Below are 57671 nucleotides of genomic sequence, written 5' to 3' on the forward strand. Positions count from 1 at the left end.
TGAGCCACACGGATCCAGCATGAGCTTTGGTCGTTGTTTTTGTCCGAGCGATCCCACGGAAACTGCACCTTGACCCGACCCCATTCGTCGCAATAAATCTCCTCACCGGGAGGGCCGACTACCGTGGCGATCTGCGGGCCGTCGATGCAGGGTTTGTCACGCAGCGGCGCTTTCCAGTCCGAGGTCCAGCGGATGGCGCTGGCCTTCATTTCATACGACGTACCGAGGCCACTGCCGAACGATTCTTCCTGCAGGCTGGTGTGCTGTTTGCCCTCGTGCTTGATGGCGATAGTGCGCCAACGGTCATTGAAATCCTCACGCGGATGGTCGTTGAGGTCGAAGGCTAACCCAGGTTGCAGACGTTCATCGTCGCCTTCCACATGGGCCAGCTTGGCGTCGTTGCGCAGGGCGGCCAGGCGGGTCTTGGTGAAGGGCTTGCCGGCGATATCGCGCTTGTAGCGACCGGGATAATCGTAGCGTTCGTAGTCTTTGTGCTGGTTGTTCAGATCCTGGTCGCCGGTGGCGGTGTGCTGCTGGTTGTAGCGCGGGTGAGTGAAGGTGTAGTCGCGCTGCACTTGGCGTGCGGTGCGCACTTGTTCGGTGTAGTGGAAGCGGTTCAGTGCCGGTTCGATGGCGTCTCCGCCGCCCATGGGCTGGTAGATAACCGGGCAGTCGGTGTGGGTGCCGATGGTGCCCAGGCCGCCGACGCGGTCGGTGAGGACCAGGGTGTGGCCGTCGGCGCGGTGTTCGAAGGTGTAGAGCAGGCCCTCTTCGGCCGCGAGGCGGGCGATGAAGTCGAGGTCGGTTTCACCGGCCTGCACGCAGTATTCGCGGGGTTGATGTTCAAAGCAGATTTCGCTGCGGATGTCGGTCAGCTTTTGCTCGGTCAGTACGCTGGTGATGATGTCGGGCACGGTCTGGCCCTGGAAGATGCGCCAGTTGGAGCGCAGGTCGAAACGCTTCAGGGTCGGTTCGACCACGGCGGTGTAGCGGGTGCGGCGAAAGCCGGTGTCGCCCTGTTGGAACAGGCTGACCAGCCCGTGGACGTAACGTACCGGAGCCTCACCACGCCAGAGGGTAAAAAGCCCTGCCAGATCGAGCACCCGATTGAAGTCGATAGCGGCGTTATGGCTCGCCAGTTCCAGTTCGAGTTTGAACGGTTGGGAAAGGCCTTCTTCAAGGGTGAAAGAGACCACCTCGAAGGCATCGCCCTTCAAGGCTTCAAAGGTGAAACGCAGGTCACTTTGACGGGGCATCGTGGCTAGTCCTTACTCTCACTGATAACAGCCGCCACCTTCCGGTACAACTCCGGCTCCCAGCCCTGCGCCGCGGTATCGCGCATCAGCCGTGCAACGTTGGCGTACAGATCGTCCGCCAGCCACGACAGGCCACGCGAGGCCAGCAGGTCGGCGGCAATCACCGTGGCGTAGCTGCGCTGGCGCGGGGCGTCTTGGGTGGCGTGCAGGTCCTGCAGGCGCAGCAGCACCACTTCCACGCCTTCGGTGTTGAGCTGGGTGGTGAGTTCGTCGCGCAGACCGGCGTATTCCTGCACCGGGCTGCTTGTGGCGTGTGACTGATCGGCGCCGGTGATCCAGGCCTGGGTTTGTGCATCCACGAACGGCGTGCCGTCGCTGAAGCACAGCTCCAGAAGGGCCGGCAGGCGGCAGACGAAACGCTCGCAGGTCTGGCGAATGGCGCCGGCCACTTCTTCCATCGCCAGGCGCGAGGCGACCTGGGCCGCCAGGTAACTGCCGCGCAGCCAGTACGGCGAGGCGCAGACACTTTTTTCGAGGCGCAGCAGCAGGTTCGGCTCAATGGCGTTGTGGTTCAGCGCATCCTGGTAGCCGTCGACGATGTCCTTGGGCACGGCGGTCAATTCGGTGCGACGGTCGCGGGTGATGGGAGGCGCGGTGCGCAGGTGCGACCACAGGCCGAAGCGTCGCAATTGGTAGCCGGTGGGGTCGTAGGGATCTTGCTGGTTGATCTGCTCGGCCATATTCAACACGGCGCGGCGTTGCTCACGCTCATTGCCCGGAACTTGCGGCTTGGGGCTGTTGAAAAACGCTGACTCCAGCGCGCTGCCGGAGCTGGCCGCACGGGCGGGCCCGGTGGCGACGACAGGCTCGCTGTATTTGTTCAGTTGGCGTTGCAACGCGTCCAACGGGGCCGGGTCGAGCTTGGCGCTTTCGACGCAGCGTTGCAGATTGGCCAGGGCCAGTTCCGCTGCGGCTTGATAGGCCGGTTCAAAACTGCTGCGCTCCAGGGTCGGCAACACCTGCCCCAGGTCGCCCAGCAGACGCTGCACTTGCTTGCGTTTGTTCAGGTAGCCGGTCGGGCCGGGCTTGGGGTAGGCACTGTCCCAATACAGTTCAACCATACCGGCTATCAGGCCCAGGGCATCGGCCCAGCGCGCCCATTGACGGGTGCGCAGCCACACCACCTGCAGGTGGCCGAGGATGCGCCAGTGTTTGCACTGGGTCCCGAGGTATTGGCGAGAGGCTTCGTCGATATATGGCCAGTCGATGTCGCCTTCACGCAGGCCGCCGAGCTTGACCATTTCCTGATCGATGGCCTGGTAGGTTTCGTCCTCGACATCGAAATGACCGGCGGGTTGCTCGGGCTCGATGGGGGTCAGCAGCAGCTTGACGGTGTCCGCCGGCACGTCGATCACCAGCGACATACTTGGCGCTCCTGTTCGATCAGTTCGCCCAGCCCTTCAGCATCGAAGACCAAGCCGTGCAACCTTGGATAGTCACTCTCCAGCCGCAGGCGCTGGCCGCCGCCCATGTTGCGCAACAAGGCAATGGCCTGCAGCCCGCGCCCGGCATCCACCACCAGACCCGCGTCGTCCAAGACCTGCCACTGGTAGGCCGCGGAGACCGGGTGCTCATCCTTGAACAGCTGGATGCGTATCTTGTTGGGCTTGGCCGGCTCATCCAGCACCAGTTGCAGGCGCGAGATTTTCGATTCGCAACTGATGGCCAGGTAAGGCCGGGGCGGCAACGCGCCCAGGGCTGGGGCGGAGATCACCAGACGGTGTTGCTGGTCGTTGTCCGGCTCTGGGAATGATGACAACAAAAAACGCTGGTCCTCGGGTGGACGCTTGGCCTCATTGCGTTGCACCAGATCAACAATCGGCAATACCCGGCCAAGTGCACGCGGCGGCACCGGTGTGTGATGAATGGGCGTACCGGCGGCTAAATCAAAACATTCCAAACGCTTCAAGGGCGAGACGATGGCAGGGCAATCCTGGGTCGCTGCCTGCGCGTCCACTACCGCCACAACCGTCAAGCAGAGCCCCCATTTCCATCCTCGCCATCCGTTGCGCATCAACGCCTCCTGATATGCCTCGCCGAAATCCGAACCGGACCTTTTCTCAACTTTCGAACTAATTTTTTTAGGCCGATAGTTAAATTAATTAACTTGCAAAGCGTCACCTGCACTCAATAGATAGGCAAGTAAAAGACGGACAACACACTGCTGAATCCCGAATAAAAAGAGATGTCTTTCAGAAACACCCACGACAGACGTAGGAAAATTAGCAACATTAATCGCAACGCCTTTTCCTACATCCAAAGCCCACGAATCGCGTCCATCTCGTCCTACATGACAAACTTTGAAACAGCTGTTTCTAATACGCCGACCTTACGAAAAGGATTTTTCCCATGTCGAAAACTCACGGCTCTGTCGCGCCCAAAGAGCGCATCAACATCAAGTACGTCCCCGCCACGGGCGACCAACAAGCCGAAGTAGAGCTTCCCTTGAAATTGTTGGTTACGGGTGACTTCAAAGGCCACGGCGAACTCGCCGCACTGGAAGACCGCCAAGCTATCCGCATCGACAAAGACACGTTCAATGAAGTACTGACCAAAGCTGAAGTTGCCTTGGAGATGGCGGTACCGTCCGTTCTGAACAACGAAATCGATACAGATTTAAATGTGCAACTTCAATTCAAAAGCATCAATGACTTCGGCCCCGACGCCGTTGCCCGGCAAGTACCGGAACTGAATAAGTTACTGGAGTTACGTGAGGCCTTAGTTGCACTCAAAGGCCCAATGGGCAATGTCCCGGCCTTTCGTAAACACCTGCAAAACCTGCTGACGGATGAAACCGCCCGCCAACGCCTGGCCAGCGAACTCAACTTGGTGCTCGACGCGCCAAGCAACTGATTTGAACGCCCTTCTCAACGGAGTATTCCCCATGCCTATGGAAAGCGCCGCCGCCCAAGTATTGGTGGCTGACGACCCCACGTCGTTGCTTGACCAACTGCTGGCCAACACCACCATTCGCCCGTCCCAGGAAGGCTATGCCGTTGCCCGCCAAGGCGTGGCCGCGTTCATCAGCGAGATCCTGCAAAGCGGCGATCACCAACAGCCGGTGAACAAGCATCGGGTCGACCAGATGATTGCTGAAATCGACCGCGCATTGAGCAAGCAGATGGATGTGATCCTGCACCAGCCACAGTTCCAGCAACTGGAGTCGTCGTGGCGTGGGTTGAAGCTGCTGGTGGATCGCACGGATTTTCGCGAGAACATCAAGCTGGAAATGCTGCATGTCACCAAAGAAGAACTGCTGGACGACTTCGACAATGCCGGCGACATCACCCGCAGCGGCTTGTACAAGCACGTCTACACCGCCGGTTACGGCCAGTTTGGTGGCGAGCCGGTCGGCGCCATCGTCGGCAACTACACCTTTGGCCCCAGCTCGCCGGACATTAAGTTGCTCAGCTATGTAGCGTCCATCGGCGCGATGTCCCATGCGCCGTTCGTCTCGGCAGCAGGCCCAGAGCTGTTCAACCTCGAAGGTTTCCAGGGTTTGCCCGACCTCAAGGAAATCAGCGACATTTTTGACGGCCCTCGCCACACCAAATGGCGCGGCCTGCGTGAATCCGAAGACGCCCGCCATCTGGCCCTGACCCTGCCGCGCTTCTTGCTGCGCACGCCGTACAGCACCGAGGACAACTCGACCCGCAGCTTCGGCTATGACGAAACCGTCGACGGTAACCATGACAACTACCTGTGGGGCAACACCGCGTTCCTGATGGCTTCGCGCATCACCGACAGCTTTGCCCGCTACCGCTGGTGCCCGAACATCATCGGCCCGCAATCCGGCGGTGCGGTGGACGACTTGCCGGTGCACCTGTACGAATCCCTCGGCCAATTGCAGGCCAAGATCCCCACCGAAGTGCTGATTTCCGACCGCAAGGAATTCGAGCTGGCCGAAGCCGGCTTCATCCCGTTGACCATGCGCAAGGACAGCGACAACGCGGCATTCTTCTCGGCCAACTCGGTGCAGAAACCAAAAAACTTCCCCAAGACCCGCGAAGGCCAGGAAGCCCAGACCAACTACAAGCTCGGCACCCAGTTGCCGTACCTGTTTATCGTCAATCGCCTGGCCCATTACATCAAGGTGCTGCAACGCGAGCAGATCGGCAGTTGGAAGGAACGCCAGGATCTGGAGCGCGAGTTGAACATGTGGCTCAAGCAATACATCGCCGACCAGGAAAACCCGTCGACCGACGTGCGCAGCCGTCGCCCCTTGCGCGCCGCGAAAATTGAAGTGCAGGACGTTGAAGGTAATCCAGGCTGGTACCAGGTGTCGTTGGCAGTACGCCCGCACTTCAAGTACATGGGCGCCAACTTCGAAATCTCCCTGGTCGGTCGGCTGGACACCCAATAGGTGGGCCGCAGTCTGTTCGAACGCCTGGAGCCCGATGCACCGCGCTACCACCCAGGCAACGCGGATGAACAGGCGCGCCAGCGCGTCGAGGCGATCAAACGTCACTTGGAACAGGTGCTCAACTCACGCCAGGGCTGCTCACAAAGCAGCCCTGAACTGGGCCTGCGCGACTTTAACGGAGTCACCCAGGCCAGCAGTGACATGGTGGTCGCCATCAGCGCCGATATCCGGCGCTCGGTGGAAGCGTTTGAACCGCGCATCACGGTGACGGGCGTGCGCTATCAGCCCGACCCGGACTTGCCGTTGGAGCTGAACTTTCGCCTGGATTGCCAGGTGCGAGTCAATCACAAGGAAGAACAGGTGCAGATCGAGGTGGCCATGCACGGCCGCGACGGCTACACCCGGGTGAAATGAGGATGCGATGGACTTGAAACAACGCTTTGCCGAGGAGCTGCGCTACCTGCGCGAACTCGGCCGCGAGTTTGCCGAGGACAACCCGCAACTGGCGCAGTTTCTCGGCGATCAGGCTGGCGACCCGGACGTGGAACGGCTGCTGGAGGGCTTTGCCTTCCTCACCGCCAAGCTGGGCATGAAGATCGAAGACGACTTGCCGGAGCTGACCCATCCGCTGTTGCAGATGCTCTGGCCCAACTACCTGCGCCCTCTGCCCAGTGCGACCATCATTCGCTTTACACCACTGCCCGATGCGATCAGCCAGCGCCAGGTGATTCCCAAGGGCACACCACTGTTTGCCAAACCGGTGAATGGTGTGTCCTGCCAGTTTCGCACCTGCACCGACGTCAACCTGTACCCGTTGGCCTTGCAGGAAGTCAGCGACGCCCACAGCCGTGAGGCCTCTGTGATACGCATCGACCTCAAGGTGCTGACAGAGCAACCGCTGACCAGCATGGCCTGCGATCAGCTGGATTTTCATCTGGGTGGCGATAACGCCACTGCGCTGACCTTGTATCTGTGGCTCGCCCACTATCTGGACAGCGTTACGCTGCACATCAATGGTCACAGCTATCGTCTGTCGGCCAAGGACATTGGCTTTCCCGGCTTTACCGCCGAAGAAGCACTGCTGCCCTACCCGCGCAATGTGTTCGATGGTTACCGGATCCTGCAGGAATACTTTGTGTTCCCGCAACGGTTCCACTTTTTCAGCCTGACTCGGTTGGCTCACGTTTGGCCGGATGTCAGCGCCACAACCCTGCGCTTCGAATTTCAGTTCACCCGGCCCATGCCGCCCGACATTCGCCTGCGCACCAGCGATCTGCACCTCTACTGCACGCCGGCGGTCAACCTGTTCCGCCACGATGCCAACCCTATTGCACTGGATGGGCGCAGCCTGGAGCGGCGTATCAGCCCCAGCGGCAACCAGCCCGAGGCTTACGAGATTTTCAGTGTCGACCGGGTGGCCGGTTGGGATGCCGCCGACAAGGAGCGCAAGGGTGATCCGTTGCGCAGGTTTACCCCGTTCGAGTCGTTCCAGCATGAGATCGAACATGCGCGGGGCCGCACAGCCTTGTACTTCCGCACGCATATCGAGGAGTCCCACGGGCGTGAGGGCTTGCGTCATCGCATCGCTTTCGTACGCGGTGATGAAAGCCTGTACATCGGCGAGCATGAAGCGGCTTCCATCGAATTGACCTGCAGCAACCGCGATCTGCCGCAGATGCTGGGTGTGGGCGATGTGTCGCTGTCCACCGAGGTCACGCCGTCGTTTGCCACCTACACCAACCTGATTGCACCGACGCGCAGCTACCGGCCGGTGCTGGACAGCAGCCTGCACTGGACACTGATTTCCAACCTGTCGCTGAACTACCTGTCGCTGTTGTCGGCCGAGCCGCTCAAGGCGGTGATCCGTACCTATGACTTCGCCGCCTTGCACGATCTGCAACAGGCCCGCGCCACCCGCAAGCGCCTCAATGGCATCCACGAGACGGTGACCACACCCATCGACTGGCTGATGAAGGGCCAGCCGGTGCGCGGCCTGCAGACCCAACTGAAACTGGACCAGAACGCCTTTCTCTGCGAGGGCGAGTTGTACCTGTTCGCCAGCGTGCTTTCCCACTTTTTTGCGCTGTACGCGAGCATCAATTCCTTCCATCGCCTGGAAGTGATCAATACCACTAACAACGAGCGTTATGAATGGCCACTGTTGACCGGCAGACAACCCGTGATCTAGCCGATGTGCTGCTGGCCGACGCGCGGAACTATTCGTTTCACCGTCTGCTGGAGCATCTGCACGCTTTGCATGGTGATGACCTGGAAGCACAGCCCTTGAGTGCGGCGGCGCGCCGCCGTGTGCGTCTGCAAAGCCATGCGGGGTTGGGCTTTCCGGCCTCCGACGTGGTCGAGGCGGCACGCCTTGAGGAGGATCGTGAAGAGGTGCGCTATCGCTTGCAGACCAGCTTTTTTGGCCTGCACGGCACCGACTCGCCGCTGCCCGGTTATTACCTGGATCGCCTTGCCTACGAACAGGCCCAGGAACGAGGGATACGTCCGGCGTTCATGGACTTTTTTAATCATCGTTTGCTGACTCTGTTGCATCACAGTTGGCGTAAGTACCGCTACTACATTCGCTTCCAGGCCGAAGCCAGCGACCGTTTTTCGCGCTATGTGTTTTCCCTGATCGGGTTGAACGACAACGACCTGCGGGGTGCAACACCGCTGCCATGGGGCCGCCTGCTGAGCTTTGCCGGGTTGATCGCCAGCCGCAGCCGCTCGCCCTCGGTGGTGTCCGGCATCGTCGAGCATTGCTTTGATCTGCACGGCGTGCACATCCGTGAATTCGAAGTGCGTTCGGTGAGTCTGCCACAGCGTCAGCGCATGGCGCTGGGCAAGGCCAACGGCACGCTGGGCAGCGACTTTGTGGTGGGTGACCGCAGCAAGACCCGCGCCAGCAAGTTCACTCTGGTGATTCCCAACCTGACCCAGGCGCGCTTTCGGCAGTTTTTGCCCAGCGGCGAGCAGTTCGGACGACTGCGCCAGTTGATGGATTTTTTGCTGCGCGACGTCACCGCCTATGACCTGGAACTGGGTCTGCGCGAAGAGGACGTGCCGCCCTTCAACCTGCAACGCGACAGCGGCACCCACTTGGGTTGGACCAGTTTTATCGAAGACCAGGAACAACGTCACCCCGCCGTAGTGCGGATTCGGGGGCGCGCATGAAGCTGACCCTGGTTATCAATAATCCTGCACAGTTGCTGCACGGGTATTTGCCCCTTCACCGGTTTGGCCCACAGGGCGGCAGCATCGGCAGTGCCGCGGCGGACTGGCGCCTGGAGGATCGCCACAACAGCGTGCAGCCCAACCACTGCGACATCCGTGTTGTCGAAGGGCGCTTTTGCGTGATCGACCGCAGCGGCAGCACCTACGCCAATGGCCATGATTTGCCGTTGGGGCGCAACGTTGCGGTGAGCCTCAACGATGGCGACCTGTTGCAGATTGGGGCATATCGGGTCGCGGTGCAGCTCGGTGAGCACACCCCAGGTCAGCGGTCACTCGATGAGCTATTCGCCGGTCACCCGGAAGGCATGCAAGCCTGGCATTTGGAGGAGTTACCGAGCCTGCCCCTGCCCGATCCGCGACCTGCCACGTGCCCGGAGTTCGAGCGCCTTTGCCAACCAGTGGACTTAGCGGAACAAGGAGATCCGCTGCGAGCAATGATTGCGGTAGAGCCACCAAAGCCGCTGGCTGACATTTGCACGGCTGCACCCAAAAAGCCCATCAGCCTGTTCAGCAATCTGCGCCTGGGCACGTTGCTGCTGGCCTGCCTCACCCTCGGCGGCTGCACCATGCTCGGCAAAATCGGCCAGGTGATCTGGACCCCGTCGACTCCGGTCGGCGACCCCGACGATCAACCCAGCCGCTACTCCCTAAGCCTGCACGCCAGCGACCACGTCAACCCGCGCCTGATCAGCACCGGCACCGCAGCGGATGAAGACGCGGGCCGCGCGCCCTACACCCTCAACGTTCAGGCGAGCAGCCCGCAGGCACTGACCGACAAAGTGCAAACCCTGCTCAACCACCTTTACGAAAACGTACCGGCGCAGTCACCGCTGAGCTTGGAGCCCGCGCCCGTAGAGCCGATGTCGCCCCTCGAAGACACTTTGCTGGGCGACTACGACGCCCGGGGTGTCAGCCTGACTACGCCATGGGGCAACCCGGCGCTGCAGCACGTTGCCACGCCGATCGCCTTCAAGGTTTTGCAGCTGACCGACGACTCGCTTCTGGTCAACGCCAGCCCGCAGGCCATGGCCGAAAACCTGAAAAAGACCCTGGGCAGCACCTACATCCGCGCCGACGACTACCTGCTCCAACCCGGCCAATTCAAGTTCGTCGACCTACGCCCCCTGGATGAGGACACCCGGTTTATCGCAGTGATCGCCAACTACCACAGCGCCGATGTCGGCCAGTGGAAACAGCACCTGCGCGTCGAGCCCAAGGGCCGGCAATACGCCGTGCTGGTGCAGTTGGACGCCGCCCAGGTCAGCCTCAAAGGGGAAACCCGATGACGCCCTTTTCAGCCGCTTTTGCGCAGAGTAATTACCGATGAGTTCACGCAACCCCGTCATCTGGCATGAAGGTTTGTTCGTCAAACCCCAGCACTTCCAGCAACAGGCCCGCGCCGCCGAGGCCGCCGTGCATCAACGCGTGCACAGCCTGAACGACGCCCTTTACGGCTTCAGCGAGCTGGAGCTGAACAGCGAATATTTGAGCTTCGGCAAAGTTGCCCTTACCAAGGCGTGCGGAATCATGCCCGACGGCAGTGTCTTTGATATCCCTCGCGACCTGGCGCCACCCGCGCCGCTGGAAATTGCCGACAGCAGCGCAGTCAACCAGATCGTCTACCTGGCCCTGCCGCTGCGGTCCAACGGCGCCCTCGAAGTGCGTTGGCCCGACCGCTACGGCAACAGCCGCTACATCGCCCGGCGCGAAGAAATCCGCGATACCCACAGCGATGACGGCGATCAGGTCGGCATGGACCTGGCCGTGCCCAACCTTCAATTGATGCTTGAACGTAGCGACCGCAGCGCCTTTACCGGCATCGCCATCGGCAGGATCAAAGACAAGCGCCCGGATGGCAGCCTGGTGATGGACGAGCATTTCTACCCCACCAGCCTGTCCTTGCAGGCCGTGCCGGCGTTGCACCGCTACCTGGGTGAAGTGGCCGGGCTGATGCGCGCGCGGGCCGAGAACCTGGCGCAACGCATCGGCTCGCCGGGGCAATCGGGCGTGGCCGATGTCACCGACTTCAACCTGCTGCAAACCCTCAACCGCTTGTTCCCGCTGTTCCAGCACCTGGCCCGCCAGCGCCAAGTCCACCCGGAACGGCTGTACGTCGCACTGGCCCAGGCCTGCGGCGAACTGGTGACCTTTACCGACGAAGGCCACCTGCCCCAGGAATACCCGGCCTACCAGCACGACAACCTGCGCGAGTCTTTCCAGCTCCTGGAACACACCCTGCGCCGTGCCTTGGGCACCGTGCTGCAACCGCGTGCAGTGTCGCTGCCGATCGACGTGCAGCAATACGGCTTACGCACCGCTACCTTGAACGACAAGCGCCTGCTGGACAACGCTGAATTCATTCTTGCCGTGCGCGCCGGACTGCCAGCGGAGACCCTTCGCCAGCAATTGCCCAAGCAGATCAAGATCAGCTCCACCGAGGGTTTGGAACAACTGGTCAGCCTGCAACTGCCGGGCATCCCGCTACTGCCGCTGCCGGTCGCGCCACGGCACCTGCCGTTCCATGCCGGTTTCAGCTACTTCGAACTCGACCGCCATCACCCCACCTGGCAAAGCCTGAGCAGTGGCAGCGGGTTTGGCTTCCATATCGCCGGTGAATTCCCGGAGCTGGAATTGCAGTTCTGGGCCATCAGGAGTGAGAAAGATGAGTGAGTCCATACCCACCAAAACCACGCCCCCAGCAGATGACGGCAACCTGATGTTCGGCTATCTGCAACAGGCCACCAGCAGTAAGGAGGCCGCTGCCGTAGAGGAACCGGCCAAGCCCAAACCCGAACCGCTGCTCGCAGACCCCGAATTCGACATGCGCGGCCTGGCCTGGAATCCGCTCTGCGACGCCGCCACGCCCCTTATCGGCCTGGTCATCCGTCTGCGCCGCCTGGACCACCACGATGATGTGACCGCGCTGTACCAGAGCGTCAGCAACCAGATCACCACAATCATGGAAGAGGTCAGCCAGCTCGACTACGACGCCGGCATGCTCAAGGCCTACTCCTACAGCCTGTGCCTGCTGATCGACGAAGTGGTCATGCGCACCACCTGGGGCAGGCTCTCCACCTGGAGTGAACGCTCATTGCTCAGCCAGTTCCATGGGGAAACCCGAGGCGGTGAGCGGTTCTTCACCATCATGAACAACATGATCCCCGAAGCGGCCCGGTACCAGCATGTGCTGGAGTTCATGTACCAGTGCCTGATCTCCGGCCTCAAGGGCAAATACGGCGCCCATAGCAAGGGCGATGACGAAATACAAAAAATCATCAACCAACTGCACAGCCTGTTACGCCCGCTGCGCGGCGAGACGCCCAAACGCCTGACTGATCCGCTGAAGAACGTCGCCCCGCGCAACTACCGGATCAAACGCGCCTGGCCGTTGTGGACGCCGTGGGCATTGGCCGCCGCCGTGCTGACCTGCGCCTACACGATCTACTCAATGCGCCTGAACAGCATCACCCAGGAAGTACTCACCTCCCTGGAGCGGATTCTCAACCTGTAACCGATTTTCAGCGTGCTCATCCCGAGCCGCTGCAAAGCCATGGCCTCTTGGGCCATAACCCACGACCTCAGGGTCGTTTAATCATCGCGACAAGGAGTTTGTCATGCCAACACCTGCTTACATCAGCATCCACGGCCAAAGCCAAGGCCATATCACCAAGGGCGCGTTCACCGCTGACTCAGTGGGCAACGTTTATGTGGAAGGCCACGAGGACGAAATCCTTGCCCAGGAAATCGATCATCAAATCACCACGCCTACCGACCCGCAGAGCGGTCAGCCCGCCGGTCAGCGCGTGCATAAACCGCTGGTCTTCACCAGCGCCCTGAGCAAAGCCTCGCCCATGCTCTACCAGGCGTTGGCCACCGGTGAAATGCTGCCGACCGTCGAGGTCAAGTGGTTCCGCACCTCGGGGGACGGCAAACAGGAGCACTTCTTCACCACCAAACTCGAGGACGCCACCGTCGTCGAGATCCACACCGTGCTGCCCCACGCCCAAGACAGTGACAACGAAAACTACACCCAACTGATCAAGACCAGCCTGGCCTATCGCAAGGTCAGCTGGAGCCATGTGGTGGCCGGCACCGAAGCGTCGGATGACTGGCGTAAACCGGCTTAATCGCCAACCGGCACGTTCCGCCGTACAGATCTCTGCACGGCGGAATACTCACTGACTCGATACATATCAGGAGGTTCTATGCCCGCCGTCGTTTTGGTCGGACACGACCATGAGTGCCCTTTGTGTGGCCCCACCACCGTCAACAGCGGCACGCGCAACGTCACCGTCAACGGCCGCGCCATCGCCCGTGTCGGCGACACCCTCGGCTGCGGTGCCGTGATCATCAGCGGCTCGCCCTCAATGATCATCAACGGCAAAGCCGTAGCCCGCGTCGGTGACAGCACCGACCACGAAGGCATCCTGGAAAACGGCGATGCCAGCTGGATGATCAACTGATCCGGACTCACTACAAGGAGGTTTCATGCCCCGTCAAAGCGACCTGCGCTACACCTTCGAACCGCTGCGGGGCGATCCCTTCGAAGTGGTCTCGTTCACCCTCGAAGAAGGCCTCTCCCAGCCGTTCAAACTGGAACTGGAGCTGGTCAGTCACCACCCGGCCATCGACTTCTACCGCATGCTCGACCTGGCCGCCGTGTTCACCATCTGGCGCGACGACACCCCAGTGCGCTACGTCCACGGCCTGGTCAGCCTGTTCCAGCAAGGCGACACCGGCTTTCGCCGCACCCGCTACACCGCCGTGGTCGAACCGACCCTGAAGCGTTTCGATCTACGCTCCAACTGGCGCATCTTCCAGGCCCAGACAGTGCCCGACATCATCACCAGCGTCCTCACCGAACAAAAGCTGACCGACATCCGCAGCGAGATCTGCTTCGAGCACCAACCCCGCGAATACTGCGTGCAAGCCGGTGAAACCGACCTCGATTTCATCGCCCGCCTGGCCGCCGAAGAAGGCCTGCTCTACACCTTCGAACACCGCGCCGACGGCCACACCCTGGTCCTCACCGACCGCGTCGGCGGGCTGGGCACGATTGGTACACACACTGATTGCCCGGTGATCTACCAGCCCATGGGCGGCGGCGACGCCATCGAACCGGCACTGAACCGCTTCCACTACACCGAACAAGTGCGCACCGCCGTGCAGGTGCAGCGCGACTACACCTTCACCCACCCGCGCTACAACCAACAGCACACCGCGACCGGCGATCAGGACCTGAACAACCAGCACAAAGACTACGAACGCTACGACTATCCCGGCCGCTACAAACGCGACATCGCCGGCAAGCCCTTTACCAAGACGCGTCTGGCCGCGCTGCGCAACGACGCCAAGCTGGCCCATGTGGAAGGCGACGATGAACGCCTGCAACCGGGGTTGGCCTTCGACCTCAACGATCATCCGCGTGAAGACTTCAATGACCGTTGGCGCACCATCGCCATCAAGCACGAAGGCAAACAGCACACCAGCCTGCAGGAAGAATCGTTCGGTAGCGGCCTCGGTACGTCTTATGAAATGAAGGCCAGCGCCATCCGTTGGACCTCGGATTGGAAGGCGCCGCTGCGTGAAAAACCCTGCATTGACGGCCCGCAGATCGCCACGGTGGTCGGGCCTCCCAGTGAGGAGATTTATTGCGACGAATGGGGTCGGGTCAAGGTGCAGTTCCCGTGGGATCGTGCTGATAAAAACAACGATCAGAGTTCGTGCTGGATTCGCGTGTCGCAAGGCTGGGCCGGTGCGACGTGGGGCGCCATGGCCGTGCCGCGCGTGAATCAGGAACTGATCATCAGCTTCCTGGACGGCGATCCTGACCAGCCTATCGCCACGGGCCGCACCTACCGCCAAACCAATCTGCCGCCGTATGAGCTGCCCAAACACAAGACGCGGATGACCATCAAAAGCCGCACTCACAAGGGACCTGGCTTCAACGAGCTGCGCTTTGAGGATGAGTTGGGGCAGCAAGAAGTGTTTATTCATGCCGAGAAAGACAAGAACGTCCACATCAAAAACAACAACGGCATCTTCGTCGGCAATGACCGCAGCGAACGCGTGGAACACAACGAAAAGGTCTCCATCGGCGATCACCGCACCGAAGATGTCGGCCAGAACGAAACCATCCAGATTGGCGCCAACCGTAGCGTGACCATCGGCGGAAACAAAGCCGAGACCATTGCACTCGCCAAAGCGGAAACAATCGGTTTGGCCAAGGCGCTGACCATCGGCGCGGCGTATCAGACCAGTGTTGGCGCGGCGATGAACACCACTGTGGGGCTGAGCCAGAGCGAGCAGATTGGTATCCACAAGTCGGTGGCGGTGGGCAAGAAATTCAGCATCGACGCCGGGGATGAATTCAAGGTCACGGTGGGCAAATCCACCCTGGTGATGAAGTCCGACGGCACCGTGCTGATCAATGGCCGCACCTTCGATTTCAGCGCCAGTGGCGCCGTGCAGATCAACGGTAAAGACGTCGATATCAACTGAGGGCGCGTCATGGAATTTCGCAATCTGACGCCCTTCGATGCGTTGTGTTTCAGCGCGCTGGGTGTGGACGATCAAGAGTACCCGGTGCTGGTCATGAAAGTGGGTTATCGGTTGCTGCCGATTGACGGGTATACGGGGCAATTTCGGGCCGAGGTGCTGGACGATGACCCGCTGGTGCTGTGTACCGCTGATATCTATTACGGCGAAGAAGGGTTAAGCAGCGTCTGCGAAGAAAGCGACCTGGCGCCGTTCAAACCGCGCTGTGATGTGATTGTGGTCGGCAATGCTTATGCGCCACAGGGCCAAGCGGTGCCGCATTGGACGGCAGGGTTGCGCATCAGTGCGCCTGTGGCGGCACCACCCCGTATCGACGTGCCACTGCCGACCCCGTTAAGTCCCGGCGAACGGCTGACCGAATATCAACTGGTTGAGTGGCAGGCAGCGCGGCAAGAGGCTTTTAAGCAGAGGGCCAACGCGCCGGCACGTCACGACTTGTTGGACAAACAGCTGAAATTCACCGGCCCTCGGCAGTTCAGACGCAGTCTGTTTGGTGGCTGGCAATTGTCCGAACCGGAAGCGGCCACCTCGGTGCCTTTGCGCTGGGAATATGCCTTCGGGGGCAGCAGCATGGTGGTTAATCCTGAGCACGCCGTTGATGCAGATACGCCGCCCTATCTGCTCAACGAAGTCTGTTACAGCAACCCGCTGGGCCGGGGCTGGATCGAAAAGCGCCAGGAAGACCTCAGTTTTCAACTAGACAAGCCGCTGCGCGAACTTCCCGCGCCACAAATCGAACCCACTGACAAGCCGGTATGGCGGCTGGAGCGCGTCAAACACCCCGAAGGCGAACTCGACGCCAACGGCATGGCGCAGGTCGCGGCCAGCTATAAAAATCAACCGGTTGGATTTGGCGTGGTGGGGCGTGCATGGGCACCTCGTTTGCCGCTCGCAGGAACCTATGACGAAACCTGGCAGCAAGAACGCTGGCCGGGATTGCCACGGAGTTTCGACTTCGCCTACTGGAACGGCGCACCGACCGATCAGCAGATCGAGTTTCCACCGCCCGCATTTCGCCTTGAGCTGTTCAATCTAACTGATCCCGACCTCACACCCGACGGCACGTTGTGCGTCGAACTGCCCGGCCATCGCGCCTTTGTACTGCTGCGCCTGCAAAACGGCGCAATGCTGCCACTGCCGATGCTCACCGACACCCTGCGCATCGATACCGAAGCGATGACATTGGCCTTGACCCATCGCATCAGCCTGCCCAATCACCTGGGCATTCGTGTCCTTGAAGCACGTTTCGAGACTGATCCGAACGCACCGCTGATCAAGCGTACAGCCAAGGAGGCGCTCTGACATGGCCGATAACGTCATCGCCCGTAAGCAGGGCAAATGGAAGGTCGTCAGCATTGTCCCCGACGTTTGCAAAACCCCAATGGGCAGCGCCATCCCGCCGGTGCCCTACCCCGTCACCGCTGAGCTGAAAACCGCCACGGGGGTAGCCAAGTCGGTACGCGTCAACGGCAAGCCTGTGGTGGTGTACGACAAGAGCCTGATACCGACCACCAAAGGGGATGGGGCTGGTGGTGCCAAAGGCATCAAGAGCAACACTGTGGGCGGCAAGTGCTACCCGATGGAGAAGAGCAGCACCGTTCGAGCTGAAGGCAAGTTGGTGGTGCGCCATGACGACATGTTTTGGATGAATGGGGTCTAGAGCATGGCGGAACCGTTAGAGATCAATGTCAACAAATCCTTCGTGCCTTATGGCGGCAAGGTCTTCGCTAGTTTTGAGAACGGCTGGGGCGTGACCGTTCAGGTCTTTGAAGGAGCGACCCTTCTGACCCAACAGGAAATGACCTACGCCGAGTATGTGGCACTGCAAAAAGAAGCACTGCCAGTTCCGCTGCCCGACTACCCTGATCCACGCTTGAACCGAAGCCCCGGTGGAACGAACGCAAACGGCAATACCATCGGCCGAGTGGTGGGAGAAACAGCACCCTCTGCCGTACCCGCCACACAGGCGAATCCGCCGATAGAGGCCGAAACTGAAGCAGAAGGCATCACGGGTGAGCAGATTCTGGATGGCATCCAGCTCGGTTTGGATGTGGTTGGCCTGATACCTGTGGTCGGGGAAGTGGCCGATATCGCCAGCGCCGTCATTAGCCTTGCTCGTGGGGACTACGTGGGCGCTGGCCTTTCGCTGCTCTCGGCGATTCCGTTTGTTGGCTACCTGGGCACGGCTGGCAAGGCTACCCGATACGGTGCGAAGATGGCCGAAGCATCGGGAAAAGCAGGTAAGGAGGTTGTTGACAAATCGGCGAAAAAAACCGACGAAGCTGCCGAACTATTAGCAAAGAAGACCAATCCCGAATTAGATACTCCATCGAATTCTAATAATGGTTTTAAAGCCACCCCAAGAGAGAAGTCTGCAAGGGAGATGTTTTTAGGACGAACTCCAGGCAAGAGTTCAAAAACAGGGCGCGAGGTCCAAGACCGAATGCGAGCCGATGGGAAATTACGGGAGAACCCAATTACAGGTAAAACAGAGTTCCAAGCCTCCGACAAAAATTGGTATGATCTTAGCAAAGCCGACATGGCCCACAAAACAGATGCTGTCACATGGTGGAACACCAGTGGTAGACATCTAGGAGCAAAGAGTAAAGAAGTCAGAAAATGGATGCTAGATAGCAAAAATTATGAACTAGACCATTTCAGCATCAATAGGTCGGCAGGTGCAAAGCTTGGACAAACTTACAAACCTCCAACAAAGTAGGTACATGATGGAATCGACACTGACGCCAGAGCAGATTGAAAAAATTGGCAATCTTTCAATAGAAGGACGTGAATACTGGAAAAAAAACCAATTAAATGAAGCCGAATCTTGTTTTTTAAGAGCTTGGGAGATTATGCAGTCCCCAAAATCAACACTCGACTACTCTCAAAGTATCGCCAGAGGTCTCGTTGCTTTCTTCAAAGAAACTAAACAATACGAAAAAGCTATAAACTGGTTAGCTGTGATGCACGATTTATATACTCCACAGCCTAGCGACTACGTTGAGTTTATTGCGGCCACAGTCTATTTTGATGCCGGAAAAACCTCTATTGCGTACGAAATCTTCGACAAACAATATAAAAAATATGGGAAAAGACCTTTTACAGACGAAGATAAAAAATATCTAACCTTCTACCTCAAACAAAAAAATGTAAAAAATTAAATGAATTTACCTGACAGAATTTACGAAACTATCACCCTCTTATCAGAGGAAGGAAATGCTCTTTATGACGATTCGGCATTTGAAGGGGCAATTTCGAAGTGGTCACAAGCACTAAATTTACTACCCACACCGCAAGCATCCTGGGAAGCCTTCACATGGCTTTCTGCCTCAATAGGTGATGCTTTTTTTCAACTTGGACAGTACCCTGAAAGCCTTGAAAACCTGAAAGATGCACTCAATGGCCCTGATGGGCTAGACAATTCATTCATTCACTACAGAATAGGACAATGCCAAACGCTATTAGGCTTCGATGATGAGGCAATTACGTCACTGCTAAAAGCTTACATGTTAGATGGGGATGCTGTTTTTAAAACAGATCCGGATGGTGAAGTTTACCTCCAAAAGTTGAAGGTCCAACACTTGATTGACGACTGATTCGCAACGCGACCCAATTTCAAACTGACGGCATCGCAATTGCGGGGCATCCCTTCGAAGTGGACACCCCGGTGCGCTACGTCCACGGTTTGGTCAGCCGGTTCCAACAGGTTGACATCGGCTTTCGCCGCACCCGCTACACCGCCGTAGTAACGACATCCGCACTGAAATCTGCTTTGAACACCGACCCCGCGAGTACTGCGTGCTGGCCTGCTCTACACCTTCGAACACCGTGCCGATGGCCACACTCTGGTCCTCACCGACCGCGTCGGCGGGCTGGGCACGATTGGTACACACACTGAATGCCCGGTGATCTACCAGCCCATGGGCGGCGGCGACGCCATCGAACCGGCACTGAACCGCTTCCACTACACCGAACAAGTGCGCACCGCCGTGCAGGTGCAGCGCGACTACACCTTCACCCACCCGCGCTACAACCAACAGCACACCGCGACCGGCGATCAGGACCTGAACAACCAGCACAAAGACTACGAACGCTACGACTATCCCGGCCGCTACAAACGCGACATCGCCGGCAAGCCCTTTACCAAGACGCGTCTGGCCGCGCTGCGCAACGACGCCAAGCTGGCCCATGTGGAAGGCGACGATGAACGCCTGCAACCGGGGTTGGCCTTCGACCTCAACGATCATCCGCGTGAAGACTTCAATGACCGTTGGCGCACCATCGCCATCAAGCACGAAGGCAAACAGCACACCAGCCTGCAGGAAGAATCGTTCGGTAGCGGCCTCGGTACGTCTTATGAAATGAAGGCCAGCGCCATCCGTTGGACCTCGGATTGGAAGGCGCCGCTGCGTGAAAAACCCTGCATTGACGGCCCGCAGATCGCCACGGTGGTCGGGCCTCCCAGTGAGGAGATTTATTGCGACGAATGGGGTCGGGTCAAGGTGCAGTTCCCGTGGGATCGTGCTGATAAAAACAACGATCAGAGTTCGTGCTGGATTCGCGTGTCGCAAGGCTGGGCCGGTGCGACGTGGGGCGCCATGGCCGTGCCGCGCGTGAATCAGGAACTGATCATCAGCTTCCTGGACGGCGATCCTGACCAGCCTATCGCCACGGGCCGCACCTACCGCCAAACCAATCTGCCGCCGTATGAGCTGCCCAAACACAAGACGCGGATGACCATCAAAAGCCGCACTCACAAGGGACCTGGCTTCAACGAGCTGCGCTTTGAGGATGAGTTGGGGCAGCAAGAAGTGTTTATTCATGCCGAGAAAGACAAGAACGTCCACATCAAAAACAACAACGGCATCTTCGTCGGCAATGACCGCAGCGAACGCGTGGAACACAACGAAAAGGTCTCCATCGGCGATCACCGCACCGAAGATGTCGGCCAGAACGAAACCATCCAGATTGGCGCCAACCGTAGCGTGACCATCGGCGGAAACAAAGCCGAGACCATTGCACTCGCCAAAGCGGAAACAATCGGTTTGGCCAAGGCGCTGACCATCGGCGCGGCGTATCAGACCAGTGTTGGCGCGGCGATGAACACCACTGTGGGGCTGAGCCAGAGCGAGCAGATTGGTATCCACAAGTCGGTGGCGGTGGGCAAGAAATTCAGCATCGACGCCGGGGATGAATTCAAGGTCACGGTGGGCAAATCCACCCTGGTGATGAAGTCCGACGGCACCGTGCTGATCAATGGCCGCACCTTCGATTTCAGCGCCAGTGGCGCCGTGCAGATCAACGGTAAAGACGTCGATATCAACTGAGGGCGCGTCATGGAATTTCGCAATCTGACGCCCTTCGATGCGTTGTGTTTCAGCGCGCTGGGTGTGGACGATCAAGAGTACCCGGTGCTGGTCATGAAAGTGGGTTATCGGTTGCTGCCGATTGACGGGTATACGGGGCAATTTCGGGCCGAGGTGCTGGACGATGACCCGCTGCCACTGTGCACTGCTGATAGCTACTACGGCGAGGAAGGATCCAGTAGCGTCTGCGAAGAAAGCGACTTGGCACCGTTCAAACCGCGCTGTGATGTGATTGTTGTGGGTAATGCTTACGCACCACAAGGTCAACCAGCAACGCAGTGGACGGCCGGACTGCGCATCAGTGCGCCGGTGGCGCCGCCGCCCAGAATCGACGTGCCGCTGCCGACGCCGTTGAGTCCCGGCGAACGGCTGACCGAGTATCAACTGGCAGCGTGGCAGGCCGCCCGCCAAGAAGCTTTTAAGCGTCGTGCCGAAGCTCCGACACGTCATAACTTGTTGGATAAACACCTGAGCTTTACTGGCCCTCGCCAGTTTCGCCATAGCTTGTTCGGCGGATGGCAATTGACCGAACCGCAGCCCGCCACTTCGGTGCCCTTGCGCTGGGAATATGCCTTCGGGGGCAGCAGCGTAGTAGTTAATCCCGAGCACGCCGTTGATGCAGATACGCCGCCCTATCTGCTCAACGAAGTCTGTTACAGCAACCCGCTGGGCCGGGGCTGGATCGAAAAGCGCCAGGAAGACCTCAGTTTTCAACTAGACAAGCCGTTGCGCGAACTCCCCGCGCCACAGATCGAGCCCATCGACAAACCGGTATGGCGCCTGGACAGGGTCAAACATCCCGAGGGTGAACTCGACGCCAACGGCATGGCGCAGGTGGCGGCTAGCTACAAAAACCACCCGGTCGGATTTGGTGTGGTGGGACGGGCCTGGGCACCACGTCTGCCATTGGCCGGGCGCTATGACGAAACCTGGAAGCGAGAACGCTGGCCGGGATTGCCGCTGGACTTTGATTTTGCCTACTGGAACGGCGCGCCGGCCGATCAGCAGATCGAGTTTCCACCGCCCGCATTTCGCCTTGAGCTGTTCAATCTAACTGATCCCGACCTCACACCTGACGGCACGTTGTGCGTCGAACTGCCCGGCCATCGCGCGTTCGTTCTTATGCGCCTGCACAACGGCGCAATGCTGCCACTGCCGATGCTCACCGACACCCTGCGTATCGATACCGAAGCGATGACATTGGCCTTGACCCATCGCATCAGCCTGCCCAATCACCCGGGCATTCGTGTCCTTGAAGCACGTTTAGAGACTGATCCGAACGCACCGCTGATCAAGCGCGCAGCAAAGGAGGCGCTCTGACATGGCCGATAACGTCATCGCTCGCAAGCAAGGCAAATGGCAGGTCGTCAGCATTGTCCCCGACGTTTGCAAAACCCCAATGGGCAGCGCCATCCCGCCGGTGCCCTACCCCGTCACCGCTGAGCTGAAAACCGCTACCGGCGTGGCCAAGTCGGTACGTACCAACGGCAAGCCAGTGGTGGTGTTCGATAAGAGCCTTGTGCCGACCACCAAGGGGGATGGGGCTGGCGCCGCCAAAGGCATCAAGAGCAACACCGTCGGCGGAAAATGCTACCCGTTGGAGAAGAGCAGCACGGTGCGGGCTGAAGGAAAGTTAGTGGTGCGCCATGACGACATGTTCTGGATGAATGGGGTCTAGACCATGACCGAGCCGTTAAATATCAACATCAACAAATCCTTCGTGCCATATGGTGGCAAGGTCTTCGCTAGTTTTGAGAATGGCTGGGGCGTGACTGTTCAGGTCTATGAAGGAAAGACGCTGCTGACCCAACAGGAAATGACCTATGCCGAGTATGTAGCACTGCAAAAAGAAGCACTGCCTGTTCCGCTGCCCGACTATCCTGATCCACGCTTGAACCGAAGCCCAGATGGAACGACCGCAAACGGCAACACCATAGGTCGAGTAGTGGGAGAAACCGCACCCGCTGCCGTCCCCGCCACACAGGCGAATCCGCCGACAGAGGCAGAAACACACGCAGAAAAAGGCTGGTGGGGAAGCGCGAGCCCGTGGGTTCATGGCGGCTTGGATGCGTTGGGCTTCGTGCCTGGACTGGGTGCTATCCCAGACCTGATCAACGCGGGGATCTACGCTGCTGAGGGCGATGCGGTCAATGCTAGTCTGTCAGCAGTAGCGGCTATACCCTTTGTTGGCGATGCGATAAAAGGAAGCGTACTGGTTGGCAAGGGCGTGCACCACCTCGGGTCAGAGGCAGCGCAACAAGTGGCCCAAAAAGCGGCTAAGGAAGCATCAGAACGGACAGAAAAACAAACTCTGGAAAGACTTGCACAACAGCCAGAGCTTCCAAAAGCGAAAGATGGCGCCAAGATAAAAAGCGACATCATTACAGATGGCTCGCACCTCCAGAAAAGCGGGAAATTAAAGCCTGACATAAAATATCGAACAGGCGAGCATCAATACCTTTACGAAACGGACGATCTGGGGCGCATAACAAAATTCACTGCCGAGGAGCTGAAGTTAACAACACGAACTACGAGACTACCTCACTCCAGTAACACGCCCGGGAAACAACCAGGAGACCATGCTGGGCATTTAGCTGGGGATAGATTTGGAGGTTCCGCCAAGCTTGACAACTTAGTCTCCGAATCACGAAAGGCTAATCTCAGCGACTTCGCAAAACTTGAAAACAAATGGGCACAAGCAATTAAAGATGGAAAAAAGGTTTCCACTGAAATCAAGCCAAACTATACTGGCAAGGACGTTAGACCAAGCAGTTTCACTGTGAAATATTCCATAGACGGAAAAATTGTCATTAAAGACTTTCCAAACTAGGCCACCAACTAATGAAAAATAACTTCGAAGATTTTTTCTCTCAATCACAAGCAGATATTATTTCACTCTGCTTGGAGTACGCAGACGGAAAAGTAAACGACATTTATGCGTACTGCTCCATTGAAGAGGGTATTTATACATTTGATGTTTTCTATAGTATAAACGGAGTTCTCTATCACAAGCACCGACTGAACGATTCCACCCCTTCCTCCGCCCAGAATAATTACGATACATCATCCGAAAGACAAAGTGCGCTTTTAGAAACCGGAATCCAAGACCTTAAGAGCCTTCAGGTCATGTTAGACAAATACGAAAAACCGACCCCTACTGAAATCAAGTTACACTACAACGTTGATACCGGTCGATTAAACGCTGAGTACAAATACGAACCAACATATACAAATCACAGGACATTGACCTCCGAAGATATTTTCGACCAATGGTTCGACCAAGTTAACGAAAAAATGTGACTTTAATTTTAAGAGGCCAAAAACACGCTGCCATGAAAGGCGCATGAGTGTAGGCCAAGGAGAGTATCGCCGCCAACACTTAGCGAACGCCAAAATTGTTCCACAGTGCGGCGGTTCTCCTTAATAACCCCACTGCAATGCTACGTGCACGGCCTGGTCAGCCAATTCCTTTCGCCGCACCCGCTACACCGCCGTGGTCGAGCCTACATTGGCGCGTTTCAACCTGCGTTCCAACTGACGCATCTTCCAGGGCCAGACCGTACCCGACATCATCACCAGCGTGCTGGCCGAACAAAAGCTGACCGACATCCGCAGCGAGATCTGTTTCGAGCACCAACCGCGCGAATACTGTGTGCAGGCCGGTGAAACCGACCTCGACTTCATCGCCCGCCTCGCCGCCGAAGAAGGCCTGCTCTACACCTTCGAACACCGCGCCGACGGCCTGGGCACCATTGGCACCCACACCGATTGCCCGGTGATCTACCAGCCCATGGCCGGCGGCAACGCTACGGAACCGGCACTGAACCGCTTCCACTCCACAGAACAAGTGCGCACCGCCGTACAGGTGCAGCGCGACATCAGCCATTTTTTGCTGCATCGGTACAACTGGAATCGGCCTCATTAATTGAACGATGGGCTGGCGCCGGCTTGGGCCGAGGAAAAACTCAACGTCGTGTCCGGGATTAGTTGAGCACTACAGCCTCTATTCAGTCACCCTTGAAAGATAGCTCCTACGCCCCTGCTAAGCACTTCCGACAGCCCGTTCCGAAAAACCTAACAGTCACGAAAAATTACGAGCCCATCTCTCCGATAAACGTTATGTATTCAGTTGTTCTGGGCAAGACGTCCATGCCTCCATTCGCCTCATGAAGGGCCAGAATCATGTTAAATACTTCGTTTATTTCCTCACTGCGTACCGCCGTCGGTACGTCCCTGCGCCCCGGCCAACTCAATCGAGAGGAAGAGCGATTGATCCGCTATTACCGTTTATTGTCAGAACAGGATCGTGAAGCGGTGCGCTGTCTGATGTTTGCGGTCAAGGAAACCGGCCGGTCCAAACGCCCTCGCCGATAAAAAGTGACGCAGTTATCTGCCAGCGAACAATGAAGCCCCCGATGGGGTTGGACTCGTTGCCGAAACATTTTGCCCTGCTTCGGTGGCCTGACCATTTACCGCTGTGTGGGCGCCTTAATCCGACAGGATCTGCTCGACCTATTGGCTCCTGCAATAATCCGGCTTCGCTGCCCGCCATTTTAATGGACTAGACTCGGAGCCAAATCAGCCGGTGCACCCGCAACGATCGGAAGTTGCCAGCGCAACGGAAAAAGACGCCTAAGCGCCTATCACGTAAATCGCAGGCAAAAAAAAAGCCACTCTATTGAGTGGCTTTTTCTTTGTGTTTGGAGCGGGAAACGAGACTCGAACTCGCGACCCCGACCTTGGCAAGGTCGTGCTCTACCAACTGAGCTATTCCCGCGTCTTGGTGATGTGCATTCTATAGAATCCAGAACCCCCGTCAACCCCTTGATTCAAAAAAGTTTTATTTCTTTTCAACGGTGGTGCGCAGGTGAGGCCAGGCGGCGCGCAAATACTGGAGCATGGACCACAGGGTCAGGCCGGCGGCGATCAGCAGCAAGGCGTAGCCCAGCAGGACCCAGAAGGAGAAGTCCGACGGGTTGGCCAGGAGGATGACCAGCGCGAGCATTTGCGCGGCGGTTTTCCATTTGCCCATGTTGGAGACAGCCACGTGGGCGCGGGCGCCGATTTCGGCCATCCATTCGCGCAGGGCCGAAACGACGATCTCTCGGCCGATGATCACCGCGGCCGGCAGGGTCAGCCACAGGTTGCCGTGTTCCTGCACCAGCAGGACCAGGGCGACGGCCACCATGAGTTTGTCGGCCACCGGGTCCAGGAACGCACCAAAAGGCGTGCTTTGTTCCAGGCGGCGCGCCAGGTAGCCGTCGAGCCAGTCGGTGGCGGCCGCGAAGGCAAACACCGAACTTGAGGCCGCGTAGCTCCATTCGTAAGGCAAATAAAACAGCAAAATAAAAATCGGGATAAGCAGGACGCGTAGAACGGTGATCAGATTAGGGATATTCATCGGCACAACTGGCTACGAGGTGGAAAGGCATTCTATTCGCTGTGCAGATTCGCATAAATCAACTCAGCGAGCTTTTTACTGATACCGGGTGCTTTGGCTATTTCGTCAATGCTGGCACGGGATAGCTCTTGCAAGCCACCAAAATGTTTAAGCAGGTCGCGACGGCGTGTCGGTCCGACGCCTGCCACCCCTTCCAGGGTTGAGGTTCGCCGGGTTTTGCCACGGCGGGCACGGTGGCCGGTGATGGCAAAACGGTGGGCTTCGTCGCGGATCTGTTGAATCAGGTGCAGTGCGGGTGAGTCGCCCTTCAAAGTGAACTCATGGGCGGCATCATTCAAGTACAACGTCTCGAAACCGGCCTTGCGCGTGGCGCCCTTGGCCACGCCGAGCAGGATCAGGTCGGGCACCGCCAGCTCGTTGAGCACGTCGCGAGCCATGGACAGCTGGCCCTTGCCGCCATCTACCAGCAGGATATCGGGCAGCTTGCCCTCGCCGTCCTTCAACTTGCTGAAGCGCCGCGTAAGGGCCTGGTGCATGGCAGCGTAGTCATCGCCAGCGGTGACGCCTTCGATGTTGTAGCGCCGGTAGTCGGATTTGATCGGCCCTTCCGGCCCGAACACCACGCAGGACGCCACGGTGGCTTCGCCGCTGGAGTGGCTGATGTCGTAGCACTCAAGGCGCTGCGGCGGCTCGTCCAGGTTGAGCACTTCAGCCAGGGCGTCAAAGCGTGCGGCCACATGCTGCCGATTGGCCAGGCGCGCGCTCAAGGCCTGTTCGGCATTCGTCACCGCCAGCTGCTGCCAGCGCGCACGGGTGCCGCGTACGCGGTGGCTGATGTCCAGCTCGCGGCCGCGTAACTCGTGAATCGCTTCGATCAGTGTGGGAAAGTCTTCGTGCACCACGTTAACGATCAACTCCGACGGCAAATCGCGCTCGGGGCTGCTGACATAGTACTGGCCAAGGAAAGCGGCCATGACTTCGGCCACCTCCTCGTCGATCCCGGTCTGTGGGAAAAAGTTCTTGCTGCCCAGCACTCGCCCGCCGCGCACGCTGATCAGGTGCACACAGGCGCCGCCTGGGTTGACGAAGGCGGCGATCACATCGACATCGCCGGTGCCGCCCTCCATGCTTTGCTGGTCCTGGACGCGGCGCAGCAGGGAGATCTGGTCACGCAGCTCGGCGGCGCGCTCGAAATCCAGCGTACTGGCAGCCTGCTCCATAGCGCCGGAAAGCTCGTCGGTGAGTGCATTGCTGCGACCTTCGAGAAACATCACCGAATGGCGTACATCCTCGGCGTATTCCGCCGGCTCGACCAACCCCACGCACGGCGCCTTGCAACGTTTGATCTGGTATTGCAGGCAGGGCCGCGTGCGGTTCTTGTAGAAGCTGTCTTCGCACTGGCGCACAAAAAAGGTTTTTTGCAGCAGGCTTAAACTCTCGCGGATCGCGCCGGCGCTGGGGTACGGGCCGAAATACTTGCCCTTCTGCTTCTTCGCGCCTCGGTGAATACTCAGCCGTGGGAAGTTGCCGTCGGATAAAAACACGTAGGGGTAGGATTTATCGTCACGCAGCAGGATGTTGTAGGGCGGCCGCCATTCCTTGATCAGCGTCTGCTCAAGCAGCAGCGCTTCGGTTTCATTGGCGGTGATGGTGGTTTCGACTTGGGCGATACGCGCCACCAGGGCGGCGGTCTTGGGCGCCAGCCCGGTCTTGCGAAAGTAGCTCGCCAGGCGGTTCTTCAGGTTCTTGGCTTTGCCCACGTAAAGCAGGCGCGCCTCGCTGTCGAACATGCGGTACACGCCGGGGCGGCCACTGCAGGTTGAGAGAAAGGCACTTGGATCAAACGGTGTGGTCATGTCAGGCGCTGGCGTCCACCATGCCGTGGCGCACCGCGAGCAGGGTCAATTCAACATCACTGCTGATGGCGAGCTTCTCGAAAATGCGATAGCGGTAGGTGTTGACGGTCTTGGGCGACAGGCAGAGCTTGTCGGAGATCGTCTGCACCTTCTGGCAGCCGACGATCATCAAGGCAATCTGGATTTCCCGCTCCGACAGCGCATCAAACGGCGAGTCACTGGTGGGCTGGAACGACTTGATCGCCAACTGTTGGGCGATCTGCGGGCTGATATACCGCTGGCCGGCAAACACCAGGCGAATGGCTTGCACCATCTCCGCCAGGCCTGCGCCCTTGGTCAAGTAACCGGCCGCGCCCGCCTGTAGCAGCCGCGTCGGAAACGGGTCTTCCTCGCACACAGTGACGACCACGACTTTTATGTCCGGATGGCTGCGCAACAATTTGGTAGTGGCACCAAGACCGCCGATCCCAGGCATCTTGACGTCCATCAAAACCACATCGGGTTTCAACTCCCGGGCCTTGATCAGGGATTCCTCCCCCGATTCGGCCTGACCGACTACTTGCAGGCCATCGATGTCAGCCAGCATTCGTGTAATGCCTGTACGAACGAGATCGTGATCATCGACTACTAGCACCCTAATCAAGCAGACACCTCGCGATATGGTCTTATAGGTTGCTGAACACCTTAGCAAAAAACCAGGGCGCAGACCTAGCTGCAAGCGTCATATATATAGAGTTAACGCACACTATCGGCGTCCGCCTTGCGGCAGACAGCCGATTTTATTGAGTAAAAGGTCAGCTTTGCGCGGAAGATGGCTTGTGTTTTCCGCTCTGCGACACGGAGTGTTCGGCCAATGTGGAGGTGAGTCGACGGATAGCGTCCTGATCTTCCTTGAACATCGCCCGGTAGTTTTCCAGGATTTTCTCTTCCAACTGGCTCAGGTTTTCCAGTTGCAGAGGCGTCGGGCTTCCCGTCAGGACGTATAAAATATCCACACCGCGCTCTGCCACGCGTGACAGATAATCCGCCTTTGGCGCGCGGCCACCGCTCTCGTACTTGCCTTGGGCGTTTGCTTCAACGCCGCCGATTTCACCAAAAATTTTCTGCGACAGACCAAGACGTTCTCTTTCCTGCCTTAAACGCGAACCGATTCCACTCATTTGGATGTATGATCCTATTTTGCACACCCCAAGAGGTGACACACTCATCTCGTTTTAAACAAACTTGAACGGTTTTGAACTATGCCCGGTATTCGCACTGCTGCACAAGCCAAGGCTTGGTTGGAACATCAAGGCAAGTCAGTTCAAGCGTTTGCCCGGGAACACGGCGTTGATCCGGCCACGACGTATCAAGTGCTCGCTGGGCGTAAAAAGGGACGGCGCGGGGAAGCCCATAAGGTGGCGGTCCTGCTGGGCATGAAAGAAGGGATTATCGTGGATGAGCCTATTGCTCAGAACCTCGATGTAGAAGCTGTTTCCTGATCGCAGTATGCGCTTATTCGTACAGAGTGCCTGTTATTGGTCCGATGGATCTGCGTCACACACACGCTCCATGCACAAGAAGCAGTTCTCTTCCTGGACAATGCTGAGCCCATGCCTCAGGTAGAGGTTTCTGGCCGGGTTGATCTTGAACACGGTCAAGCGTAAAAACCCCAGCCCCTGCGCACGCGCCTTCAGCACCATCTGCTCCAACACCCAACTGCCGGCGCCTTGCCCGCGACGCGCTTCGATCAAGTGCAGTTCGCGAATAAACAGCGCATCGCCGTCGTAGCTCAGGCTGATAAAACCGATGACCTCATCGTCGCGGCAGATCATCCAGCTTTCTCGCCCCGCCCAGGCGGTATCAAAGCCGTCGTTGGACCATATGAACCCGTAGTGCTCGTAATAGCGATCCATCGACTGACGGGTAAGGACGCGTGCAAACGAACAGTCCCGGTCCGTCGCTGCGCGCAAGTGAAAGGTCATTGCCTGCTGCCTCCGATTCAGATTGCCACTTGCCGTCCAGTCCAGCGCCCGCCCTCACGCTGAGCGATGACCAGTGCGCCGCCAACACCCGGTGCCGCGCTGATCAAACCCTGCGCCCCCCAAATCGCGCTGCGCCCTGCACAGGTCCAGCCGCCCGATGGCCCACCGTGATTGGCCATCAGCACGAGCATTCCATGTTCAATGGCGTAGCCCTCGAGCAATGCGGCGTCAGTGGCGTAGCCACCCTCGCTGATCAGCACACCGGCGGCATAGACGTTAGCCCCCGACTCTGCCGCAGCCCGCGGATGACTGGCCTGGGAAAAGTCTGCGCATACCGCCAGAGCAATACGATCTTCACCCCACTCGAGTGCGGCGCCACCCTGCCCCGGGATAAATGCCACGTCTTCGCCGGGGTGCAGATGCTGCTTGGTATAGACCGCCAACGAGCCGTCCGCCCCCAACACCAGTGCGCCGATCAACACACCCGTTTCAGGTGCCAGGCGAATCGGCATCCCCACCACCGCCGTCAACCGCAGCGCTTGCGCCCTCTCGCGCAACGGCGTCAGCACGGCGTCATCCGGCGCTATCGCCAAACCGGCCGCCAACGCGGGTTCATACCCGGTTAACGACAGCTCCGGAAACACCAGCAACTGCACACCGTGTTCCGCCGCGGCCTGCATAAATGCCAGGTGCTGCTGGATATTGGCCGGCACGTCGCCTGCGCTGGAGAGGGTTTGAGCGGCAGCAAGGGTCAAGGCAGTCATGGTCGCGTCCAGGCAATCATTATCAAAGTGTTACCAGCATATCGGCACTCGCCCCATAGCCGTAAGTGGTTCATGCGATAGAAATTACTGATTGAATCCAACCGTGCGCCTCTAGTAAGCTCAGCCCATCATTTGGAGACACACCATGTTGCAACTCACCCACACTCAGGTTTGCCCTGCTGCCAGCGCCTCGCGCTCGGTGTCGGCTACCCGCGTGAACGGTTCGAGCGCACTGGTCAGCTTTTATTTTGGGTATTGGTTTAGCCACTGGCGCGCCTGATACCTGAAATCGGCGCCCACTACTCAAGGGGTCGCCTACCAGAGAAATCTAACCCCCGGTCGGCTCCCCGACCGGGGGTTTTGTTTTTTCAGGCCTCCATCAACTTTGAAGAACACTTAAAGGACACACGACATGAACTACGCCACCTATTACCGCTACGACACTTGCACTGCATGGCGATTTAGCAAGCTCCGTTCGGGACAGCCTGCCGCCTCCGATCGGTCACCTATCGGTGGCAAGCCAACACACGTAGCCACTACGGCCAATTGTCGAACACCCCACTAGGGCAGAGCGCGCGGGAAACGCCCGCCGCTTGCCCAGGAAGCCTTGAATATGAACTCCGCCACCGCCGCCTTGCCTGTTGCCAACCTTTCCAGCGCCAATGAAGCCCTGACCCAGCGCTTGCCCAGCTCCCTTGAGCTCAAGCATCAGTTGCCCCTCAGCCCGTTCCTCCACGAGCAGATCCACGCCCATCGCCAAGCCGTGCGCGCCATCCTCAACGGTGAAGATTCCCGTTTGCTGGTGATTGTCGGCCCGTGCTCGATCCACGACCCCGAATCGGCCATGGAATACGCGCGCAACCTGAAGAAGCTGGCGCTTGAAGTCAGCGACCAGATGCTGCTGGTGATCCGCGCCTACGTCGAAAAACCGCGCACCACCATCGGTTGGAAAGGCCTGGCCTACGACCCGCACCTGGACGGCAGCGATGACATGGCCGCAGGCCTCACCCTGTCCCGCGAGCTGATGCGCGAAATGCTGCGCCTGGGCTTGCCGGTCGCCACCGAGCTGCTGCAACCCATGGCCGCCGGCTACTTCGATGACCTGCTCAGCTGGGTCGCCATCGGCGCACGCACCACCGAATCGCAGATCCACCGCGAAATGGCCAGCGGCCTGGGCATGCCCGTCGGCTTCAAGAATGGCACCGACGGCGGCGTCGCGATTGCCTGTGACGCGATGCGCTCGGCGTCACACCCGCACCGCCACTTCGGCGTCGACAGCCAGGGCCACCCGGCGATCATCCAGACCCCGGGCAACCCCGATACCCACCTGGTGCTGCGCGGCGGTCACCGTGGGCCGAACTACGATGCGCAGAGCGTGGCGCAGGTGAAGCTGGACCTGGCCAAGTCCAAAGTGGCGGCGCGGATCATGGTTGATTGCAGCCACGCCAACAGCGGCAAAGACCCGCTGCGTCAACCGGCGGTGTTCAATGACGTACTGGAACAGCGCCTGCAGGGCGACACTTCGCTGGTCGGCATGATGATTGAAAGCCACTTGTTCGAAGGTTGCCAGCCATTGAGTGCGTCGATGAAATACGGCGTGTCGGTGACCGATGGTTGCCTGGGCTGGGACGGCACCGAACAGTTGTTGCGCAGTGCTGCGGAGCGGTTGCGGGAGCAACACAAAGCCAACTGACAGAAGAAGATCAAACCTTTGGGAGCTGGCAAGCCAGCTCCCACACTCGAACAGGGCTGGACTCAGGAAAGTGGGTATAGCGCCTCATCAAACTGTGCCAATTTCGGAAACACCAAGGGCTGCTCCTCCACCAGCCCTTGCAACCGCCGCGCATACCCCAACAGAAATTCCCGCCGCGCCTCATCACTGATATACGGCACATGCCACGCCACAAACGGCGCCAATACTTCATAGCCGACATACGCCAACGTACCGCGCAGAATCGGTCGCAACATGTCCTCCAACGGCCCATGAATCGCACCCTCGCCGAACATATGCTCACGCCCGCCCAGGGTCACCGTGACCAGTGCACGCTTGCCCGCCAAGCCGCCCTGATCGTAGAAACGCTTGCCGCCGTAACACACGCCCGACACCAGCACCCGGTCGATCCAGCCCTTGAGCATGGCCGGCGCCGAGAACCAGAAAATCGGGAAGTTGAGAATCAGCAAATCGGCCCACAACAGCTTGTCCAACTCGGCCTGGATATCCGCCGCGATCGACTGCTTTTTCACACCCAGGCGCTGCTCCAGGGCATACACCAGATACTCGGGGTTCTCCCGCGTGGAAAAATCCCCCGCCGACGCCACCGGGTTCCACTGCATGGCGTACAAGTCACTCACCTGCACCTGGTGCCCCTGGGCCTGCAACGTGGTGACCGCCTGATCGCGCAGGGCGGCGGTAAAGGACTGTGGCTCAGGGTGCGCGTGAACAATCAAAACCTTCATGTGAATTCCTCAAACGGTGGGCGCCGCCCGCTGGGCCAGCAAATGATTGAGCCAGTCCGGGTCCATTTCCGGTTCCGATGAAAACAGCAGGCCGGTGTAGTCCTGGTACGGCGGGGTAAAAATCGCGCTGCGGCGGCCTTGGTCGACCACCCTGCCCCGCTGCATCACCACCACCTCATCGGCAATCGCGCGCACGGTGGCGACGTCGTGGGTGATAAACAGGTAGGCCACGCCCAGTTGCTGCTGGATACGGTTGAGCAACTTCAGCACACCCTCGGCCACCAGTTGATCGAGGGCCGAGGTGACTTCATCGCAGATGATCAGTTGCGGGTCGGCCGCCAAGGCACGGGCGATGCAGATGCGCTGCTTCTGCCCGCCGGACAGCTCGCGCGGTTGGCGCTCCATGAACATTGCCGGGTCCAGCTCGATCATCTCCAGCAATTCGGCCACCCGCGCGCGCATCGCCTTGCCCTTGAGGCCCAGGTAAAACGTCAGCGGCCGGCCGATGATGTCGACGATACGCTGGCGCGGGTTCAGCGCCGTGTCGGGGATCTGGTAGATCATCTGGATACGCCGCAACTGCTCCTTGCTGCGCCGCCGGAAGTCCACCGGCAACGCCTCGCCGTCATACAACACCTGCCCCGCGGTGGCCGGCAACAACCCCGTAATCAAGCGCGCAGTGGAGCTTTTGCCGCTGCCGGACTCACCGATCACCGCCAGGGTCTGGCCGCGATGCAGCTGCATCGACACCTCATGCAGCACCGGTTGATGCCCGTAACGGGCACACACCTGGCGCACCTCCAGCAGCGGCACGGCCTGAGTCGGGCACGCCTTGGGCTCGGTGCGGAAACTGCGCACCGCCCACAGCGACTTGGTGTAGTCCTGCTGCGGCTGGCTGAGCATGCTGCGAGTGTCAGCTTCTTCCACCAGTTTGCCGTGGCGCAGCACCATGATGCGGTCGGCCATCTGCGCCACCACCGCCAAATCATGGCTGATGTACAGCGCGGCGCTGCCGAAGGTTTTCACCGCATCGCGTATCGCCGCCAGCACTTCGATCTGGGTGGTGACGTCGAGGGCGGTAGTGGGTTCGTCAAAGATAATCAGGTCCGGGTGGCAGGCCATGGCCATCGCCGTCATCACCCGCTGTAATTGCCCGCCCGAGACTTGATGCGGGTAGCGTTGACCAATGGTTTCGGGGCTGGGCAGGCGCAGTACGCGGTACAACTCCACCGCTTCGCGCTCGGCCTGGGCGCGGCTGATACCGCCGTTGATCACCGCCGTTTCTACATGCTGGTCGATCAGTCGGTGCGCCGGGTTGAACGATGCCGCCGCGCTTTGCGCCACATACGCAATGCGCAGGCCGCGCAATTTGCGCAAGGCCTCAGGCTTGGCCTGCAGCAACTGAATGCCGTCAAAACACACCGAGCCGCCGACAATGCGGCAACCGTCGCGCGCATAACCCATCGCTGCCAGGCCGAGGGTGGACTTGCCCGCGCCCGACTCGCCGATCAGTCCCAGTACCTCGCCGCGCTGCAAGGTCAGATCGATACCGTTGATCAGCGGGTGCCAAGCGTCTTCGTAATGCCCTTCGACCTGCAGGTTGCGAATTTCCAGCAATGGCGTGTCCATCCTCAACACTCCTTCAGGCCGCTGGATTTATGCAGCATCCAGTCGACGACAAAATTCACGCTGACGGTAATCAACGCCACGGCCAGGGCCGGCAGCAACGGGCTGATATCGCCGAAGGTGATCAACACCGCGTTGTCGCGCACCATGCTGCCCCAGTCGGCGGTGGGCGGTTGAATGCCCAGGCCTAAAAACGACAACGCGCTGATAAACAGGAACACAAAGCAGAAGCGCAGGCCGAACTCGGCAATCAACGGCGCAGCGGCGTTGGGCAGCACTTCGCGGGTGACCAGCCACCACAGGCCTTCGCCACGCAGGCGTGCGGCTTCGACGAAGTCTTGCACCACCACGGTCATCGCCACCGCACGAGACAAGCGAAACACCCGCGTCGAATCCAGCAGCGCAATCACCAGTACCAACGAGGTGGCGTTGGTGCCCACCACGCTGAGGATCAGCAAGGCAAAGATCAGCTGCGGGATCGCCATCAGAATATCCACCACCCGCGACAAGCCCTGGTCGACCCAGCCGCCCTTGATCGCCGCGACCAGGCCGCTCAAACCACCGAGCACAAACGCCAGCGTGGTCGTCAGGAAGGCGATGCCCAAGGTATTGCGCGCGCCGTAGACGAGGCGGCTGAACATGTCGCGCCCCAGGTTATCGGTGCCCAGCAGGAACTGGCCACTCCAGGGCGCGAAGCCCTCGCCCACCACCTGGGTTTCTCCATAGGGCGCCAGCAGCGGCGCAAACAGCGCCACCGCGATGTACAAAACAATGATCAGCAAGCCGAATTTGGCGCTCAACGGCGCCCTGGCCAGGTGGCTCAACAGGCTCATGGTCTACCCCTTCGGATGCATCAAGCGTGGGTTGCTGGCGATGGACAGCACGTCCGCCCCGGTATTGAGCAGGATGTAGGTGGCGGCAAAGATCAGGCTGCACGCCTGCACCACCGGGATATCGCGCTTGGCCACCGAGTCCACCAACAACTGGCCCAACCCCGGGTAGACAAACACCACCTCGACCACCACCACGCCCACCACCAGGTACGCCAGGTTCAGCGCGACCACATTGACGATGGGCGCCAGCGCGTTGGGCAACGCGTGCCGCCAGATAATCCGCGATTGGCTGATGCCCTTGAGCCGGGCCATTTCGATGTAGGGGCTGGCCAGCAAATTGATCAGAGAGGCGCGGGTCATGCGCATCATCTGCGCGATCACCACCAGGCTCAGCGTCGCCACCGGCAATACCGAGCGTTCCAGGATGGTGCCGAACGACGCATCCGGCGCCAGGTTGGACAGGCTGGGAAACCAACCGAGTTTTACCGAGAACACCAGGATCAGCAGGTAGGCGACAAAGAACTCCGGGAACGATACGGCGCTCAAGGCCGTGGTGTTGAGCAGGCGATCGAACCAGCTGTTGCGGTACAGCGCCGCTAGCATGCCCAGCACCAGCGCGGTGGGCACCGAGACCACCGCCGCCAGGGCGGCCAGGCTCAGCGTATTGCCCAGGCGCGCACCGATCAGCTCGGCGATGGGTCGCTGGTTGGCCAGTGAAGCACCGAGGTCGCCGTGCAGCAGGCGCAGCAGCCATTGCGCAAAGCGCGTGAACGGCGGCAAGTCCAGACCCAGCTGCGCGCGAAACGCCGCCACGGTTTCCGGCGTGGCGGACTGGCCGAGCATGGCCTGGGCGATGTCGCCGGGCAGCATGCCCACGGCGAGGAAGATGATGACCGAGACGGCGAACAGCGACAGCAGGCCGAGGGCGAGGCGTTGGAGGATTAGTTTGAGCAGGCTATTCATGGACGATTCTCATCGAGACAGCACTTATCTGCTGTGGGAGCTGGCTTGCCTGCGATGGCGCCCTGGTGGGCTGCGGTGAATGGACGGGCCTCATCGCAGGCAAGCCAGCTCCCACATTGGATCTTCATTGGCAGGGAGGGCTCTAGGCCAGCCACCAGCGCTCAATCAACCGCAACCCATCCAGCTCACCATAAGGCGCGGTCAGCGGCCCATGGCTGACGCGGTTCGAACGCGCCGCCACGGAGCTGGCGAACAGCGGCACAATTGCGCCGCCATCGTCACGGCACAGGGCCTGCATTTCGTTGTACATCTCCTGGCGCAACGGCGCGTTCATCTCGCCACGGGCGGCGGTGAGCAGTTGGTTGAAGCGCGCGTTGTCCCAGTGGGTTTCGTTCCAGGCCGCGCCTTTGGCGTAGCCGATGCTGAACATGCGGTCGGCGGTCAGGCTGCTGTACCAGAATGAGGTGGTAAACGGCTGCTTCATCCACACGTTGGAGAAGTAGCCGTCGGCCGGTTCGCGCACCACGTCGATATCGATACCGGCCTGGCGCGCCTGTTCCTTGAACAGCACCGAGGCGTCCACCGCGCCGGTGTAGGCGGCGTCAGAGGCTTGCAGGCGTACCTTGAGCGAGTCCACACCAGCCTTGCGCAGGTAGAAACGCGACTTGTCCGGGTCATACGCGCGCTGCTCCAGCGCCGCGTTGATAAAGCGACTGCCCGGCTGGATCGGATGATCGTTGCCGACCAGGCCATAGCCATGCAGCACCGAAGCCAACAAGGTCTCGCGATTGATCGCGTGTTTCATCGCCATGCGAATGTCGTTGTTCTTGAATTCATTGCTGTCGCACAGCATCGGGAAGGTGTAGTGCTGGGCGCCCTTGGTTTCTTCAATCACCAAGCCTGGGTTGCGTTTGAGCAGGGCCACGGTTTTCAGATCAACCTTGTTGATCACATCCACCTGCCCGGTGACCAGCGCATTGACCCGTGCGGCGCCGTCGGCGATGGCCAGCAGCTCGGCACTGGCGAAGTGCGCGCGGCCGGGTTTCCAGTAATCGGGGTTGCGTTCCAGGTCCATGCGCACGCCGGGCTCAAAACTTTTCAGGCGGTAGCCGCTGGTGCCCACGCCGGCCTGCCAATCGGCGGCGCCGTCTTTGGAGGGCATGATCACCAAGTGGTAATCGGCGACCACATAGGCAAAATCCGCATTGCCCGAATGCAGCTCGAACACCACCGCGTCACTGCCCTTGGCGCTGACGCTGGCGACATCACCGAGCACGGTCTTGGCCGCCGAGGTGGAGTCCTTGCTCAAGTGATGGTTGATCGATACCACCACGTCGTCGGCGGTCAGGCTTTTGCCGTTGTGGAAGGTCACCCCCTGGCGCAAGTGGAAGGTCCACACGCGCGCATCCGGGGTGGATTCAAAGCGCTCGGCCAGTTCGGGGATCGCAGTGCCGTCGACGGCGATCTCAGTCAGCGTGTTGTACACCGCCGAAAAGCCGACGAAGGTAAATGTGTCGACCCACGAGCCAGGGTCGCGCGAATCGGTGGTGCTGCCGCCGGCCAGGCCCAGGCGCAATACACCGCCCGGCTTGGGCGCCGCGTCTTCGGCGAAGGCGTGGAATGGCAGGCCCATGGAAAACGCTGCGGCCACCGCGCCCGCGACGGCGCTGTGTTTGAGGAAATCCCGTCGGTGCATCGCTTGAGTCATTTTGTTGTTGTTTTCGCTCATGGTCTTGCTCCTCTAAAGGTCAACAGACATAGGCATGTTTCAACTCGATCAAGGTCACGCCATTGCGTTGGAAGCCGTTGCGCAAGTCCGTTTGCAATTCATCCAGGTTTTTTGGCTGGTTCACGGTGCATCCGAACGCCTTGGCGAAGAGCGCGAAATCCGGGTTGCGCGGCAGCACGCCGATGGGCTCGATGTCCAGGCCCAGCATGTCGTCGCGGATCTGGCCGAGGGCGTCGTTGTTCCACAGCAGCACCACCAGCGGGCTGTCCAACTCTTCAACAGCGGTGGCCAACTCCTGGGCGGTGTAGAGGAAACCACCATCGCCCACCAGCACCAGGCCCGGCCGCAACGGCGCGCCGAACTTGGCGCCGATACCGGCGGGCAAGCCATAGCCCAAAGTGCCGTAGCCGGTGGGGTGCAGCCAGCTACGCGGGGCGCGGCTGCGGTAGGCATAGTTGCCGGTGTAGGCCAGCTGGGTCATGTCACTGCTGATACAGGCGTTGGCGGGCAGTTCCGCCTCGATGCGGTCGAGAATGGCTTGGTGGATCGACTGCAGCGGGCCGTGCCCCAGCTCAACGGCCTGGAGCAATGTGGTGACTCTTTTGATTGCCGCTTCAGCCTCTCGCGGCGCCGTCGGCAAGCGTTCCAGCAACGCCAGCACGGTCCTGTTGGCATCGCCGTGCAGCGCCACGGTGCACGGGTAAAAATCGTTGAATTTGCGTGGGTCGATATCCACGCGCAGCAGCTCAGCGGTGATGGGCAAGCGCTCGCGCCAGTAATCGGTGTCGGCCATTTCCGTGCCAACCGCCAGCAACACATCGGCTTCGCTGATCAACTGCCAGCCGGGTTCGACGCACAGGGTTGAACCGGCATTCAGCGGGTCATTGACCGGCAATAAACCCTTGCCCGCCACGCTGGTGAAAAATGGCGCCGCCAATTGCGTGCTCAAGCGCTGCAAGGCCTCCCCCGCCGCCAGCGCACCACCGCCGGCAATGATCATCGGGCGCTTGGCCGAGGCGAGTTTGGCCGCGGCCTGATCCAGCACCTCGGCCGCTGGCAAGCCACGCCCCGCACCGCGTACCACCTCATTGCTCCAGTCCCTTTCAATCGGTGCCGCCAACACATCCAGCGGCACGGAAATATGCACCGGCCGTGGCCGCTCGCTGTCGAACACCGCGTAGGCACGGGCGACCAGCTCGGGCAAATCCTCGGCGCTCAAGGCCACTGCCGAAAACGCGGTGATGGGCGCCGTGATCGAGCGCTGGTCCTGCGTCTCATGCAGGATGCCCCAGCCCATTCCGAGGCTGGCAAGGTGATTGACGCTGGAGATCACCAGCATCGGGATCGAGTCGGCATACGCCTGGCCGATGGCGGTGGCGACATTGGTCACGCCGGGGCCGGTGATCACAAAGCACACGCCCGGTTTGCCGCTGACCCGCGCATAACCGTCGGCCATAAACCCGGCGCCCTGTTCGTGGCGCGTGAGCACATGGCGAATGCCGCTGCCGGGCAAGCCGCGATACAGCTCCAGGGTGTGCACGCCGGGAATGCCGAACACCGTGTCGACGCCATAGTTGGCCAGCAGCCGCACCAACGCCTGGCCGCCGGTCATTGTTTTATCGTGCATGGCCATCTCCTAGGCGAATCAATGCATCAACCGCCGTGGCGCTGCGGGCATTGACCAATAGTGGGTTCACATCCAGTTCCAGCAACTGCTCGGCATGGGCGCAGGCGTAGTCGGCCACGGCGCGGATCGCCGCGACCAGCGCGTCCATGTCCGCCACTTCACGCCCGCGAAAACCTTGCAACAAGGCGGCGCTGCGCAGGCTGAGCAAGGCGTTGCGAATCGCATCGTCGGTGGTCGGCAGCAGCAGGCTGCGACTGTCCTTGAGCAATTCCACGAGGATGCCGCCGGCGCCGATCACCAAGGCCAGGCCAAAGTCGTTTTCACGCTTGATGCCCACGATCAGCTCGGCCAAGGGTGGCGCAGCCATGGTTTCCAGCAGTAATTGATCGAAGACTACATTCGGCGCGTACACCGCGATTTGCCGGCGCATATGCTCAAGCGCGGCAGTCAGGGCGAAGCCATCCTGCAGGTTCAAGGCCACGGCACCGGCTTCGGTTTTATGCGGTAAATCGGCACTGACGGCCTTGAGCACCAACGGGTAGCCCAGCAGCTTTGCGTCGGCAATCGCCCGCCCCGGCGTGCTCAACACCGCGGCTGGCGTATTCAGGCCATAGGCACGCAAGGCTTGTTTGGACGCCCACTCATCCAGGGCCTGGCCGTGGCCGTCGAGGGCTTGCGGGCACAGCGGTTCGAGGATCGATTCACCGCGTTCGAGCAACACGCGACGCTGGTTTGTGTAGTCGGCAATCCGCCCCCACGCCGCGAGCGCATCTTCCACGCCTTGCAAGGCGGCGATGCCATGCGCATGCATCCGCTCACGGGCGTGCGGCGGTAACAGCTCAGGGAACGCCGAGGTGACGAAGCCGGTCTTGCCATGGCGGCTGAGCGCCGCGCAGAACAGCTCCAGCAGCAAGTCACATTCCTTGCGTTCGCCGGTAAATTCAGCCGGGTAATCCAGCACCAGCATGGCTGCATCGGCCTGGGTGCGCAGGGCCGTGTCGAGCATGCGGTTGAGCGCTTCGCGGTCGCCCCAGATGGCTGTGGTGAAATCCAGCGGGTTGACCAGGTTGGCGTAGCCGGGCAGCACCTGCGCCAGCTCAGCGCGCTGGTCTTCATCCAGTTTCGGCAGGGCCAGTTGGTTGCGCTCGGCGTAGTCGGCAATCAGCCCTGCATCACCGCCCGAGCAGGCCAGGGCGATCAGGCTTTTACCCGCAGGCAGATTACCGCAGGCCGCAGCTTTCAAGGTTTCGACGAAACTCACCGGGCCGCTGACGCGGATCACCCCCAAGCGTGCAAACAAGCTGTCGTAGAGCGCATCCGAGCCTGAGAGCGAGCTGGTGTGACTCAGCGCCAGCTCGGCACCGATCTGCGACACGCCGGTTTTCAGCGCGATGATCGGGATGCCTTTTTCCAGGGCTTTGTGCGCCGCGCGGGCAAAGCCCGGCACATTCTTCAGGCCCTCCAAGTGCAGGCCGATGGCGGTAACGCACGGTTCATCGAGCAACACGTCCATCAATTCGGCAACGCCCAGTTGCGCCTGGTTGCCCACCGACGCCATGTAGGCGACCGGCAACGAGCGGTCGCTCATCGACAGGTTATAGGCGAAATTGCCGCTCTGGGTCAGCACCGCCACGCCCTTCTCCACCGCCTTGCCGCCATGGGCCACCGGCCACAGCGCCGCGCTGTGCAGATAGTCCAGCAGGCCATAGCAATTGGGGCCGAGTAACGCCATGTCGCCGGCCGCCGTCAGCAATTGCTGTTGCAACGCCACACCGGCCGCACCGGTTTCGGCAAACCCCGAGGCGTAGCAAATCGCGCCGCCGGTGCCGATGGCGGCCAGTTCGGCCACGCAGGTGAGTGTCAATTCACGGTTGGTGGCAATAAACACCGCGTCCGGGCCGCACGGCAGATCGGCGATGCGGCGTACACACGGGACGCCGTCGAGGCTGTCATGTTGCGGGTTGACCAGCCACATCTGCCCGGCAAAGCCGCCGTCGGCGCAGCGCTTGAGCGCGCGGGCCATGCTGCGCCCGCCGACGAATGCCAGATGCCGGGGCGCCAGCAGGCGCTTGAGGTTGTCGCGAATAGCCTGGGACATAAGCGTTCTCCGCGCCGATCAGCGCAACAGCGGCCGCAACAGTTCACGGGCGATGATATGGCGCTGGATTTCCGAGGTGCCTTCCCAGATCCGCTCGATCCGTGCGTTGCGCCAGATGCGCTCCACCGGGCCTTCGTCCATCAAGCCCATGCCGCCGAAAATCTGCACGGCTTCATCGGCAACTTTGCCCAGGGTTTCGCTGGCAAACAGCTTGGCCATGCCGGCCTCGCCGTCGGTCATGCTGCCCTGGTCCATCTGCCAGGCAGTGTGCAGGGTCAGCAGCTCGGCGGCGCGAATCTGCGTGGCCATGTCGGCCAGCTTGAAACTCACGCCCTGGTAGGTGCCGATAGGCTGGCCGAACTGCTTGCGGTCGGCCGCCCATTGCAGCGACACACCCAGCGCGCGCTGGGCCTGGCCGACGCAGTTGGCGGCGACCATCACACGCCCGGCGGTGAGCCAGGCATTGGCGACGTCCCAGCCTTTGCCCACTTCGCCGAGCACCTTGGACGCGGGCACGCGGCAGTCGTCGAAGAACATTTCATAGGTGTGATAGCCGCGGTTGCTCACGCATTTGGGACCACGGCGGATAGTCATGCCAGGCGTGCCGCGATCGACCAGGAATGAGGTCACCGCGTTGCGCTGGCGCCCGTTGTGTTCGTAGGTGTCGGTGACGGCAAACACGATGGCGAAATCGGCGTGCCCCGCATGGCTGATAAAGTGCTTGCTGCCGTTGATCACAAAGTCGTCGCCGTCGCGCACGGCGCGGGTCTTGATCGCATTGGCGTCGGAGCCGGCGCCGGGTTCGGTCAGGGCAAAGCAGTCGATTTTCCGGCCCTGCACGCACGGCAACAAATAGTCCTCGATTTGCGCGCCGGTGCAGGCCATGAGGATTTTCGACGGCCGTGCAACGAACACATGCAGCGCCCACGAGACCTTCGACAGCTCGCGCTCGATCAGCGCCTGGGACAGGTAATCCAGGCCGCCACCGCCCACCTCTTCCGGCATGTTGAAGGCATAGAAACCGGCAGTGATAGCCTTGTCGCGGATCTGCGCGGCAAGCTCGGGCGAGACCTCGTCGGCACGGTCTACCGCCTCCTCGTGGGGCAGTAATTCCTTGGCGACAAAACTGCGTACCGCGTCCACCAACATGTCTTGTTCTTGGCTGAGTTGGAAATTCATGGCGCTACCTGCTCGGGGGTGTTGTTGTTATTGGCCGCAGAAATTCGGTGAGCGCTTTTGCATGGACGCGCGCAAGGCTTCGGCGCCGTCGACACTGCGCCCACACAGCAGGCCAGCCGCCAGTTCGGCCTGCAGTTGCTCGGGCAGGCTGCGGGCGGCGCCTTCGCGGATCAGGGTTTTGGTCTGGGCAAAGGCGAAGGTCGGCCCGTTGGCCAGGCGCGTGGCCAGTGCCGTGGTGTGGGCGTGCAGTTGCTCATCGGCGACCACTTCGCCCACCAGGCCGGCGGCCAGTGCGCGGTCGGCACTCCACAGCTCATCCAGAAACAACAGGCGCTTGGCCTGTTCGCTGCCGATCAGGCGCGGCAAGTGCCAGCTGGCGCCAGCGTCCGGCGAGTAGGCCATGCTGGTGTAGCCGGCCTTGAAGCGCGCCGACTGGGCGGCAATGCGCAGGTCGCAGCACAGCGTCAGGTCCATGCCGGCGCCGACGGCAGTGCCGTTGATGGCGGCAACCGTGGGTTTGTCGAGGGTGTGCAGGCGGGTCATCAGGGCGTGGGCGGTTTCGGTCCAGCCATAGGTTTCGAGGGCGCCACGCGATTCGGCTTCGGCCCACTCAGCCAGGTCGGCGCCGGCGCAGAAGCTGCGACCGCTGCCGGTCAACACCACGACGCGCACGGCCGGGTCGCGGTTGAAAGCGTCGAGCAAGGCATGCAGGTGCTTGAGGGTCGGAATATCCAGTGCATTGCGCTGCGGGCCACGGTTGAGGGTGATCCAGGCAACGCCTGCTTGCACATCGGTGAGCACGGGCGAATCGATAGTCATGGCTTCCTCGAATTATTTTAATTGGCTTGAGGGGTGCGACATGGCGAGATACTAAACGAGTGTTCAGCAAGGAGGCAATCGGCAAACTGCAAATATTTTCGGAAGGGAAATAGCGGCCTGAACCTTGCGTTCAGGCGGCAAGAAAGGCTCAGGGTTTGAGTAGATAACGCTGGCGACCGCCGCTCTGCAGGCCGTCGACCCAGGCTTCGCAGATCTGAATGCCCTGCTCCGGCGTGAAGGTGCCAGGGTTAAGCCCCGACTCCAGCCACAGCCCGTCAAGCAAGGCGCTCAAGCCGATGGCGGCGAGGTCGGCGTCGAACCGCTCCCAGCCCTCTTCCCTGGCCATATCGCTCAGGGCGGAGCGCATGATGGTGCGGTACTCACCGTAGGAATGTTCGTGGGCCTGGTTGATCGCAGGCGCGGTTTTCACCGCGCCCCAGAATACCAGCCACGCATCGAGCAGTTGCGGGTCGAGCAACTCAGCGGAAAACGAACCCCGGAACAACGCCGACAGCCGCTCCCGAGGCTCTGGTGGCGCCTCGGCCATGGTCTCGCGCAGCAGGCTCATGACCTGGGCGGTGATCGTGCGATAAGCCTCGGCCACCAGTTCATCCTTGCCCGAATAGTGGTGGCTGATCAGCCCGACCGACACCCCGGCCTCGGCGCTGATCTTGCGAATCGAAGCGCCCTGGAAACCATCGCGCTTGAGGCACGTGAGCGTGGCCTGCACCAGGTTGGCCTTGCGCAATTGCGGCTCCATGCGGGAGAAGCGGGATTCCTGGGTCATGGGGCGGTGTCCTCGTTGAGTCGGCCGCACGACTCTACATCAGTCGCGGTAACCGGGCGACACCCGATCCAGCATCCGCAGCAACGCCGCCCACGCCAACTGCATGGCGTCCGGGTCAGCCAGCTCGCCCTGCTCCAGCGTTCGGCCTGGGTTGTTGAATTGCTGTTCGGTGTAGGCGCAGACCTCGGCCGGCGGCAAGATCAATGGGCCGCAGGCTTGGGCCGCGATCTGGATATCGCAGGCTTTCTCCAGGTAGTACATGCGCAGGAACGCCTGGCTGACCGTCTCGCCCAGCGTCAGCAGACCGTGGTTGCGCAGCATCAGCACCGGCTTGTCGCCCAGGTCATGCACCAGGCGGCGTTGCTCAGCCATATCCAGGGCGACGCCTTCGTAGTCGTGGTACGCGACGTTGCCGTAGAACTCCATCGAGATCTGGTTGACCGGCAACAACCCGCACTCCAGCGCCGCCACCGCACAGCCCGCGCGGGTGTGGGTATGCAGCACGCACTGGGCATCTTCGCGCGCAGCATGGATCGCACTGTGGATGACAAACCCGGCCGGGTTGACGGCGTAAGGCGAAGGCTCCACCGCGCGGCCATCCAGGCCGATCTTGACCAGGCTGGAGGCGGTGATTTCATCGAACATCAACCCGTAGGGGTTGATCAGGAAGTGGTGCTCAGGCCCGGGAATACGCACCGAAATATGCGTGAAGATCAGGTCGCTCATGCGGTAGTGCGCGATCAGGCGGTAGCACGCGGCAAGCTCTTCGCGCAGGTGTTTTTCCTGGGCGGGTTCGGCGGAGTAAGTCATTTTTATTCTCCAAGCGCGGGGTGGTTGAGGGCGACGCTAATCCAGTCACCAGTAAAAAAACAAGTTGATTTTTTACTGGCGCTCACCTCCTATAGAACAATAACAATAACGGCGCCTGGAGTATCCGCACCATGTCGCACGCAGCCTTTCCCCACCTGTTCGAGCCGTTGCAACTGCGCGGCAAACGCCTGAAAAACCGCATCATGTCCAGCGGGCATGACACCTCGATGCCCACCGACAATCACGTTAACGCACAGTTGATCGCCTACCACCGTGCGCGGGCCGAAGGCGGTGTGGGGCTGATTGTGTTGCAGGTGGCCGGGGTGCATGACAGTGCGCGCTACACCTCGCATGTGCTGATGGCCACCGACGATGCCTGCATCGATGGCTATCGCGAATTGGCCGAGGTCTGCCATGCGCACGGCACCGTGGTGCTGTCGCAGATCTTTCATCCGGGGCGGGAAATCATGGAGTCGGCAGACGGCTTGCTGGCGGTCGCGTACTCGGCGTCGGGGGTGCCCAACGAGCGCTTTCGGGTGATGCCACGGGCGCTGGAACAGGCGATGATCGATGAGATCGTCGCCGGTTACGCGCAGGCGGCCAGGCGCTTGTATCAAGCAGGAATTGACGGGGTGGAAGTGGTCGCCAGCCATGGGTATTTGCCGGCGCAGTTTCTCAACCCACGGGTTAATCGGCGCACCGATGGGTACAACGGTTCGCTTGAGCAACGGCTGAGGTTTTTGCGCGAAATTATGGCTGCGGTGCGGGTGGCGACCGACGAGCATTTCATCATCGGCCTGCGCATTTCTGCCGATGAGCGTGACAGTGAAGGGCTCACCGAGAGCGAATCCCTGGAGGCGGTGCAAAGCCTGCAAACGCAGCTGGATTTTGTACACATCGTCGCCGGCACCTCGGCCTCTCTGGGTGGCGCGATCCATATCGTGCCGCCCATGGCCATCGCGGCGGCGTACCTTGCGGATGAGGCGGCGACGTTCAAGGCCAGCCTGTCGGTTCCGCTATTTGTCACCGGGCGAATAAACCAGCCGCAGGAGGCCGAGTTGATCCTGGCCCGTGGCCAGGCCGATGTATGCGGCATGACCCGCGCTCTGATTTGCGACCCGCTGATGCCGGCCAAAACCCTGGCTGGCCGCGCCGACGACGTGCGCGCGTGCATCGCCTGCAATCAGGCGTGTATCGGCCATTTTCACAAGGGCTTGCCGATTTCCTGTATCCAGCATCCCGAGACCGGGCGCGAATTGGTATTCGGTAATCTGCAACCGGCGTTAACGCGCCGGCGCATCATGGTGGTGGGCGGCGGGCCTGCCGGCATGAAGGCGGCAGCCGTGGCTGCGCAACGGGGGCACGACGTGACGCTGTACGAGGCCAGCGCACAATTGGGTGGGCAGGTGCTGTTGGCGCAATTGCTGCCACGGCGCAGCGAGTTCGGCGGCGCCAGCACCAACCTGCAACGGGAGATGGCGCTGGCGGGTGTGCGCGTGGTGCGCAACACCCGCGTCGACCGGGCGCTGGTGGAGCAAGAGCAACCCGATCACGTGATCATCGCCACGGGCGCCGAACCCTATTGGCCAGCCTTCGAGCAAGGCGGTGAGTTGCAGGTGGTGGACGCCTGGCAAGTGTTGCGCGGTGAGGTCACGCTGGGTCGCTCGGTGGTGGTAGCCGACTGGCGTTGCGACTGGATCGGCCCGGGCATTGCCGAGCGCCTGATGCGCGCCGGCCATCAGGTGCAACTGGCGGTGAATGGCACCCATTGTGGGGAGAACCTGCCGTTGTACGTACGCGACCAACTGGCTGGAGAGCTGCACCGCCTGGCGATTGCGATCATCCCTTACGCCCGCCTTTACGGCTGCGACGACAGCACCGTTTACCTGCAACACACCGCCAGCGGCGAGCCGATGCTGCTGGAGAATATCGACAGCCTGGTGTTGTGCCAGGGCCACCAGCCGGTGGACACTCTGGGCGCGGAGCTGGCGGGGTGGGTGCCGTTTGATCGCATCGGCGACTGCCTGGCACCGCGCACCGCCGAAGAGGCGATTTACGAAGGACTCAAAGTGGCATGGAACCTGTGACCGACGCACCGCAGCAACTGTTTCTCGGCACGCGCATTCGCGGCCTGCGCAAGGCGCTCGGGCTGACACTTACCGAGCTGGCGCAGGCAAGTGAGTTGACCGCCGGCTACCTCAGCCAGTTGGAACGCAACCTGGCGTATCCGTCGATTCCGGCGCTGTTCAATATTGCCCGCAGCCTGGGGGTGACCATCCAGTGGTTTTTCGCCAGTGAAACCATTCCCGCCGAAGCGGATGAAGGTTATGTGGTGCGTCAGGGCAACCGGCAAAGCATCCGCTATGAAGATGGCATCGTCGACCAATTGCTCACGCCGTTGCCCAACCATCAACTGGAAATGCTGCAGTCGAGCTTTCCGCCAGGCACCTACAGCCAGCAGAGCTACAGCCATGAAGGCGAGGAAGCGGGCTACGTGTTGAGCGGGCAGTTTGAGTTGTGGGTGGGTGATCGGCATTTTCTGCTGGATGCGGGCGACAGCTTCAGCTTCGCCAGCAGCGAGCCGCATCGGTATGGCAACCCAGGCAAGGTGCAGACGGTGGTGATCTGGGTGATTACGCCGCCGACGTTTTAGGCCGCCGGAGTAAATGGAGACGTTTCCTACAGGAACCGACGACGGTGGCACGGCATGCCATCAATGGTCGTGAGGCCAGATCGCTTGCTATAAAACTGGCTACTTCTTTGCGAGGTTGTCGCCATGAACTTATTGCATTTTCTGTTTGGAAAACCGACTCCGGATGATTGGGATCGAGTCAAAGCCGTCAAATCCTATAAAAGCTGGAAGATCCATGATTGTGGCATTGGCGTCGACGCTGCCGAGGTTGCGCAATCGCAGAATTACAAGGACGCGATACGTCAGGTCCGGCAAATGGAGGTCGACGACATATGGGCCTGCTGATAATTGTACCGTTGCTTGTCAGTGGCTACATGGTCTGCATCAGACACCCTTTTTTCTACCATCGTCTGCACCGTTTTCAAGGGCAACTGCTCTACCTGCAAGTTGCAAGGCTGGGCTTGGTTTGCCTGATCATCGCTACGATCCTGAGTGCCATTATTCTTGCGTTGTCGAAGCAGAAGGTCGAAGTCGCGGGGTATGCGATTGCAACAGACTACAGCAGCTATCTAGGTGCCTTGTTGGTACAGCTCGACATTGCCAATGAGAAAAACTGCGCACTGTGGGTATTTCTACTTCAGATAGGGCTTACCGCCATGGCAATTCCTTTGGGCTGGGCAAAACTCTATGTGCGCCTGCAAAAGAAAGTGCTGAAACTGGAAACGGACGAACAACTCCATTACTTGCTGTCGCTGGGTGTTCTGGATGGCAATGCTTTCAGGCGCTTACTGAGAGAGTCCATTGAGCAGCGGGCACCTTGCATGTTCAGCTTGAGCGATCGCAAAGTGTACGTCGGCATTGTGGTGTTCGTCGGCGAACCCACTGAGTCCGAGGGCATGGATCACGCCTTCACCCTGCTTCCTATTCTCAGCGGCTATCGGGACAAGGACACACTGGAGGTCACGTTCAATACCCACTACACAAACACGAACCAGCCCCTGCCCATCATGCTGGTCCAGGAAAACGTCGTCTCTGCCACTCGCTTCGACTTCACGACCTGGAACACTTTCCAATCGCGCAAAAACCGCAAGACGCGACAGGGCCAGTTTTACCAACACCGCCCTGCTCGCCCCGTAACAGCCTCACGCGCCTGCGCATGAGGTGGCGTAACACCGTCAGTCAAACTTCCAGTTCAACCCAACACGCAACATCTGCCCATCGTTTTTGAACTTGGAGTCATAGCCAGTACCCGCCCCGCCGCTGCCCGGAATCACCGCCACGTTCAGCTTGTCCTGGCCCAGGTCGTAGTACAGGTACTCGGTCTTGAACGACAGGTTTTTGGTGATTGACTGCTCGATACCTGCACCCACAGTGTCGACGTGATCAACGACGGCGCCGACCCGGATGCCACCTGGTCGGACCCGGACATGCAAGCCGCCAGCAGGCTGCACAACGCCATCGATCAAGTGAACCAGTGCGTCTATCAGCAGAATGTCGCCCGCCATATGAGCGAAGGCAGCTGCATGGGCACGACGCTCACCGGCCTATGGCGCCCACAGCTCGATGGGGCCGCTGCCGGTGTTCCACGTCGGCGACAATACGCCGGGCGCGACAACGTGACGGTGCTGCTCGCCTGGTTCGACCGCTGAACGCCTTCACGGCCACTTGAAGACCTCGTCCACCGGCACGCGTTTTTTGCAGCGGGCGACACTCGTGACTTCTGGTAAAGAGTCCTTTTCGGATTCGACGGTTTTTCCGAAGGAACGACGGGCAGATACTCGACTCCATTGTTTATCCCCTCTCAGGAGTTACTGATGTCTATCCCTACCCCAAACGTCCCCGCCTTCGGCCTTGGCACTTTCCGCCTGCAAGGCCAGGTGGTGATCGACTCCGTGAGCACCGGCCTGGAACTGGGTTACCGCGTCATCGACACCGCGCAGATCTATGAGAACGAAGCCGATGTCGGCCAAGCCATTGCCAACAGCGGTGTACCGCGTGACGAACTGTTTGTTACCAGCAAGATCTGGATCGCCAACTTCGCCGAAGGCCAGTTGATCCCCAGCCTTAAAGAGAGCCTGCGCAAGCTCAAGACCGACTATCTGGACCTGACCCTGATCCACTGGCCATCGCCGGAAGACCAGGTGCACGTGGCCGAATTCATGGGCCAATTGCTGGAAGCCAAACGCCTGGGCCTGACCCGTCAGATCGGTATTTCCAACTTCACCATTGAGCTGATGAAGCAGGCGATTGCGGCGGTTGGCGCCGAGAACATCGCCACCAACCAGGTCGAACTGCACCCCTACCTGCAAAACCAGAAAGTGGTGGATTTCGCTACCGCCAAGGGTATCCAGATCACCTCCTACATGACCCTGGCGTATGGCGAAGTGCTCAAAGACCCGGTGATTCAGCAAATCGCCGAACGCCACCAAGCCACCCCGGCACAAGTCACGCTGGCATGGGCGATGCAACTGGGCTACGCGGTGATCCCATCGTCGACCAAACGCGCCAACCTGGAGAGCAACCTGAAGGCCCTGCAACTCACCTTGAGCTCTGCCGACATGGCGCAGATTGCCGGCCTGGAACGTGGCCATCGCCTGACCAGCCCCAAAGGCATCGCACCGAAGTGGGACTAAACCCCGGTGGCAGGCCGGCCGGATAACTCCCGCAGCCACGGCAACACCCGCAGGCCGCGCGAGGCTTGCGGTGGGTCGATGATGTCCATGAAATGTTCGAGGTTGACGGTGTCCGGCGCGCCAGGCAACCGCACCCGCACCGTCGGCGTCGCGCCGGCAGGTGCACTCAGGTCCTGATGGTCGTAGACCAGCACATGCCGCACCTGAGGCTGTGGCCCACTTGCATGGGCCGCCAGCCCGCCATTGATGATCAGCACATCAAAGGGCTCAGCGGGGATGGCGGTGAGGATCTGGACTTCGTCGAAGGTTTGCACCGGGACAATCCGGTAGTACCCCAACTGGTTGAGCATTTTTTCGATGTACAGACGTTGCAGATGCTGTTCATCGGCAATCAGGATGGTCAGTGCTTTGTTCGGCATGGCAAACCCCGGGCAGGCTGTGCTCGTCAGTGAGCAGCGCCCATTGTCCAGACATATCCCGTAGACAAAATCAGGCTTGTTCCCCCTTCACGTAGGAGTTCTCCCAAAACCGCCCAATGGCGATCAACCGCAGTCACGGCCGATTGCAATAAGCATTCAGGCAGTCACGCAGATTGCCAATCGCCTCGCCCACCGCTTCCGCCGCCCCACCCAGTGCGGCGCGATCTTGCCGTTGGCAAACCCCCTCCAGCGTTTCACAACAAGCGATCAGCACCTGCGCCTTCACCATCCGCGCCCCGCCCTTGGCACGGTGGGCGAGATCATGCAGCGCGTGAAAATTGCACTGGCGTTGCAGCTTCGGTAAAAGCGCGCGGTCATCTTCCAGGCTGTCGACCAGCGGCACCAAGAGTTCCCTCAGCGCTGCATGATCATCGCCCGTCAGCGAAATCAACGTGCTCAAATCAAAGGCCATTTCAGCTTCAACTGCACCTGGGCTGGCCGTGAGCGAGGCCAGGGCCGAGCGCAAGTCATCAAGCCCGGCAGGTTTGAACAGGCAGTCGTCCATGCCCGCTTGACGACAACGCTCGGTCTCTTCCGGTTGCGCATTGGCGGTGAACCCCAGCAACAGGCACGGCGCCAGACCTTGCTCCCGCTCTTGCGCGCGGATATCACGCGCCAGGGTGTAGCCGTCCTTGAGGGGCATGTTGCAATCGGTGATCACCGCGTCAGGCCGCCTGTTCTTCCACAGCTCCAGGCCCTCGATACCGTCTTCGGCCGTAATGATGCGATGCCCCAGGTGGCTCAATTGCCGCGCCAGCAGCAAGCGGTTGGCCGGGTAGTCATCCACCACCAGAATGTCCAATGCGCGCGCCGGCTTTACGGCAGGGCCGGGTGTCGGAACCGCGACCGGCAACGCAGCCGTGCGGGTCACTATCAACATCACGTCTACCCGTGAGCCCTGGCCGAGCACGCTGCTCAACTGCAGATTACCGCCCATCATTTCACACAGGTTTCGGCTGATTACCAGCCCCAGCCCCGACCCGCTGCGCGCCGACTGCTCAGTGTTGCTCCCCTGAATAAACGGGTTGAACAGGCGTTGCTGGTCTTCTGCGCTGATACCAATACCGGTGTCTTCCACCCATAACCTGAGGCTCAGCTGGCCGCTGTCGGGGGCCGGCAGACTGCGCGCACCCAGGCGCACCTGACCCTGGGAGGTAAACTTGATGGCATTGCTCAGCAGGTTGGACACCACCTGTTTGAAGCGCAACGGGTCGGCCAGAACCTGGCAATCAATCAGCGGATCAAGTTCTACCTGAAAAACCAGGCCTTTGGCACGCGCCAGCCCCTCGAACACCCGCACCACCGACATCAGCAGTTCATGCAGGTTGGCCGACTCCAGCGCCAGGGACAAATGGCCGGACTCGATCCGGGCGATATCAAGAATATCGCCAATCAACTCCAGCATCCCGTGGGACGCAACCGAAGCCACCTCCAGAGCATCGCGGTCGGCGCGGCCCTGCTCGGCATTCGCAAGGGCCAGCTCGATCATGCCGATCACGGCATTCATGGGCGTGCGGATTTCATGACTCATGGTCGCCAGGAAGGTGGTCTTGGCGCGGTTGGCGGCGTCGGCGTCTTCCTTGGCTTCCTGCAGTTGGCCCAACAGGCGCTGGCGCTCACTCACGTCCACCCAACCGGCAATCATGCCCACCACGTTCTCGTCGCCGTCACGGTAGGGCAACATCCAATGGTAGATGGTCAGCACCTTGCCATTGGGCAACTTGAGTACCCGATCATGAATCTGCGGCTCGCCACGCTCCATCAGTTGCAGGTAGTCCTCATGGAAAGACCGGGCCTGTGGAGGGTTGCCGGAATCGGTTTGTATGACCGTCTTGCCGATCACTGCTTCGAGGGTAAAACCAAACACTTCCAGGTAAGCACTGTTGCAGGCCATCAACCTGCCCTGGCGGTCACGCACGTAAATCGGATGCGGCGTACCGTCTATCAGTACGCCCATGAAACGCATCTGGTCGCTCAAGGCGCGTTCGGCCTGGGCACGTTTGCGTATCAGGCTGCGCAGGTAAAAAGCCCAGCCCAGAGTGACCACCAGCAACAGCGCCGCCAGGCCGAACCCTTGAATGATCGCACTGCGATGGCGCAACCAATGGTCTTCGACGATCACGTCAGTGCGCCACTGGTTGACCAACTCGTCCATTTCCTGGGGTGGGATGCTCAGCAACGCCTTGTCCAGTATCGAGTACAACTCCAGCTGGCCACGGTTGACCCCAAATGTCATGCGTGCAGGTTCAGAGCCGACGGTGCTGGTCACGCGTAAGGTCTCACGGTATTGCAAGGCGATCAGGTAGCGCGCATTGATCAATGAATTGACGGCGGCCTCGGCGGCGCCGGAGGCCACCATCGCCATGGCTTGTGTAGGGTTTTTGGCGGTCACGAAGTTGATACCGGGATAGTCGCGATTGATCAACTCACGCAGCGCACTGCTGGCGGTTATCGCAAGGCGCTTGCCTGGCATGTCGTCCAGGGTCAACGTCGCGGGGTCGTCATAGCGCGTAACCAGCACCAGCGGATTGGTCAGGTAGGGCCGGGTAAAACGCACCTGGTCAGAGCCTTCGACGCTCGGCGTGATCACTGCCATCATGTCCGCCCTGCCGGTGCTGACCGCGTCAATCTGCTGGGGCATTGATCCGCCCGGGACAACGTCGAACTTCAACCCGGTGCGCAGGCTGATCCGCGATAAAACGTCAGCACTCAAGCCGTCTAATTGCCCTTGTGCGCTAAAGGACGCCAAAGGCAGCATCTGGTCGGATGCCACCACCCTGACGCGCGGGTGCTTGTCCAGCCAACGCTGCTCGTTGGTGCTCAAGTGCAGCCGTTCAGCACCGAGCAGGCCGAGATTGCCGCCGCTCCAACGACGCAATATTTCCATCTGCTCGTTAGCCGGGATCGCCCTCAGCGCTGTATTGATGATGCGCAGCAACCGGGTGTTGTCGCGCGCAACAGCAAAGGCGTAAGAGTTGGATTCCAACGTCGAAAAATCCGCCATCTGCACATTGTTCAGGTGGTTGCGGCTGATCTGGTAGTTGGTGCTGATGGCGTCGCCCAGGTAGACATCGGCGCGACCGAACGCCACGGCGCCGATGGCCTCGAAAACAGACGGGAACAATTCCAACCGCGCCTGGGGATAGAAGGCCTGTACGACATCGGGCGGCATGTAGTGATAGAGCATGGCCACGCGCTTACCGGCCAGATCGACCGTCAAGGCCTGGGTGTCTGCGGTAGGGGTTACCAGCACGGGCTGATCATTGGCGTAGGACCGAGACAGCACTAACTGCGGGTCACCCGCCTCAAAACCGTTGGCGGTCCCAAGGAAGTCAATGGCGCCCTGCTTGAGCGCCTCGATCACTTCGTCACGGGTGTCGTAGCGCCGTACTTCCACGGTAACGTTCAGCGCCTGGGAGAGCAACCGCGCGTAATCGGCGGTGATCCCCTCAAGTTCGTCATTATTATTTGTCAGTTCGAAAGGCGCATAGTCTGGCGCCGAAACCCCCATGAACAAGGTACGACGCTCGCGCAGCCAGTGCCAGTCCGCCTCGCTCAGCACCACGGACAAACCATTGCCATCCAGCGTGGCGTGCCCCAACAAGCGCAGCGGGTGAGGCTCATCCAGGGCCATCGCTGCCATCGGCAGCACGCCCATCAATAGGGCAATCATCAACTGTCGAATGCAGGCTGGGGTCATATCGAATCAGATCAGATGATTACGCTGGGCGAACTTGGCCATGTGCACCACCGACGACATGCACAACTTGTCTTTGAGCCGCGTCTTATAAGTACTGATGGTCTTGTGGCTCAGCAGCATTTGTTCGGCAATCTGGTTATTGCCCAGGCCCAGCGCCAACATACGTAACACCTCCACCTCGCGGTCCGACAGGCATTCCACCAACTGCTGCTCCGAGGCCTGCAAATCGTCACGACGCACCGAACTGGTCGGCAAGCTGGGGAAGCAGCTGTAGTTGGACATCACGGCCTTGATCGCCTTTTGCAGCTCGTCCAACTCCCCGGTCTTGGCGACAAACCCCATGGCCCCGGCGCGCATGCAGCGAGCGGAGAAAAACTCTGGCAGGGACGACGTCAGTACCAGCATCTTGCACGGCAGGCCCAGCGCCTTGACCCGGCTGATCACCTCCAGCCCGCCCAGTTTCGGGATGGCCAAGTCAAGAATAATCAGGTCCGGGCGCCCTTCTCTGGCCTTCTGCACAGCATCCGCACCGTTACCCGCCTCATCAATATCAGTAAACCCTTCTTGCTTGAGCAGGAACCGAACGGTTTGGCGAATAAACGAATGATCGTCGACTATCAATGCTTTGATCATAAAAATCCCATGGCAGGTAAGTAGCCTTACACATCAAGCGGGACACAGGTACCTGTGAGAAATGACAGTGCCGACCAACGGTACTGTCTTTACTCAGGCCAATAGCCAGGCTGCGCCTGGTCCCTTCGATTGAAAAAATGTTGAACACCTACAGCTAAACCAACACCGCCGGCTAGCTAGAAGTGCGCAACCTTAACAACGAAATGACGCTTCATCCGAAGGGATAATCCCAGCCAAATGTAGGATTTATCCGAGCAAGGCACCACCCATCCAACGCGTGGCGACGCTTTCGAGCAGCCGACTAATCCGTGGTACTCGGGCTCCAGAACGCCTGCACCACCAAGGTCGAGGTGGAAATACGCGCAACCAGCGCGTCCAGCTCGTCGCCGTCAACCGAGGTCGCGACCAGGGTGGCCTCGATCTCCACTTCTTCACTGCCAAATGGCCGAACATCGACATCGCTGGCCGGGTAGTTGCAGCGCGCCAATTCGGCTTCCAGCAAGACCATCACCGCCTGTTGCTGGCTGCGCCGCGCGATGACATAGAGGATGTTGGTGACCTCCGCCGACACCACGTCCAACGGCTGGCGGTTGATGTTGTTGACGATCGGGCGCAGCAAGGTGTTGGCCGCCAGCACAAAGAGCGTGCCCAGCAGCGCTTCCAGGATCAGGTCGGCCCCCGCACACGCACCGACTGCCGCCGATGCCCACAGCGTGGCGGCGGTGTTGAGCCCGCGCACGTTGCCTTCTTCGCGCATGATCACGCCAGCCCCCAGAAAACCGATGCCCGAGACCACATACGCGACCACGCGCACAGCGCCTTCAGCGCCGCCGAGGCGGTTGGCCATGTCGACAAAAATCGCCGCGCCCACTGCCACCAGCACATTAGTGCGCAAGCCCGCCGTCCGTTGACGGTACTGGCGCTCGAAACCGATCAAGCCGCCGAGGATAAACGCCGCAGTGAGGCTGACGACGGTATCGACCAAGGAATTGAGGTTGATGTTGTTGATTGCTTGCATAGGAAATCTCCCCGTATGCGCACGAACCCTGTGGGTGCGGGCAAGCCCGGCCCCCACATTTAATCGTGATGTCGATTAAAGCGGTGCTGGTCAGCGTCGATGAGAGGGATTCAGGCAGGTGCCAGGACAGGCGCTGCCGGGATGCCGCTGCTCGCTTTTTTCAGGCGAGATAACGGCATCGGAAAAATGCGCGTTACCTTGCCAAGTAGATGCCGATTACTGAAACCGGCCGACAACTGTCACTCGAACAAGTACCCACTGAGGGTCTCCGCTATTGATTAAAACGCGCGGAGTTTACGCCCCGATGTCAGGGGAGTAAACCGTAGGAAAACTTACCGATGGGGAACAAGCCGATGCTTCAGGATGAGTTCAGGAACCGAGTTCCAGGACTTGCCAACATTCAAATGTGGGAGCTGGCTTGCCAGCTCCCACAAGAGACGGTGAACATTCACGATTACGCAGCACCGGGCCGATCCCGCTCAACAGACGCCAGGTATTCATTCACCCGCCCACCCGCCAACGCCTTGACCTGAATCGACACCCTATTCACCTGCCGCCCCATCGTAATACCGTCCCGCGTGCGCACCTGCACATACCCAAGTTTGGGCCAGAAGCGCTCGGCCTTGGCATTGCCGACAACCACCGTCAATCGCAACCACTGGGCGCCTTTGCTCACGGCCCACGTCTCAAGCTCCGCATGCAGCCGCCGCGCCAGCCCAGTGCCATGCCAGCGCGTATGCACCAGTAACAGCCCGATGTGCCACACACCGGTGGCGAGCAGATCTGCGGCGATGTTCACCACGGCAACCAGCTGATCATCCGCATC

53 protein-coding genes, 1 tRNA gene and 3 pseudogenes (2 of these 57 cut by a window edge) are annotated in these 57671 nt (G+C 60.1%); 30 read left to right on the forward strand and 27 right to left on the reverse strand.

Annotated elements, in window-relative coordinates; all coding sequences use genetic code 11:
* The 3 genes in view from tssI (L8I05_RS26585) to vasI are tightly spaced (at most 5 nt apart) and all read right to left on the reverse strand, a layout consistent with a single transcriptional unit that may run on beyond the window.
* Nucleotides 1–1256, reverse strand: partial view of a type VI secretion system tip protein TssI/VgrG gene (tssI, locus tag L8I05_RS26585; RefSeq protein WP_242174634.1) — the 5' end (the start) only. Its footprint begins 1264 nt before the window's first position; 1256 of the gene's 2520 nt are visible here — the first part of the coding sequence; it begins with the start codon at nt 1254–1256; its stop codon lies off the left edge, out of view.
* Nucleotides 1257–1261: 5 nt separating this feature from the next.
* Nucleotides 1262–2680: a type VI secretion system protein TssA gene (gene tssA, locus L8I05_RS26590; protein ID WP_242174655.1), complete on the reverse strand. Its 1419-nt coding sequence runs from the start codon at nt 2678–2680 to the stop codon at nt 1262–1264.
* Nucleotides 2668–3330: a type VI secretion system-associated protein VasI gene (vasI, locus tag L8I05_RS26595; RefSeq protein WP_242174658.1), complete on the reverse strand. Its 663-nt coding sequence runs from the start codon at nt 3328–3330 to the stop codon at nt 2668–2670. Before vasI ends, tssA begins: the two co-directional genes overlap by 13 nt.
* Nucleotides 3331–3665: 335 nt before the next feature.
* Between vasI and tssB the strand changes: the two genes are divergently transcribed.
* The 23 genes and pseudogenes from tssB to L8I05_RS26710 form a co-directional block, all read left to right on the forward strand.
* On the forward strand, nt 3666–4169 hold the full coding sequence (gene tssB / locus L8I05_RS26600) for a type VI secretion system contractile sheath small subunit (RefSeq protein ID WP_242174679.1): 504 nt from the start codon (nt 3666–3668) through the stop codon (nt 4167–4169).
* 37 nt (nt 4170–4206) lie between these two features.
* Nucleotides 4207–5679, forward strand: coding sequence for a type VI secretion system contractile sheath large subunit (gene tssC, locus L8I05_RS26605; protein WP_242174953.1), 1473 nt, complete (start codon nt 4207–4209; stop codon nt 5677–5679).
* Nucleotides 5680–6093: a type VI secretion system baseplate subunit TssE gene (tssE, locus tag L8I05_RS26610; RefSeq protein WP_242174680.1), complete on the forward strand. Its 414-nt coding sequence runs from the start codon at nt 5680–5682 to the stop codon at nt 6091–6093.
* 7 nt (nt 6094–6100) lie between these two features.
* The gene (tssF, locus tag L8I05_RS26615) at nt 6101–7867 is read left to right on the forward strand and encodes a type VI secretion system baseplate subunit TssF (RefSeq protein WP_242174687.1); all 1767 of its coding nucleotides are present in this window, start codon (nt 6101–6103) and stop codon (nt 7865–7867) included.
* Nucleotides 7831–8853 (forward strand): type VI secretion system baseplate subunit TssG, encoded by a 1023-nt coding sequence (tssG, locus tag L8I05_RS26620; protein ID WP_242174719.1) that lies wholly within the window; start codon nt 7831–7833, stop codon nt 8851–8853. The genes tssF and tssG overlap by 37 nt, the downstream gene beginning before the upstream one ends.
* A complete protein-coding gene (gene tssJ, locus L8I05_RS26625) occupies nt 8850–10199 on the forward strand; it encodes a type VI secretion system lipoprotein TssJ (protein ID WP_242174721.1) in 1350 nt (449 codons plus the stop codon). The genes tssG and tssJ overlap by 4 nt, the downstream gene beginning before the upstream one ends.
* 37 nt (nt 10200–10236) lie before the next feature.
* On the forward strand, nt 10237–11583 hold the full coding sequence (gene tssK, locus L8I05_RS26630) for a type VI secretion system baseplate subunit TssK (protein ID WP_242174746.1): 1347 nt from the start codon (nt 10237–10239) through the stop codon (nt 11581–11583).
* Nucleotides 11576–12424: a type IVB secretion system protein IcmH/DotU gene (gene icmH / locus L8I05_RS26635; RefSeq protein WP_242174750.1), complete on the forward strand. Its 849-nt coding sequence runs from the start codon at nt 11576–11578 to the stop codon at nt 12422–12424. The genes tssK and icmH overlap by 8 nt, the downstream gene beginning before the upstream one ends.
* Before the next feature lie 103 nt (nt 12425–12527).
* Complete coding sequence (locus L8I05_RS26640) at nt 12528–13040, forward strand: Hcp family type VI secretion system effector (protein WP_242174753.1); 513 nt, start codon at nt 12528–12530, stop codon at nt 13038–13040.
* Between the two features lie 78 nt (nt 13041–13118).
* On the forward strand, nt 13119–13376 hold the full coding sequence (locus tag L8I05_RS26645) for a PAAR domain-containing protein (protein WP_242174763.1): 258 nt from the start codon (nt 13119–13121) through the stop codon (nt 13374–13376).
* Between the two features lie 25 nt (nt 13377–13401).
* A complete protein-coding gene (gene tssI / locus L8I05_RS26650; RefSeq protein ID WP_242174772.1) occupies nt 13402–15414 on the forward strand; it encodes a type VI secretion system tip protein TssI/VgrG in 2013 nt (670 codons plus the stop codon).
* Between the two features lie 9 nt (nt 15415–15423).
* Nucleotides 15424–16773, forward strand: a complete 1350-nt coding sequence (locus L8I05_RS26655) for a DUF2169 domain-containing protein (protein WP_242174774.1) — start codon at nt 15424–15426, stop codon at nt 16771–16773.
* 1 nt (nt 16774) lies between these two features.
* Complete coding sequence (locus L8I05_RS26660; RefSeq protein WP_242174783.1) at nt 16775–17131, forward strand: DUF4150 domain-containing protein; 357 nt, start codon at nt 16775–16777, stop codon at nt 17129–17131.
* Between the two features lie 3 nt (nt 17132–17134).
* On the forward strand, nt 17135–18190 hold the full coding sequence (locus tag L8I05_RS26665) for a GH-E family nuclease (RefSeq protein ID WP_242174786.1): 1056 nt from the start codon (nt 17135–17137) through the stop codon (nt 18188–18190).
* Nucleotides 18191–18197: 7 nt separating this feature from the next.
* Nucleotides 18198–18632, forward strand: coding sequence for a hypothetical protein (locus tag L8I05_RS26670; RefSeq protein WP_242174788.1), 435 nt, complete (start codon nt 18198–18200; stop codon nt 18630–18632).
* Nucleotides 18633–19067, forward strand: coding sequence for a tetratricopeptide repeat protein (locus L8I05_RS26675; RefSeq protein WP_242174816.1), 435 nt, complete (start codon nt 18633–18635; stop codon nt 19065–19067). It abuts the gene before it with no gap.
* A 71-nt stretch (nt 19068–19138) separates the two neighbouring features.
* Nucleotides 19139–20798: pseudogene (tssI, locus tag L8I05_RS26680) on the forward strand (type VI secretion system tip protein TssI/VgrG).
* A 9-nt stretch (nt 20799–20807) separates the two neighbouring features.
* Nucleotides 20808–22157, forward strand: a complete 1350-nt coding sequence (locus L8I05_RS26685) for a DUF2169 domain-containing protein (protein WP_242174819.1) — start codon at nt 20808–20810, stop codon at nt 22155–22157.
* Nucleotide 22158: 1 nt separating this feature from the next.
* Nucleotides 22159–22515: a DUF4150 domain-containing protein gene (locus L8I05_RS26690; protein WP_242174825.1), complete on the forward strand. Its 357-nt coding sequence runs from the start codon at nt 22159–22161 to the stop codon at nt 22513–22515.
* A 3-nt stretch (nt 22516–22518) separates the two neighbouring features.
* On the forward strand, nt 22519–23667 hold the full coding sequence (locus L8I05_RS26695) for a DNA/RNA non-specific endonuclease (RefSeq protein WP_242174839.1): 1149 nt from the start codon (nt 22519–22521) through the stop codon (nt 23665–23667).
* A gap of 11 nt (nt 23668–23678) precedes the next feature.
* Entirely contained in the window at nt 23679–24137 is a 459-nt protein-coding gene (locus L8I05_RS26700; protein WP_242174841.1) for a hypothetical protein, read from the forward strand.
* 280 nt (nt 24138–24417) lie between these two features.
* Nucleotides 24418–24657 (forward strand): annotated as a pseudogene (locus L8I05_RS26705) (contractile injection system protein, VgrG/Pvc8 family); the annotation flags it as partial.
* 33 nt (nt 24658–24690) lie between these two features.
* A pseudogene (locus L8I05_RS26710) lies at nt 24691–24828 on the forward strand (IS3 family transposase); the annotation flags it as partial.
* A gap of 710 nt (nt 24829–25538) precedes the next feature.
* Here the strand turns inward: L8I05_RS26710 and L8I05_RS26715 are convergent.
* From L8I05_RS26715 to L8I05_RS26735, 5 genes are all read right to left on the reverse strand, one after another.
* Nucleotides 25539–25614 (reverse strand) — tRNA-Gly (locus tag L8I05_RS26715).
* A gap of 63 nt (nt 25615–25677) precedes the next feature.
* The gene (gene pgsA, locus L8I05_RS26720) at nt 25678–26238 is read right to left on the reverse strand and encodes a CDP-diacylglycerol--glycerol-3-phosphate 3-phosphatidyltransferase (RefSeq protein ID WP_016968866.1); all 561 of its coding nucleotides are present in this window, start codon (nt 26236–26238) and stop codon (nt 25678–25680) included.
* A 32-nt stretch (nt 26239–26270) separates the two neighbouring features.
* Complete coding sequence (uvrC, locus tag L8I05_RS26725; protein ID WP_177017687.1) at nt 26271–28094, reverse strand: excinuclease ABC subunit UvrC; 1824 nt, start codon at nt 28092–28094, stop codon at nt 26271–26273.
* Between the two features lies 1 nt (nt 28095).
* Nucleotides 28096–28737 carry a UvrY/SirA/GacA family response regulator transcription factor gene (gene uvrY, locus L8I05_RS26730; protein ID WP_003190387.1) on the reverse strand — a complete coding sequence of 214 codons (642 nt, stop codon included), beginning with the start codon at nt 28735–28737 and terminating at the stop codon, nt 28096–28098.
* A 151-nt stretch (nt 28738–28888) separates the two neighbouring features.
* Nucleotides 28889–29254, reverse strand: a complete 366-nt coding sequence (locus L8I05_RS26735) for a helix-turn-helix transcriptional regulator (RefSeq protein ID WP_242174842.1) — start codon at nt 29252–29254, stop codon at nt 28889–28891.
* Between the two features lie 81 nt (nt 29255–29335).
* On the opposite strand from L8I05_RS26735, the gene L8I05_RS26740 reads away from it, so the two are divergent.
* On the forward strand, nt 29336–29575 hold the full coding sequence (locus L8I05_RS26740; RefSeq protein ID WP_242174844.1) for a DNA-binding protein: 240 nt from the start codon (nt 29336–29338) through the stop codon (nt 29573–29575).
* A 33-nt stretch (nt 29576–29608) separates the two neighbouring features.
* On the opposite strand, the gene L8I05_RS26745 is transcribed toward L8I05_RS26740, so the two are convergent.
* The gene (locus L8I05_RS26745; protein WP_242174855.1) at nt 29609–30058 is read right to left on the reverse strand and encodes a GNAT family N-acetyltransferase; all 450 of its coding nucleotides are present in this window, start codon (nt 30056–30058) and stop codon (nt 29609–29611) included.
* Nucleotides 30059–30075: 17 nt separating this feature from the next.
* Complete coding sequence (locus L8I05_RS26750) at nt 30076–30822, reverse strand: carbon-nitrogen hydrolase family protein (RefSeq protein WP_242174870.1); 747 nt, start codon at nt 30820–30822, stop codon at nt 30076–30078.
* Between the two features lie 613 nt (nt 30823–31435).
* Here L8I05_RS26750 and L8I05_RS26755 point away from each other — a divergent pair.
* Complete coding sequence (locus tag L8I05_RS26755) at nt 31436–32515, forward strand: 3-deoxy-7-phosphoheptulonate synthase (protein WP_242174873.1); 1080 nt, start codon at nt 31436–31438, stop codon at nt 32513–32515.
* A gap of 62 nt (nt 32516–32577) precedes the next feature.
* Here the strand turns inward: L8I05_RS26755 and L8I05_RS26760 are convergent, their stop codons facing one another.
* The 11 genes from L8I05_RS26760 to L8I05_RS26810 all read right to left on the reverse strand — a co-directional run bounded on the left by L8I05_RS26760 (nt 32578) and on the right by L8I05_RS26810 (nt 45750).
* Nucleotides 32578–33279: an NAD(P)H-dependent oxidoreductase gene (locus L8I05_RS26760; protein ID WP_242174876.1), complete on the reverse strand. Its 702-nt coding sequence runs from the start codon at nt 33277–33279 to the stop codon at nt 32578–32580.
* Between the two features lie 9 nt (nt 33280–33288).
* Nucleotides 33289–34908, reverse strand: coding sequence for an ABC transporter ATP-binding protein (locus L8I05_RS26765; protein ID WP_242174885.1), 1620 nt, complete (start codon nt 34906–34908; stop codon nt 33289–33291).
* A gap of 2 nt (nt 34909–34910) precedes the next feature.
* Nucleotides 34911–35738, reverse strand: coding sequence for an ABC transporter permease (locus tag L8I05_RS26770; protein ID WP_197629322.1), 828 nt, complete (start codon nt 35736–35738; stop codon nt 34911–34913).
* Between the two features lie 3 nt (nt 35739–35741).
* Nucleotides 35742–36701, reverse strand: a complete 960-nt coding sequence (locus L8I05_RS26775; RefSeq protein ID WP_242174887.1) for an ABC transporter permease — start codon at nt 36699–36701, stop codon at nt 35742–35744.
* A 142-nt stretch (nt 36702–36843) separates the two neighbouring features.
* Complete coding sequence (locus tag L8I05_RS26780) at nt 36844–38430, reverse strand: ABC transporter substrate-binding protein (RefSeq protein ID WP_242174889.1); 1587 nt, start codon at nt 38428–38430, stop codon at nt 36844–36846.
* A 19-nt stretch (nt 38431–38449) separates the two neighbouring features.
* The gene (locus L8I05_RS26785; RefSeq protein WP_242174891.1) at nt 38450–40057 is read right to left on the reverse strand and encodes a 5-guanidino-2-oxopentanoate decarboxylase; all 1608 of its coding nucleotides are present in this window, start codon (nt 40055–40057) and stop codon (nt 38450–38452) included.
* On the reverse strand, nt 40047–42155 hold the full coding sequence (locus L8I05_RS26790) for an acetate--CoA ligase family protein (RefSeq protein WP_242174893.1): 2109 nt from the start codon (nt 42153–42155) through the stop codon (nt 40047–40049). Before L8I05_RS26790 ends, L8I05_RS26785 begins: the two co-directional genes overlap by 11 nt.
* Nucleotides 42156–42173: 18 nt before the next feature.
* Nucleotides 42174–43334: an acyl-CoA dehydrogenase family protein gene (locus L8I05_RS26795; RefSeq protein WP_242174895.1), complete on the reverse strand. Its 1161-nt coding sequence runs from the start codon at nt 43332–43334 to the stop codon at nt 42174–42176.
* Between the two features lie 27 nt (nt 43335–43361).
* A complete protein-coding gene (locus L8I05_RS26800; RefSeq protein ID WP_242174899.1) occupies nt 43362–44153 on the reverse strand; it encodes an enoyl-CoA hydratase-related protein in 792 nt (263 codons plus the stop codon).
* A 148-nt stretch (nt 44154–44301) separates the two neighbouring features.
* Nucleotides 44302–44940 (reverse strand): TetR family transcriptional regulator C-terminal domain-containing protein, encoded by a 639-nt coding sequence (locus L8I05_RS26805; protein ID WP_159955344.1) that lies wholly within the window; start codon nt 44938–44940, stop codon nt 44302–44304.
* 39 nt (nt 44941–44979) lie between these two features.
* Nucleotides 44980–45750, reverse strand: a complete 771-nt coding sequence (locus L8I05_RS26810; protein ID WP_242174901.1) for a class II aldolase/adducin family protein — start codon at nt 45748–45750, stop codon at nt 44980–44982.
* 131 nt (nt 45751–45881) lie between these two features.
* Between L8I05_RS26810 and L8I05_RS26815 the strand changes: the two genes are divergently transcribed.
* From L8I05_RS26815 to L8I05_RS26825, 3 genes are all read left to right on the forward strand, one after another.
* Entirely contained in the window at nt 45882–47837 is a 1956-nt protein-coding gene (locus L8I05_RS26815) for an FAD-dependent oxidoreductase (protein WP_242174903.1), read from the forward strand.
* The gene (locus L8I05_RS26820; protein WP_197629340.1) at nt 47825–48403 is read left to right on the forward strand and encodes a cupin domain-containing protein; all 579 of its coding nucleotides are present in this window, start codon (nt 47825–47827) and stop codon (nt 48401–48403) included. The genes L8I05_RS26815 and L8I05_RS26820 overlap by 13 nt, the downstream gene beginning before the upstream one ends.
* Before the next feature lie 311 nt (nt 48404–48714).
* Complete coding sequence (locus L8I05_RS26825; RefSeq protein WP_242174905.1) at nt 48715–49542, forward strand: hypothetical protein; 828 nt, start codon at nt 48715–48717, stop codon at nt 49540–49542.
* Nucleotides 49543–49557: 15 nt separating this feature from the next.
* Here the strand turns inward: L8I05_RS26825 and L8I05_RS26830 are convergent, their stop codons facing one another.
* A complete protein-coding gene (locus L8I05_RS26830; protein ID WP_242174907.1) occupies nt 49558–49752 on the reverse strand; it encodes a hypothetical protein in 195 nt (64 codons plus the stop codon).
* A gap of 9 nt (nt 49753–49761) precedes the next feature.
* Here L8I05_RS26830 and L8I05_RS26835 point away from each other — a divergent pair, with 9 nt between their 5' ends.
* Both L8I05_RS26835 and dkgB read left to right on the forward strand, forming a co-directional pair.
* Nucleotides 49762–50031 (forward strand): hypothetical protein, encoded by a 270-nt coding sequence (locus tag L8I05_RS26835; RefSeq protein WP_242174909.1) that lies wholly within the window; start codon nt 49762–49764, stop codon nt 50029–50031.
* Between the two features lie 165 nt (nt 50032–50196).
* On the forward strand, nt 50197–51015 hold the full coding sequence (dkgB, locus tag L8I05_RS26840; RefSeq protein WP_242174911.1) for a 2,5-didehydrogluconate reductase DkgB: 819 nt from the start codon (nt 50197–50199) through the stop codon (nt 51013–51015).
* Here dkgB and L8I05_RS26845 read toward each other — a convergent pair.
* The 5 genes from L8I05_RS26845 to L8I05_RS26865 form a co-directional block, all read right to left on the reverse strand.
* A complete protein-coding gene (locus L8I05_RS26845; RefSeq protein ID WP_197629371.1) occupies nt 51012–51434 on the reverse strand; it encodes a chemotaxis protein CheY in 423 nt (140 codons plus the stop codon). The genes dkgB and L8I05_RS26845 overlap by 4 nt on opposite strands.
* Before the next feature lie 133 nt (nt 51435–51567).
* Complete coding sequence (locus L8I05_RS26850) at nt 51568–55194, reverse strand: transporter substrate-binding domain-containing protein (protein ID WP_242174912.1); 3627 nt, start codon at nt 55192–55194, stop codon at nt 51568–51570.
* A 6-nt stretch (nt 55195–55200) separates the two neighbouring features.
* A complete protein-coding gene (locus L8I05_RS26855; protein WP_242174913.1) occupies nt 55201–55827 on the reverse strand; it encodes a response regulator transcription factor in 627 nt (208 codons plus the stop codon).
* A gap of 301 nt (nt 55828–56128) precedes the next feature.
* Nucleotides 56129–56845 carry an MgtC/SapB family protein gene (locus tag L8I05_RS26860; protein WP_159955324.1) on the reverse strand — a complete coding sequence of 239 codons (717 nt, stop codon included), beginning with the start codon at nt 56843–56845 and terminating at the stop codon, nt 56129–56131.
* 454 nt (nt 56846–57299) lie between these two features.
* On the reverse strand, nt 57300–57671 hold the 3' portion of the coding sequence (locus L8I05_RS26865; protein ID WP_242174915.1) for a GNAT family N-acetyltransferase. It continues 231 nt past the right edge of the window; the window shows 372 of its 603 coding nt (coding positions 232–603); the start codon falls outside the window, past its right edge — the gene reads right to left on this strand; the stop codon is at nt 57300–57302.

It is taken from the genome of Pseudomonas sp. MONT-RG-20F-20-E-7-02 (assembly GCF_022662395.1).
Classification (GTDB): Bacteria; Pseudomonadota; Gammaproteobacteria; order Pseudomonadales; family Pseudomonadaceae; genus Aquipseudomonas.

Excerpts from the sequence above, each read along its gene's own strand:
- L8I05_RS26795 (WP_242174895.1), bottom strand. The coding sequence starts at position 43,334 with ATGAATTTCCAACTCAGCCAAGAACAAGACATGTTGGTGGACGCGGTA.
- dkgB (WP_242174911.1), top strand. The coding sequence starts at position 50,197 with ATGTCTATCCCTACCCCAAACGTCCCCGCCTTCGGCCTTGGCACTTTC.
- tssA (WP_242174655.1), bottom strand. The coding sequence starts at position 2,680 with ATGTCGCTGGTGATCGACGTGCCGGCGGACACCGTCAAGCTGCTGCTG.
- L8I05_RS26755 (WP_242174873.1), top strand. The coding sequence starts at position 31,436 with ATGAACTCCGCCACCGCCGCCTTGCCTGTTGCCAACCTTTCCAGCGCC.
- tssK (WP_242174746.1), top strand. The coding sequence starts at position 10,237 with ATGAGTTCACGCAACCCCGTCATCTGGCATGAAGGTTTGTTCGTCAAA.
- L8I05_RS26850 (WP_242174912.1), bottom strand. The coding sequence starts at position 55,194 with ATGACCCCAGCCTGCATTCGACAGTTGATGATTGCCCTATTGATGGGC.
- L8I05_RS26660 (WP_242174783.1), top strand. The coding sequence starts at position 16,775 with ATGGCCGATAACGTCATCGCCCGTAAGCAGGGCAAATGGAAGGTCGTC.
- L8I05_RS26740 (WP_242174844.1), top strand. The coding sequence starts at position 29,336 with ATGCCCGGTATTCGCACTGCTGCACAAGCCAAGGCTTGGTTGGAACAT.
- uvrC (WP_177017687.1), bottom strand. The coding sequence starts at position 28,094 with ATGACCACACCGTTTGATCCAAGTGCCTTTCTCTCAACCTGCAGTGGC.
- L8I05_RS26645 (WP_242174763.1), top strand. The coding sequence starts at position 13,119 with ATGCCCGCCGTCGTTTTGGTCGGACACGACCATGAGTGCCCTTTGTGT.
- L8I05_RS26685 (WP_242174819.1), top strand. The coding sequence starts at position 20,808 with ATGGAATTTCGCAATCTGACGCCCTTCGATGCGTTGTGTTTCAGCGCG.
- L8I05_RS26810 (WP_242174901.1), bottom strand. The coding sequence starts at position 45,750 with ATGACTTACTCCGCCGAACCCGCCCAGGAAAAACACCTGCGCGAAGAG.
- L8I05_RS26640 (WP_242174753.1), top strand. The coding sequence starts at position 12,528 with ATGCCAACACCTGCTTACATCAGCATCCACGGCCAAAGCCAAGGCCAT.
- tssC (WP_242174953.1), top strand. The coding sequence starts at position 4,207 with ATGGAAAGCGCCGCCGCCCAAGTATTGGTGGCTGACGACCCCACGTCG.
- L8I05_RS26760 (WP_242174876.1), bottom strand. The coding sequence starts at position 33,279 with ATGAAGGTTTTGATTGTTCACGCGCACCCTGAGCCACAGTCCTTTACC.
- L8I05_RS26780 (WP_242174889.1), bottom strand. The coding sequence starts at position 38,430 with ATGAGCGAAAACAACAACAAAATGACTCAAGCGATGCACCGACGGGAT.
- L8I05_RS26770 (WP_197629322.1), bottom strand. The coding sequence starts at position 35,738 with ATGAGCCTGTTGAGCCACCTGGCCAGGGCGCCGTTGAGCGCCAAATTC.
- L8I05_RS26820 (WP_197629340.1), top strand. The coding sequence starts at position 47,825 with ATGGAACCTGTGACCGACGCACCGCAGCAACTGTTTCTCGGCACGCGC.
- L8I05_RS26670 (WP_242174788.1), top strand. The coding sequence starts at position 18,198 with ATGGAATCGACACTGACGCCAGAGCAGATTGAAAAAATTGGCAATCTT.
- L8I05_RS26860 (WP_159955324.1), bottom strand. The coding sequence starts at position 56,845 with ATGCAAGCAATCAACAACATCAACCTCAATTCCTTGGTCGATACCGTC.
- L8I05_RS26765 (WP_242174885.1), bottom strand. The coding sequence starts at position 34,908 with ATGGACACGCCATTGCTGGAAATTCGCAACCTGCAGGTCGAAGGGCAT.
- tssG (WP_242174719.1), top strand. The coding sequence starts at position 7,831 with ATGGCCACTGTTGACCGGCAGACAACCCGTGATCTAGCCGATGTGCTG.
- tssI (WP_242174772.1), top strand. The coding sequence starts at position 13,402 with ATGCCCCGTCAAAGCGACCTGCGCTACACCTTCGAACCGCTGCGGGGC.
- L8I05_RS26690 (WP_242174825.1), top strand. The coding sequence starts at position 22,159 with ATGGCCGATAACGTCATCGCTCGCAAGCAAGGCAAATGGCAGGTCGTC.
- L8I05_RS26750 (WP_242174870.1), bottom strand. The coding sequence starts at position 30,822 with ATGACTGCCTTGACCCTTGCTGCCGCTCAAACCCTCTCCAGCGCAGGC.
- L8I05_RS26785 (WP_242174891.1), bottom strand. The coding sequence starts at position 40,057 with ATGCACGATAAAACAATGACCGGCGGCCAGGCGTTGGTGCGGCTGCTG.
- L8I05_RS26655 (WP_242174774.1), top strand. The coding sequence starts at position 15,424 with ATGGAATTTCGCAATCTGACGCCCTTCGATGCGTTGTGTTTCAGCGCG.
- L8I05_RS26665 (WP_242174786.1), top strand. The coding sequence starts at position 17,135 with ATGGCGGAACCGTTAGAGATCAATGTCAACAAATCCTTCGTGCCTTAT.
- L8I05_RS26845 (WP_197629371.1), bottom strand. The coding sequence starts at position 51,434 with ATGCCGAACAAAGCACTGACCATCCTGATTGCCGATGAACAGCATCTG.
- L8I05_RS26815 (WP_242174903.1), top strand. The coding sequence starts at position 45,882 with ATGTCGCACGCAGCCTTTCCCCACCTGTTCGAGCCGTTGCAACTGCGC.
- tssB (WP_242174679.1), top strand. The coding sequence starts at position 3,666 with ATGTCGAAAACTCACGGCTCTGTCGCGCCCAAAGAGCGCATCAACATC.
- vasI (WP_242174658.1), bottom strand. The coding sequence starts at position 3,330 with ATGCGCAACGGATGGCGAGGATGGAAATGGGGGCTCTGCTTGACGGTT.
- L8I05_RS26825 (WP_242174905.1), top strand. The coding sequence starts at position 48,715 with ATGGGCCTGCTGATAATTGTACCGTTGCTTGTCAGTGGCTACATGGTC.
- icmH (WP_242174750.1), top strand. The coding sequence starts at position 11,576 with ATGAGTGAGTCCATACCCACCAAAACCACGCCCCCAGCAGATGACGGC.
- L8I05_RS26800 (WP_242174899.1), bottom strand. The coding sequence starts at position 44,153 with ATGACTATCGATTCGCCCGTGCTCACCGATGTGCAAGCAGGCGTTGCC.
- tssF (WP_242174687.1), top strand. The coding sequence starts at position 6,101 with ATGGACTTGAAACAACGCTTTGCCGAGGAGCTGCGCTACCTGCGCGAA.
- L8I05_RS26775 (WP_242174887.1), bottom strand. The coding sequence starts at position 36,701 with ATGAATAGCCTGCTCAAACTAATCCTCCAACGCCTCGCCCTCGGCCTG.
- L8I05_RS26735 (WP_242174842.1), bottom strand. The coding sequence starts at position 29,254 with ATGAGTGGAATCGGTTCGCGTTTAAGGCAGGAAAGAGAACGTCTTGGT.
- L8I05_RS26805 (WP_159955344.1), bottom strand. The coding sequence starts at position 44,940 with ATGACCCAGGAATCCCGCTTCTCCCGCATGGAGCCGCAATTGCGCAAG.
- pgsA (WP_016968866.1), bottom strand. The coding sequence starts at position 26,238 with ATGAATATCCCTAATCTGATCACCGTTCTACGCGTCCTGCTTATCCCG.
- L8I05_RS26855 (WP_242174913.1), bottom strand. The coding sequence starts at position 55,827 with ATGATCAAAGCATTGATAGTCGACGATCATTCGTTTATTCGCCAAACC.
- L8I05_RS26790 (WP_242174893.1), bottom strand. The coding sequence starts at position 42,155 with ATGTCCCAGGCTATTCGCGACAACCTCAAGCGCCTGCTGGCGCCCCGG.
- L8I05_RS26745 (WP_242174855.1), bottom strand. The coding sequence starts at position 30,058 with ATGACCTTTCACTTGCGCGCAGCGACGGACCGGGACTGTTCGTTTGCA.
- L8I05_RS26675 (WP_242174816.1), top strand. The coding sequence starts at position 18,633 with ATGAATTTACCTGACAGAATTTACGAAACTATCACCCTCTTATCAGAG.
- L8I05_RS26695 (WP_242174839.1), top strand. The coding sequence starts at position 22,519 with ATGACCGAGCCGTTAAATATCAACATCAACAAATCCTTCGTGCCATAT.
- L8I05_RS26700 (WP_242174841.1), top strand. The coding sequence starts at position 23,679 with ATGAAAAATAACTTCGAAGATTTTTTCTCTCAATCACAAGCAGATATT.
- tssJ (WP_242174721.1), top strand. The coding sequence starts at position 8,850 with ATGAAGCTGACCCTGGTTATCAATAATCCTGCACAGTTGCTGCACGGG.